The organism is Pseudofrankia asymbiotica (assembly GCF_001983105.1).
Classification (GTDB): Bacteria; Actinomycetota; Actinomycetes; order Frankiales; family Frankiaceae; genus Pseudofrankia; species Pseudofrankia asymbiotica.
The window spans coordinates 57,672-115,342 of the sequence record NZ_MOMC01000008.1 but is presented as its reverse complement, the minus strand read 5'-3'; the positions used below and the strand labels follow the sequence as shown (position 1 = coordinate 115,342).

The window sequence follows — 57,671 nt, the reverse complement described above, 5'->3', positions numbered from 1 at the left end:
GGCGGCCCGGCCGGCACCGGGTCGTCCGAGCTGACCACCTCGCGGAACAGCTCGGTCAGCGTCGGGCGCCGGTGCGCGAACTCGTGCACCGGGCCCGTCGCGAGCGCCGCCCGCAGCACCTGCTGGTCGTCAGCGCCCGCGGCCAGCGCGAGCACCGTGCGCCCACCCTCCACCCGGGCCGCGAGCACCCCCGCCACCCCCGCCGCCCAGCCCTCCGGCGCGCCCGGCGCGTCGACGACCAGCAGCGACTCGCCCTCCGCGCGCAGCTCGTCGACCGGCCCGACGGCGACCATCGCGCCACCCGACACGATCCCGACCCGGTCGCACAGCCGCTCGACAAGGTCGAGCTGGTGACTGGAGAACACCACCGGCACCCCCGCCGCGGCCCGCTCGCGCAGCACGTCACTCATCACGTCGACCGCGACCGGGTCCAGCCCGGAGAACGGCTCGTCGAGGACCAGCACCGCCGGGTCGTGCACCAGCGCCGCGCACAGCTGGGCGCGCTGCTGGTTACCGAGGCTGAGGGCCTGCACCTCGTCACCGAGCCGCGGCGCGATACCGAGCCGCTGCGCCCACTCCCGCGTCGACCGGCGCGCCGCCGGCCCGGACAGGCCATGCAGCTGGGCGAGGTACTCCAGCTGCTCACCGACCCGCATCTTCGGGTAGAGACCCCGCTCCTCGGGCATGTAACCGATCCGGCGCCGCGCCGCGAGGGTCAACGGGCTGCCGTCGTAGCGGACCTCACCGGCGTCAGCGGTCAGCACACCGAGCACGATCCGCATCGTCGTCGTCTTGCCCGCCCCGTTGGAACCGACAAAGCCGAACAGCTCACCGGCCCGCACGTCGAACGTCATCCCGCGCAGCGCGACGACCTCTCCGTACCGCTTGGACAACCCGTCGATCGCGAGCGCTCCGTCGCGCACCTCGCCGCCTTCCGTGTGGGCGGTGCGGCCCGCGGCGGCTGCCGCGAACCCGACCCGGCCCCGTCCCACGTCCAGCACCAACGCGGCGGGCGACGGTGCGAACGCCACGGGTAAGGGCCCGGATCTCTCCCGCGCCCCATCGTGCCATCCGCACCTATTGTTCTCTCCCGGTGCACCACCCAGCCTGTACGGCGGCGTCCTCTGAGCGAACTCTGAGGTTCACCGCGGACGTGAGGCCGCGCCGGCCCTCGCGGTCCAGGAACGGTTCAGGACATCCAGGCGACACCGCCCGCCGCCACCGGCCCCGGCGGGCGGAGACTGGCGGCTCACGGCGGCCACCACCCCGCACGGCCCGCCGGACCGGGACAGGACCGGGCAGCCACCCGGGACCAGGCGCGGGCGTCGAGGAAAGGAACGCGCGGATGCCGCTGGAACCGCTACAGGCCGGCGACCCCACACGGGTCGGCGGCTACCAGCTGACCGCCCGGCTCGGCGCCGGCGCGATGGGCGTCGTCTTCCTCGGCGTCGCCGACGACACGGCCACCATCCAGCTCGACGACACCCCGGGCCACCGCCCGGCCCCCGGCCTCCCCGGGCCCGCCGCGAGCCCCACCGCACCGCGGCCCGCGGGCGGTGACCCCGCCGCCGCCGACGGACGGCTCGTCGCCGTCAAGCTGATCCACCAGCGGATCGCCGCCGCCGCCGACTACCGGGCCCGGTTCCGCCGGGAGGTCGCCGCCGCCAGGGCCGTCGCCGGCGCCTGCGCCGCCCGGGTCCTGGCCGCCGACCCGGACGCCCCACGGCCCTGGCTCGCGACGGAGTACATCCCCGGCCCGACCCTCGCCGAGGCAGTCAGCCTCGGCGGGCCCCTGTCGGCCCCGACCGTCGAGGCCCTCGCGGTCGGCCTCGCCGAGGCCCTCGTCGCGATCCACCGCGCGGGGATCGTGCACCGCGACCTGAAACCCGCGAACGTGCTCATCACCGCCACCGGGCCGAAGGTCATCGACTTCGGCATGGCCGTGCCGACCAACCCGGCCGCCGGCACCGAGGTGACCCGGACCGGCGCCGTCGTCGGCAGCCCCGGCTACCTCGCGCCCGAGCAGGCCGAGGGCCGGCGCGCCGGGCCCGCCGCGGACGTGTGGGCCTGGGCCCTCACGGTCGCGTTCGCGGCGACCGGCCGCCCGCCGTTCGGCACCGGGACGGCCGGCGCACTGCTGTACCGGTCGATGACCACCGAGCCCGACCTCGCCGGCGTGCCACCACGGCTGATGTCCGTGGTCCGCTCGGCGCTGCGCCGCGACCCGCCCGCCCGGCCGCCCGCCACAAGGCTGCTGGCCTCCCTCGTCGGCGACACGGCCGACCCGGCGGCCGCCGCCGCCCGGGTGCTGGAAGTCCTCTGGCAGCCCCCGGCCTCCGTCCCGAGCGCGCCCAGCGGTCCGCCCGCACCGCCGACGCCGCCGGCACCGGCCCCGCCGTCCCCATGGCCGGCCGGGCCACCCACCCCGGTCCCGCCAGCGGCCGGCGAATGGGGCTCACCCGGCACCCGGCCGGACGCCCCCGGCGCGCGGCACTGGTTCCCGTCGCCGACCCCCGACGCGTACCCGGCTCCCGGCACCACGCCACAACCGGCACGCACTCCTGCCCCTACCGGCCACGGGGAACGGCCCGCGGCCCTCGGCGGGCCACTGGGCGTCCTCGCCCCCACGGCACCCGCCCGGCGGCCGGCCCGGCCCCGGCGCGGCTGGTTCGCCGCGGCCGCGGCCGCGGCGCTGCTCGCGTCCGGGCTCGCCGGCGCCGGGATCACCGCGGCGGTGACCAGCGCCGGGAACGACCCGGCACCCGAGCCCACCCCGACGGCCACCGCCTCCCCGACCCCCCAGGGCGCCGGCATCCCGGGCGCCGGCGACACCGAACTGCTCGCCGGCCGCTTCACCGGCACCTACACCTGCCAGCAGGGCGTCACCGCCCTGGAACTGACCATCCTCGACGTGCCGGAGGAACCCGGCCGGATCACCGCCGTGTTCTCGTTCTCGGCGCCGACCGACAACCCCGACGTGCCGTCCGGGGAGTACACGATGGACGGCACGCTGCGGGGCGACGATCTCGAACTGACCGGCAGGCTCTGGCTCGTCCACCCGGTCGGCTACCTCATGGTCCGCCTGTCCGGCACCTCGTCCACGGACGGCCAGCACCTGAAAGGCAAGGTCCTCGGCGCCAGCTGCACCACCTTCACCGTCGACAGGTCCCAGCGGACTCCGGTGAGCTGACCCGCGCCAGCCACGCCTACCGCCCGCGGCCTGACGACGCCACGAGCCACGGGCCCCCTCGCGGCGATGGCCACGCCGGCGGTCACGACACGAAGGCGACGCCCACGGCGCGGGCCACAGGATGCGCCGAGATCGTGCGCACGGCACGCCGAGCATGGTCGACTGGAGGTGTGGCCGAGCCCGACACACCCGTCCCGCCGCCCACGCGGTGCTCGCTGTGCGGCCACCCATGGTCGGCCCACTTCGGCGGCGGCCCGACGGCCGTGTGGGTGACCTGCTGCGCCCTCCCCGACCAGGCCGAACCCACCACCCCGGCCAGCCGCACGGCCACCACCGGCGGCGCCGTCGGCGATCCGGCCGGCGCCCGGACGGCCCGGAACGAGACGGACGGCCCGGAGCCAGAGCCGACCTGGCACGCGGCCACGGGCACCGCCCTGCCGGCGGTCACCGGCCTCGCGGGCCCGGCGCCCAGCTGCTACTGCCGGCGCGGCGTCGACGAGTTCCGCCACGAGGCCCTTCGCGAGGCCCGCGCCGCGGCCGGCCACCCACACCCACCAGCAGCGGGCGCCGACGAGACCAGCGGCGACGGGGACGGCACGAGGCCCGGGGCGCCCGCGGCGGGTCCGGCGGTGGTGGTGCTGTGCGTGACCTGCCGCGCCGCGCCCGCGCAGGACACCCAGTGCCATCCCTGCCGCCAGGCCCGCCAACGCGCCTCCCGGGCCCGCTTCGCCGCCCGTCACGCTCAGCTCACCCGCGCCACCCGCCACCGGACCGGCCGCGGATGACACCGGACAGACAGGAGCCACCCACGCCGGCGGGCGATCCCGCCCTCGTCAGGACGGACCGGCCGGCCTACTGTCGGGGGACGGGCCCCAACAGGGCCAGGACGGAAACGGCCAAGGTGGGGGACACGAGTGACCAGTGACACAGGCCCCTCTGGTGCACCCACGGCCACCACACCCACCCCCCAGATACACAAACCCGCGGCGCCCCGCGGCGAGCTCCTCGTCGACCTGTGCGTCGACGCCGACGCGCCCCGCGCCGTACCACGGTCACGCAGGCTCGTCTCGGCGACCCTGGCCGGCATCGAGCCACCACTGCGGGCGCTGCGCTCCGACGCGGCCCTGGTCGCCGGCGAGCTGCTGACCAACGCCCTGCTCCACGGCCAGCCCCCCGTCACCCTGCGCGTGTTCACCGGCGACAACGGCCTGCGCGTCGAGGTCGCCGACGCGAGCCCCGCCACACCCATCCGCGGCCGCGGCGCCAACTCCGAGTCACTCACCGGCCGCGGCATGACGATCGTGGACGGCATCGCGGCCCGCTGGGGCTGCTCCCCCGACGGCACGGGAAAAGTGGTCTGGGCCGAACTCGACGCCGCACCAGACACCACCCCCCCGCCGCACCACGGCCGCCAGCACCGGCGCACGCCCACCCGGACCGGTGAACACCCCGCCCCCGCGCCGCGAGAGCCAGAACCTGGCGAGCACACCGCGGGCGAGCAAACCGCACCAGCACCGCCAGCCCAGCCCCACCCAGCCGGCGACACGACCCCGCCCCGCTACCCGGTCAGCATCGAGGACGTCCCCACCGACCTGCTCCTGGCCACCAAGAACCACATCGACAACGTCGTCCGCGAGTTCATCCTCGCCTCCCACGGCGCCGCCAGCGGCGAGAGCGGCGCGCTCCCACCCCACCTCGCCGAACTGATCGCCGTCGTGACGACCCGCTTCGCCGGCCCCCGCGAGGCGATCCTCCAGCAGGTACGCGCAGCCGCGGCGGCCGGACAGCCACGGACCACCCTGTCCCTGTCCCTGCCCCTGACCGACGCGGACGCCGCCCAGGACTACCTCGACGGCCTCGACCAGGCCGACGCCTACGCCAGAGCCGCCCGCCTGCTCACCGTGGAGACACCACCCTCCCACTGGGCGATCCGACGCTGGTACCTCGGCTCACTCATCACCCAGCTGCGCGCCGCCGGCCGCGGCCAGCAACCACCCACCCCACCCAGCTTCGAGGAATACCTGCTCCAGGCCCTCGCGGAAGCCTCCACCGCCCGCCGCGCCGCCGAACGCGGCGCCCGCCTCCAGGCCGCGACAGCCGCGCTCGCCTCCACCACCCGGCCCGAACAGGTCGCCGAGGTCGTCCTCACCGAAGGCGTCGCGGCCCTCGGCGCGAGCGGCGGCAGCCTGCTCGTACCCCTCGACGGCGACCTGCTCGCCGTCCCCGGCGCCGTCGGCTACCCCGACGAACTGGTCACCCAGCTACGCGCCGAACGCCGCGACGCCGCGCTGCCAGCCGCCGAGGCGATCCGGGAGGGCCACGCCGTCTGGCTCGAGTCGGCCGCCGACGAACACACCCGCTACCCGCAGCTGCGCGACCTCGAGCCCGCAACGGTCTCCCTGTGCGCCCTGCCCCTCTCGGCCCGCGGGGAGGTACTCGGCGCACTGAGGTTCTCCTTCGACTACCCATGCCTGTTCGGACCCGAGGACCGCGACTTCGCCCACGCACTCGCCGCACAGACCGCCCTCGCCCTCGAACGAGCCAGGCTCATCGCCGCCGAGCGCCAGGCCCGCGAACGGGTCAGCTTCCTGGCCACAGCCACCGAACGGCTCACAGCCCGGCTCGACGAGGGCGAARCCCTCCGCCAGCTCGCCACCCTGCTCGCACCCGCGCTCGCCGGATACGCCGCCGTCTACCTGACAGAAAAAGACACCCAGCCGCGCCTGATAGCCGAAGCCGGGGACGCGGCCACCCTGGGCGCCCCCGAACCAGCCACACCCGAACCAGGCACCCCCGGCACCGACGACGGGCCCCCCCGAGAACCACTCGCGCCCGACCGGGTCGAGGCGATGCGGCTGGCGACCCGCCGCGGGCGGACCGTCGCCATCGCCGGCCCCGCCGCCCGCGGCCTGTCCTGGCCCGCCGCACCCACCGGCCCCGACCTCCCCGTGAACGAGCAGCAGCCCATCGTCGCGGCCCCGGAGTCCGGCGCCGTACTCGCCGTCCCGCTACGGCTGCGCTCCGAGACCGCCGGCGTACTCGGACTGTCCCGGCCCGCCGGCGCCGCCGCGTTCTCCGCCGACGAGCAGAGCCTCGTGCAGGACGTCGTCGACCGCGCCGCCGTCGCGCTCGTCCACGCCCGCCAGTACCAGCGCGAACGCGAGACCGCGCTGACACTGCAACGCAGCCTGCTGCCCCGCCGCATGCCCGAGATCGACGGCGTCACCTTCGCGTGGCGCTACCTGCCAGCCGGCGCCGGCTCCCTCGTCGGCGGCGACTGGTACGACGTCCTGACACTCGACGACGACACGATCGCCCTCGTCATCGGCGACGTCATGGGCCGAGGCATCCAGGCCGCCGCGACCATGGGACAGCTGCGCGCCAGCGCACGGGCCGGCACCTCGGCACACCTGCCCGCCGAGGCCGTCCTCCTCCAGCTCGACGCGGCCGTCAGCCGCCTCGAACAGGAACAGATCACCACCGTCGCGATGGCGGTACTCGACCCGGCGGCGGGCAAACTGCGCGTCGCCTCCGCCGGCCACCTGCCACCGCTCGTCGTACCGCCACACGGCGAACCGGAGTTCGTCGCCGTCGAACCCGGCCCACCACTCGGCGCCGGCATCACCGGCGGAACCTACGCCGAGACCGCCGTCCCGTTCGCCCCCGGCAGCATCCTGCTCCTCTACACCGACGGACTGGTCGAGGACCGCCACCGCCCCGTCGACGAGGGAATGGCGGTGCTGCGCTCCGTCGCCGCCGGCGCGTCCGGGCCCGAGGAGCTGTGCGAACGAGCACTCGCCGCGCTCGCCCGCGACAGCCACGACGACGACACCGCCCTGCTCGCCGTCTCCCTCACCGCCACCACCTGACCCCSCCGCCGCCGTAGCCACGGCCGGATGACGGACCGGCGCCGGATCACGGGCACGTCAGACCCGACCCCATCAACATGTCGATCTTGGAACAGTACGTCTCCCCGCTGACCAGCCAATGGCCGTCGACCAGCACCGCCATGCCATCCGTGGTGCTGGAGAACTCCCCGGTGGACGCGATCCCGGGCACCTTCTTGTCCGTGAACCTCAGCACGAAGCTGACGTTCACCCTCGTGGGAGAGACCTGTTTCATGGCACCGAAACCGATCGAGATCGTGCTGACCATCCCCGGGAACCGTTCGGCGACCTCGCGGCGGACCGGCAGAAGCTGCGCGGAGTCCTCCAGCGCCGTCTCCCACGTCTCGTCCGGCACCTACGGYGTGTGCGCCTTGTAGACCGTGTTGAACGCGGCCTTGATCTCGGCCACCGTCCGCGGATCCATCGTGCTCGGCTCGCGGACCAACTGGACGCCCTCGGCCACCCGCCTGATCTTCGCCCAGTCGAGTGGGACCACGTCCCGCGCGCTGACCATCAGCATCGGCCCGCCGTCCCCCACGCTCCAGAACAGCGTTCCCAGGGGCGTCTCACGACCACCCGAAGTGTCCGCCGGGAGCTCGCCGCTGGTCTGCACCGCGGGCTCACCACCCACGGCCGTCTCCGTCGAATCCGGAAGCCGCGCCCGAAGGCTGGCCACGGAGACGGTGCCCGGATACCAGTTGACCCCCACCTCCAGGCTGGACGCCTCACCGCCGTCCGACGGCCCGAAGGAGCTCGCGTACAGCCCCTGGGTGTCGAGGCCCACCGTCATGGCGAGGTTCCCTGTCCAACTCTGTACATAAGCTTCAACGCCCCTGTACAGGTTCGCGATGAGCGCCTGCCGCCGCCTTTGAGTCGAAGATTCCGACCTCTGGGGCGGCCTTTAGTCGATTTGGGTTTTGGGTTTGGTGGGGACTTGAATGATCACAAGATCAAATTGCGGGTTCACCGCTTGTCAACAGCGTTGATTATCTTGGTAGGGGACCGCGACAACGATCGACGGTGGGCCAGGGAAAGGCCGCGGTCCGCTCGGGTGCCCCGCAGATTGCCATCCGGCTTCCTCTCCTCCCCCTTCAGACCTCCTCGGCGGCCGGTGCCCCGCTCCCCTGGACCCGCCCCGCCTCGGTGTTTCCTCCCGGCGTCAAAGCTGCCGCCGGCCCATGTGTCCGGGCACACCCCTGCCACCGCCCCGCTCAGACCCCCCGCGGCCGGAGCACGCGACAGGATTGGACCGACAGCGCGGTCGTCGGACAGACGACAGGCGCTCACCGGGCAGCGGGCGAGCGGAAAGGATGACGCCGTGGATCGCGAGGACGACCTGGACGTGCTGCGGGCGGCCGCGGCGATGGCGATCGACTACGCGGCGACGGTCGACAGCCGGCCCGCCGCGCCGTCGCCGGAGGCCGTCGCCGGGCTCGCCGCTTTCGACGAGCCACTGCCCGAGGCCGGCCTGCCGGCGCAGGCGACACTGCGGCTCCTGCACGACGCCGGCAGCCCGGCGACGATGGCCTCGGCCGGCGGGCGCTACTTCGGCTTCGTCATCGGCGCGACGCTGCCGGCGGCCCTGGGCGCCTCCTGGCTCACCGACGCCTGGGATCAGAACGCCGCGCTCCCGGCGATGTCCCCGGTCGCCGCCAGGCTGCACGACGTGACCCGCGGCTGGCTGCTCGACCTGCTCGGCCTGCCCGCGGGCTGCGCGGTCACCTACGTCACCGGTGCCACGATGGCCAACGCCGCCTGCCTCGCCGCCGCCCGCGACGAACTGCTCACCCGCCTCGGCTGGGACTCCCAGGCCGACGGGCTGTTCGGCGCCCCCGCCTTCGACGTCGTCATCGGCGAGGGCGCGCACTCCACGGTGCGCAAGTCACTCGGCCTCGTCGGCCTCGGCCGCTCACGGGTACACGTCGTTCCCGCCGACGACCAGGGCCGGATGCGCGCCGACGCGCTGCCCGACGACCTCACCGGCCCGGTCCTCGTCTGCGCGCAGGCCGGTGAGGTCAACACCGGCGCCTTCGACCCGTTCGACGAGATCGCCGACTGGCTCGCCCGCCGCCCGGGACCCGCGCCGGGCTGGCTGCACGTCGACGGCGCCTTCGGCCTGTGGGCCCTCGCCGACCCGACCCGCCGTGACCGGCTCGCCGCCGGGCTCACCCGCGCCGACTCCTGGGCGACCGACGGCCACAAATGGCTCAACGTCACCTACGACTGCGGCCTCGCGTTCGTCCGCGACCCGGCCCCGCTGCGGCGCACCTTCACCGCCGCCGCCGGCTACACCCCCGCCGGCGACACGTTCGACGCGATGCACCACACGCCGCAGTCCTCGCAGCGGGCCCGCCAGATCGAGGTCTGGGCGGCCCTGCGCACCCTCGGCCGCGCCGGCGTCGCCGATCTCGTCGCCCGCGCCTGCGACGCCGCCGCCGAGATCGCCAGCCGGCTGGCGGACGGCGGCCTCACCGTCGTCAACGACGTCGTCCTCAACCAGGTCCTCGTCCGCCTCGAGGCACCGTCCGCGGGCCTCGCAGGCACTGGGGGCCGTAGGAACCTCGAAGCCTCCGGCGGCGACGAGCCGTCCGGCGAGGCGCTCACGCGGGCGCTCATCGCCGAGATCCAGGCCGACGGCCGGATCTGGTGCGGGCCGACCCTGTGGCACGGCCAGACCGCGATGCGCCTCAGCGTCTCCAGCTGGAAGACGGACTCCGACGACGCCGCCTTCGCCGCCGACGTCATCCTCACCTGCGCCGCCCGCGCCCAGGCCCGCCTCACCTCGGCCATCGACTAGGAGACTGCTGAACAAGTGGCGCCGACGGCCCGACTCATCCGGTTTTAGGCTCACATGTCGATCTGGGCAAACCGGGACGATCCCGGCGCGGTCTCGAGTTATTCAGCAGCCACCGTCTCCTAGTGGCTGATCTTCGATTGAAGCTCGCGATCCGGGTTGGCGGATATCAAGATCAAAAATGAGCGCCCGACTCGTCAACGGCGTTGATTATCTTGATACAGGCAGCGCGTCTCGCCAGCGCGCCAGCAGGCCGCGCGGGTCGAGGCGCGCCCACGGTCAGGCGCCGGCCGAGACCGGCATCCCCCGCGCACGGCATTCCACACGCCCACCACGCTCAGCGACCAGAGCCCAGGCCGTTCACCCGCCGGTAACCATGATCTGGTGGGATCGTCCGGCCCCTAGCGCCGACGATCCCACCAGATCATGAAACCCGGCCAGATCCCCATCCGGTGAACCCGGCCAGATCCCCATCCGGTGAGCGGTGACCGCGGGTACCTACCACCCTGGGCGGTCGAGAGCCCGGCGAAGGCGGGCACACTGGGCATCGTCGGGGTGTACCCGCCGACCGACCGGTTCTTCCCGGTCGGCACCGCGATGAACAAGAACCTCACCATCAACATGGGAAACGGCAACCATCCGCGGTACATCTCGAAGCTGCTGGCCATGGTGGAATCCCGGGTGGTGAACCCGGAGAAGCTGGTCACCCGGCACGAACCGATGCGGCACGTGCTCGCGGCCTACGAGGAGTTCGACCTGCGCCGCCCCGGCTGGCTCAAGGTCGCCCTCGACCCGGCCGCCTGACCCCGCATCTCATACGCACCACGGSCGCCCGGTCGGACTTGGAGCCCTATAGCAGAGCCGACAGTCTCGGGCCTCCTGCTGGTCGGGCCGCGCCCCGGCCGGCGCCTACCCGAGCAGCAGCACCGCAAGTAGAAGGGCATCGACAAGAGCTACGACCGGGACCGCGCCGATCCCCTCCCATAGCACCGCGCGTATCGCGTCTCGCGGCGTCGTTGCCAGCTGCGGCCGTGACCGCCTCTTCCCGACGAAGACCAGCTCGACCCGTTGCCCGACGTCGCGGTCGCCGATCACATGCAGCCAACGAGACCGTTGCTGCCCCCTGGGGGTCGTGAAGCCCACCCTCGCTGAACGTCGGACAACCCCCAACGACACGAACGACCAGCCTCGCGCGCTTTCCACCACACCCACGCGGCGCTCCCCCAGCCCCGCGCCCCGCGACCGGGTTCGGGCGCTGAGCCCCGCCATCAAGGCCACGTATGCCGACCCCACGAGCGCATACGCCGGAAGACACCACCCCGGCGCCGACAGCCCGGCCGCCGTGCCTGGTGCCATGGCAGGGACGACGCAGAGACCCGCCGTCACCAGCACGTACACGGTCGCCAGCAGCACCAATCCCGCATCCGACCGCCACCGCGACCGGCCGGCGGGACCAGATGACGCCACCCGGCCCGGCCTGCGTGCCGGTCTCGGGTCGTCATGCGCGACAACGTCAACGACATCGACGCCGCCAATCGCTGCCCGGGCCAGGATTGGCCCAGCCACCTGCTCCACGCATCCTCCATCGCCCGAGCCCCGATTCTCACCAGCCGCCGATTCTGCACATCCAACGCGGACCGGCGCGCAGCGCCTCGCGCGATGCGGCCGTTGGCCGACGGACATCAAGATCGAAAATCGGAGGCCGAACTCGTCAACAGCGTTGATTATCTTGATGTACGCGCAGTCGGGCACCCAGGCTTGGTCGGGTTTACATACGCGAATTGGGCAGGGTCGTCAGGACCGTGACGCTCCTTCGATACCTGTCCGAGACCGGGCTGCGCGACCAGATCACCGCGATCACCAACCGTACGGAGGCGTTCCACGGCTTCGCCGCGCATCACCCGGTTGGACCTGGCCCCCGGAGCGCTGTTTCCCACCGCGCCGGTGTGACGCCCCGGCGGCCTAGCCTGAACGCATGACTGATGCGGCGGGACAGTTCGAGCCGTCCGGGGTGTGGGCCACAGCCGTGGGCGTGGCCCGGGTGAGGGCGATGGAGACGGCACGCGAGCAGCCGCTGTTCCGGGACCCGCTGGCGCTGGCCTTCGCTACGGCCGGCGGGAGAGGCCCCGGGGCGCCGCCGCCCCCGCGCACGGACGAGGCGGCGCGGCGCCGCTGGCTCGGTGTGGCCATCTCGATCGTCATCCGGACGAAGTTCCTGGACGACTTACTGAACCGGGCGGTCGCCTCCGGCGTCCGGCAGGTCGTGCTGCTCGGAGCCGGGATGGACAGCAGGGCCTTCCGGATGGACTGGCCCGCAGGGACCCGGCTGTTCGAGGTCGACACGGCCGAACCGCTGGGCTTCAAGGCCTCGGTGCTGCGTCAGGAGCGGGCCGTTCCGCGCTGCGAGCGGATCACCGTCCCGGCCGACCTGCGCGAGGACTGGCCCGGCGCCCTGGCCGCAGCCGGACATGATCCGGCGCAGCCGACGGTGTGGATCGCCGAGGGACTGCTGATCTATCTGCCCGAGGACGCGGTGCAGTCGCTGCTCGAACGGGTCGGCGCGCTGTCCGCCGCAGGCAGCAGGATGGGCCTGACACTGGGCCCGCGCGGTGTGGTCGAACGCTTCCGCGGGGACGCCGCTCCGGGATCGGCAGCGTCGATGTGGGTCTCGGAGATGCCGGAGGATCCGGTCGGCTGGCTGGACGGTCTCGGCTGGGAAGCGGAGACCTTCACCCTGCGTGAGCGCGCCGAGGCCTACGGCCGTCCAGTGCTCACCCCGTCGCAGCAGGACGAGGGCTCCGGCGGACTGGTCTCGGCGGTGCGCGCGGCGCACTGAGTACGACGAAGGCCGGCCTTCGACTGTCCGTCCCTAGCCCCTGCGGTCCGCTAGGCCGGCAGGGACGGACACGCCCAGGGCGAGGAACGGCCTGCCGTTTTCAGGGCGCCGGGTGGCGCGGGTGGAGATCTTCTCGGAGAGGATCCGGGTGACCCCGGCCTCGGCATCAGCCGCGGGGAGCGGGCACGGTCCAGCCGGTGGTGGTGGCCCAGGGGCGGGCGCGGGTGGTGATCTCCTGGATGATGTCGCTCTTGGCCTCGGCGTAGTGCTGCATGCTCGGCCAGTCGAGCGCCGCGAGGGCCCTCTTGGCGGCCTCGTAGGCGGCGCGGTCGGCGGCGTCGTGGCGCAGCCAGTCGCGGAACAGCAGGTGGCGGTGCTCCCAGTCGCTGCCCGCCTCGCAGACGTGGATGTGGACGTCCTGTTCGGCGGTCCGGAACATCCAGTGTTCGCCGTGCTCCCGTACCCGCACCACGTAGCCGACGCGCAGCAGCGGGCCCTCGAAGCACGCCGAGTCGGTCATGTCGGCGACGCTGACCTGGATGTCGATGATCGGTTTCGCGGCGAGTCCCTGCACCGACGTGGAGCCGATATGCTCGACGCGGACGGCGGCCTCGCCGAGTGCCCCGACGATCCGCGCCTGTTCGTGCGCGAACCGGGTGACCCATTCGGGGCGGTAGGCGGCGATCACGATCGGCCGCTTCTCGAGCCCACCGACGAAGATCTCCTCGCGCGGCGTCACGGCCGCCGGGTCAACGCTCGCCACCACAACCATCCCGCACGTCCCCTCGGTACGGCGCGAATCACCCGACTCCGGGTCATCCCGGACCATCTCCCCCGCCACCGGCCCATTCTGCGCCGGACCGCAGGTCTGCGGGCCGTCGGAACAACGACACCCCCGCCTGAGCCCACATCAGGACCGCCCTCGGACCACGTCCAGACACGCCGCCGGACCGCCTAGCGCGCCGCGCGGGAGCGCAGCAGGACGTCGAGTCCGTCGAGCATGCGCGCGAGGCCGAAGTGGAATTCGGCGTGCAGCTCGTCGGCGACGCCCTCCGGCGGGACCGGCGGGTCGATCTCGCCGGAGACGGCGAGCGCGTGCAGCGCGGGGAACCGCGCCGGGTCGAGCAGCCGGGCCAGTGTCGCGCCATAGTCGCCGTCGTCGGGCTCGTACGTGCCAGCACCGGCGGCGGCCGCGATGTCGCTCGTCAGCTGTGCGGACGACATCGCGTAGCGGGACAGCATCAGGATCACCGAGAGCTTCTCCTGGCCGGTCAGTGCCACGCCGGCGAGCGGCGACACGCCGCGGTCCATCCACGCCAGCTGGCTGGGCATGTTCGGCGCGCCGCCGATCCCGATCCGGGTGATCCAGGGGTGCGCCAGCGCCCGGTCGTACATGCCCCTGGTCCAGGCGTCGAGCCCCGCCCGCCAGCCGCCGGCGGGGTCCACGGCCAGCGTCTCCGGCGGCGGGCCGACGGCCGCGTTGAGCATGAGCAGCAGCAGGTCGTCCTTGCTGGCGACGTGTCGGTAGAGCGACATCGTCGTGAAGCCGAGCCTTTCGGCGACCCGGGCCATCGAGAGCCCGTCGAGCCCCTCCTCGTCCGCGAGCGCGATCGCCGCCTCGACGACGCTGTCCAGCCGCAGCACGGATCGCGGACCGCGCCGCGGCCGCGCGGGGGCACCCCACATCAGCTCGAACGCGCCCGGCGGGCCCCCGGCCGCCGCGCCGCGCCGCTCGCCACCACGGACGCCGCGGGCCCCGCCGCCGTCGGTCTCCGTCGTCATCCCACCGCCTCGTTGTCGCTCGCTCGCCGGTCCTCCCACGCGCCGCGCCGGGCACGGAAAGGGGCACGTCTCGAGTGTCGCCCCCTGGACAGCCAGCCACCGAGATGCCCCGCCACCACTCGTTGACCACCTTCCGACAACTGTGTATAACGTACATCTTGTGTACGGCATAAACAGTTACTGCTGGACCGGCACGGGAGGTGGGCGTAGCCCCACCCCGGACAGGGTTCCAGGACCCGTGTCCGGATCACGGCACTCCGCCACGATGATCCGACCGGCCTCGACCGGCCTCGACCGGCGTGCCTCGCGGCCACGCGCCACCCGGCGCCACGCGCCACCCGGCGCCACGCGCCAGGCCGCTCCGCCGAGATCCGCTCCGCCAAGCCCCGCCCAGCCCCGCCGAACGCCCGGCCAGAACAGGCCGGATCAGCGCGGGAACCCGACCAGGAAGGTCATGACCATGCCGACCACCACGGACGCCGGCATGGACGCCGGCCGCGAGCCGCTGGCGTCCCCGCTCCCACCGCCGTCCCCGGAGCCTCGCCCCCCGGTGGAAGCCGTCGGCCCGGCCATCCGGGTGCGTGGCCTGCGCAAGGCGTTCGGCGACGTCACCGTGCTTGACGGGGTCGACCTGGACGTCGCCGCGGGCCACGTCCACGCGCTGCTCGGGCCGAACGGCGCCGGCAAGACGACGCTGGTGCGGATCCTCGCGACGTTGCTGCGCGCCGACGCCGGCGAGGCGACCGTCGCCGGCCACGATCTGGCGCGCGCGCCGGGCCGGGTCCGCGAGGTGATCAGCCTGACCGGCCAGCACGCCGCCGTCGACGAGCTGCTCACCGGCGAGGAGAACCTCTGGCTCGCGGCGCGGCTGTTCCGGCTGCCGCGGGCCGTGGCGCGCCGCCGGGTCGCGCAGCTCGTCGAGTCGTTCGACCTGGCCGGGTTCTCCCGCCGGCTGGTGAAGACCTACTCCGGTGGCCAGCGCCGCCGCCTCGACCTCGCCGTCGGCCTGGTCAGCGACCCGGAGGTCATCTTCCTGGACGAGCCGACGACGGGCCTGGACCCGCGCAGCCGCCAGGGGGTGTGGGACGTCATCGCGCGGCTCGCGGACGGCGGCGCGACGGTGCTGCTGACGACCCAGTACCTGGAGGAGGCCGACCAGCTCGCCGACCTCGTCTCGGTCCTCGACGGGGGCCGGATCGTCGCCGAGGGCACCCCGGCGGCTCTCAAGGCCCGGCTGGGCGCCGAGCGCGCCGAGCTGACCTTCCCCGACGACGCGACCTACGCCCGCGCCGTCGCCACCCTGCGCGCCGCCGTGCCCACCCAGCCCACGCCTGCCCCGCCAGCCATCCCACCGTCGCCAGCCACGGCGGCGTCGCCCCCGGCGCCGGACGCCGACGGCACCGCGGCCACCGAGGCGGGCCTCGCGCCCGCCGCCAGTCCCGGTGCCGGCGATGTCACCGCCGCCGGCGCCGGTGGCGTCGACGCGGACCCGGTGGCCCGCCGCGTCGGCGTGCCCACCGACGGCACCGCGGCCGCGCTGCGCCGGCTGCTCGACGACCTCGACGGCCGCGGCATCGAGGTCGCGCGCGTCGAGCTGAGGGTCCCCACCCTCGACGACGTCTTCCTCGCCCTCACCGCCGGCTCCGCCTCCCGGAAGGAATCCCGATGACCACCGCCGCCGCCCCGTCCGGGGCCCCTGCCGGGCCGGCGAAGCCGATCGGGGAGGCCGGCCGCCCGCCCGTCGCCGCCAGGCGCGCCCGTTCCGGCGGCGGCACCCCCGCGATGATCGGCCGCAGCCTGCGCCGGCTGCCGCGCCAGCCCGACACGGTGATCATCTCCGTGGCGCTGCCGGTGATGCTCCTGCTGCTGTTCGTCTACGTGTTCGGCGGCGCGCTCGACGCCGCCGGCGGCCGGACCGCGTACCTGACCTACGTCGTGCCCGGGATCATCGTGCTGGCGTCGGGATGGGGCGCGGCGTCCACGGCGGTCGCCGTCGCCGCCGACATGACGAACGGGATCATCGACCGGTTCCGGTCGATGCCGGTCCGCGCCCCGGCGGTGCTCACCGGCCACGTCGCCGCGAGCCTGGCCGCGAACGCCGTCGCGACCGCCCTGGTCATCGGCATCGCGCTGGGCCTCGGCTTCCGCCCCGACGCCGGTGTCGGGGGCTGGTTCGCCGCGATCGGGGTCGTCGCGTTCTACGTGCTGGCGATCACCTGGGTGTCGGTCGCGCTCGGCCTGCTCGCCGGCAGCCCGGACGCCGCGAACGGGATGACGTTCTTCATCCTGTTCCTGCCCTACGTCAGCAGCGGCTTCGTCGCGACCGACACGATGCCCGGCGCGCTGCGGGCGTTCGCCGACCACCAGCCGCTCACCCCGGTGATCGACACCGTCCGCGGCCTGCTCGTCGGCGGCGGCGCCGACGGCTCGGACCTGGCCGCCGCCCTGGTCTGGTGCGCCGGCATCCTGCTCGTCGGCTACACCGCCTCCGCCGTCATCTACCGCCGCCGCTCCGCCCGCTGACGGCTCGGCTGGGCGGGAGGCGCGCGGCGCGCGTCCCACCCAGCCAGGTTCAGACGGTCATCGAGTAGGCGATGACACCGCGGCGCAGGGCGTCCATGGCCTCGCGGGCGGTGGAGCGCAGGGGGGAGCCGGCGCCGGCCGTCTGCGCGATCTGGTCGAGCAGGTCCAGTAGCTGGCGCATCCAGCGGACGAAGTCGCCGGCGGTCAGCTCGGTCGCGTCCTCGCCCAGGATCCGTTCCAGCGACCGGCCCGACGCCCAGCCGTAGGCCGCGGTGACGAAGCCGAGCTCCGGCGGGCGCAGGAACTCCAGGCCATGCTCCTGTTCGACACCGGACAGCTCGACGTAGATCCGGTGGGTGGCGCCGAGCGCCGTCCGCAGGTCCTCGTCGCCGGGCATGGCCGGCATCGCCAGGTCGTCGCCGCGCGGCTCGAACACCAGCGCCGACACCGCGGCGGCCAGCGCCGCCGGGGTGAGCGGATCCCACACGCCCCGGTCGAGGCAGACCGCGACCATCAGGTCCTGCTCGGTGTAGATCCGGGCGAGGCGCGCGCCCTTCGGGGTGACCGTGTCGCCGTCGAGGTAGCCGAGCTCGGTCAGCGCCGCGCGGACCCGGTCGAACGTGCGGGCGACCGTGTTCGTCCGGCCCTCGACCTTACGGGCCAGCGCCTCGGTCTCCCGGCGCAGCCGGGACGCCCGCTCGGCCTTGCGCAGGTGCTCCTCGCGGCGCGGGCAGTCGTGCACCGGGTGGGCGCGCAGGGCGCGGCGCAGCCGGGCGAGCTCGGCGTCGTCGGACGCGGCGGAGCGGGCCCGCTCCCGGCGGCCGGGCTCGGCGCGCAGCTCGGCGTGGTGCAGCGAGCTCGCCAGGTCGCGCCGGGAGCGGGCGTCACGGGGGTTGAACGTCCGCGGCACCCGCACCCGGCCGAGCGGTTCCACCGCGACCGGGAAGTCGATCAGGGAGAGCCGCCGGACCTGCCGGTCGGCGGTGAGCACCAGCGGGCGCGGCTCGTCGAGGGAACGCGGGTCGACCGCGACGTCGAGCACGACCGCGAGCCCCATCCGCCGCCCGGCCGGCACCCGGACCACGTCGCCGATGCGCAGCCGTGCCAGCGCCTCGGCGGCCTGCGCGCGGCCCTGCGCCGCGCCCTCGCGCGACAGCCGCTTCTCCCGCTCGCGGATGTCCCGGCGGATCTGGTCGTACTCGAGCGCCGATCCCCGGTCGCACTCGACCGCGGCGGTCAGCTCGTCGAGCGCCGCCTCGTTGCGCCGCACCTGCCGCGCGAGCCCGACGACCGCCCGGTCGGCCTGGAACTGGGCGAACGACGACTCCAGCACCGTGCGGGCCCGCTCGCCGCCGAGCCGGCCGACGAGGTTGACGGCCATGTTGTAGGACGGGCGGAACGACGAGCGCAGCGGGTAGGTCCGGGTCGAGGCGAGACCGGCGACGGCCAGCGGGTCCAGCCCCGGCTGCCAGAGCACGACCGCGTGGCCCTCGATGTCGATGCCGCGCCGGCCGGCCCGGCCGGTGAGCTGGGTGTACTCGCCGGGGGTGATGTCGGCGCGGGTCTGGCCGTTGAACTTCGAGAGCCGCTCCAGGACGACGGTGCGCGCCGGCATGTTGATGCCGAGCGCGAGCGTCTCCGTCGCGAACACGGCGCGGACCAGGCCCCGCACGAACAGCTCCTCGACGACCTCCTTGAACACCGGCAGCATCCCGGCGTGGTGCGCGGCCAGGCCCCGCTCCAGCCCGTCGAGCCACTCCCAGTAGCCCAGGACGCGCAGGTCGCCGTCGGGGATCCCGGCGGTGCGGGCCCGCACGTGGGCGCGGATCTCGGCGGACTGCTCCGACGTCGTCAGCCGCAGCCCGGCGGCCGCGCAGGCCGCCACCGCGGCGTCGCACCCGACCCGGCTGAACACGAACGTGATCGCCGGCAGCAGGCCGTCGCGGTCGAGCCGCTCGATCACCTGCGGGCGGCTCGGCACCCAGGGCCGCCGCCGCGGCCGCCCGGCGGGGCCAGCCCCCGACCGCCCGGAGCGCGACCAGTCGGGCCCCGAGCTCTCCAGCCGGGCCAGCCGCAGCAGCTCGGGGTTCACCGGCCGGCCGTCCGAGGCGACCGCCCCGGCGGCCCGCTCCCCCGCGCCGTTCCGGTCGTCGCCGGCCCCGGCCCCGGCCGCGCGCTCGTCGCGGCCGGGCGGACCGTCATGGCGGCTGTCACGGCCGCCCCGGCCCGGGCGGGCGGGCCCGGCGTCGCGGGCCGCGCGGCTCTGGCGTCCTGGGGCGCCGGCGCGGCCGGGCCGCTCGCCACGCGCACCGTCGCGGGCCCGCTCCCGGCCGGAGGCGGCGCCGGGGCCCGGACCGGAGGGCGGCCCCGCGGGCTTGAGCGCGCGCGGGCCGCCGTAGACGTCACCGAGCGGGGCGGTGTCCTCGACGAACAGGTCGTAGAGCGCGCGGTCGGCCAGGACGTGCTGCCACAGCGGCACCGGCCGGTGCTCGGAGACGATCACCCGGGTGTGGCCGCGGACGGTGACCAGCCACTGGGCGAACTCCTCGGCGTTGCTCRCCGTCGCAGACAGCGACACCAGCTGGACGTGCGCCGGCAGGTGGATGATCACCTCTTCCCAGACGGCGCCGCGCTGCCGGTCGGCGAGGTAGTGGACCTCGTCCATGACCACGTAGGCGAGGTCGTCGAAGCGGTGGCTGCCCTCCGGGGAGGCGTAGAGCATGTTGCGCAGCACCTCGGTGGTCATGACCACCACCGGGGCGTCGCCGTTGCGGGAGGTGTCGCCGGTGAGCAGGCCGACGTTGGCCGCGCCGTGGGCGGCGACCAGGTCGGCGTACTTCTGGTTCGACAGCGCCTTGATCGGCGTGGTGTAGAAGCAGCGCCGCCCGCCGCGCAGCGCGAGGAACGCGGCGAACTCGCCGACGATGGTCTTGCCGGCGCCGGTCGGCGCGGCGACGAGCACCCCCTCGCCGGCGGCGAGGGCCTCGCAGCCCTCGACCTGGAAGGGGTCGAGCCCGAACGGGTAGCGGGCCGCGAACTGCGCCAGCGCCACCGCCGGGTCGGCGACGGCCACCCCGGGGGGCTTCTCCTCGGCCTCCGCCTCGAGCTCCAGCGCGAGCTCGGCGTCCAGCTCGGCCGTCAGTTCGTCGCCGTCCGCCCCCGTGGCGGCGTCGACTTCCTCACCCGGCTCGGGTGGCTGGGAGGTCACGCCTTCAGGTTACGGGACCGCGCCGACAGGCCCGCCCGGGCGCCGGGCGGTGTCGCCCGGGCGGGTGGGCGGGGCGGCGGATCGAGGTGGGGCCGGGGCCCGCCGGACCGCTCAGGTGGCGTCGCCGGCCGAGTCGGCCGGTCCGCCGGCCTGCGCGAGCGCGGCGAGCTCCTTGCGGGCCTTGCGGCCGGCCCGGCCGTCCTGCTGGGCCTGCGCGGTCAGAGCCGCCATCCGCCGCGCCTCGCCGGAGTCGTCGAACCCCAGCGGCGAGGCCGCGTCGTCGTCGAGGTCCGAGTAGACGGACGTGTCACCGCGCAGCTTCTTGCGGCGGTCGTTGAGCCAGCCGATGAACAGCGCGACCTCGTACAGGATGATCATGGGCATGCCGAGCGCCAGCATCGTGAACGGGTCCTGGCTCGGCGTCACGATCGCGGCGAACACGAACGTCAGGAAGATCTCGGCCCGCCGCCATGACCGCAGCCGCTTGGTGGTGACCAGCCCGGCCAGGTTGAGCAGGCAGATCAGCAGCGGGACCTCGAACGAGATGCCGAAGATGAGCAGCATCGCGATCACGTAGCTGAGGTACTTCTCCGCGGACAGGAGGCTGACCAGGTGCTCGCCGCCGAAGCCGAGCAGCAGCCTGAGCCCGGTCTCCAGCGTCAGGTACGCGAACACCCCGCCGACCGCGAACAGCACCAGCGAGACCGACACGAAGGTCAGCGACCAGCGCCGCTCGTGCTGGTGCAGGCCCGGCGTGATGAACGACCAGAGCTGGTAGAGCCAGACCGGCGCGGACAGCACCGCTGCCGCGATCGCGGCCACCTTCAGCTCGATCATGAAGGCACCGGTGATGTCGAAGAAGTACAGCTGGCAGTTCGCGCCGGCCTGCTGCGCGCGCAGCTTCGCCGGGAGGTCGCAGTAGGGCCCCGTCAGGAAGTGCATGATCGAGTTCTTGAAGACGAAGGCCACGACCAGGGCGGCGAGGAACGCCAGCACCGACTTGAACAGCCGGTTGCGCAGCTCGCGCAGGTGCTCGGTCAGCGGCATGCGGCTGTCCTCCACCGTGCGCGTGCGCCGGTGGTTGACAGACGTGGCGAGGCGCCGCGGCGAGGGGATGCCAGGCACGTTCGGGCCGCTCCTGCTCACTGGGTCGGGGACGTGGGTCCACGGGATACCGCCGGCCCGGGTCTCGTGCCGTTGCGGCACGCGAGGGTCAGTGCTGCTGCTGGGCCTCGACCGGGCCGACACCGTTGGACGACGGGGCCGTCGCGGCGTCGCGCTCGAGCTCCGCGACCCGCTTGCGCAGCGCGTCGACCTCGGACGACTCCAGCTCCGCCGCCGGGGTGGCGATCGGCTTCGGTGACGGCGCCGGGGTCGGGGTCGCGTCGTCCTCGCGCAGGCCCTTCGTCTCCGCCTTGAAGATCCGCAGGGAGCGCCCGAGTGACCGCGACGCCTCGGGCAGCTTCTTCGCCCCGAACAGGACCAGAACGACGATCGCGATAATGATGATCTCGGTCGTACCCAGGTTCGGCATGGCTGACGTCCTCCGGTGTCCGATGACCGGTACGGCGACCGGTGCGAGCCTGATGTTACGACGAGAGCATAGGTCGGAACAGACAACAGCCAGGTAACCCACAGATGACGGAATGAGCCTGGAAACCGTTTACCTGCGTCTTCCGGCCGATGAAGCCAGCCGATCAGCTCCTGTGTCACTGTCCTGCCTGGTCAGGCCACATAGCGTCATCCGCGGAAATTTACGGCCAGAGCGGCGAAATGACCGCCGCGGATCACCGGGCGCGGACCGGCCGGTCAGCCCGCCGTGGATCGCTCGGCGAGCCGGGCCGAGACCTCGGCGGTGTCGAGCCGGGCCGACAGGGCCGTGGTCTCGGCCGACAGGCCGGACACCCGCTCCTTCAGCTCGCCCGCCGTGGACCGCGCCACGCGGACCTTGCGCCACACGGCCAGGGCGCACAGCACGAGCAGCAGGAGCGACCCGACGATCAGCGCGACGTCGACCAGAACCCACGGCATGACCGATCACCCTACCCGCGCGCCGGTCAGGGCGAGGCCGTGTCGTCGTAGGCCGTGAGGGCCTTGGTCGCGGCGTCGTGGATCTCCGTGACGAGGGTCGGGGGGCCGATGACCCTGGCGTCGCCGCCGAGGCCGAGCAGCAGGCGGCGCAGCCACGCCGTCCCGGTGGCGTACAGGGTCATGCGCAGGCCGCCGCCCGGCAGCTCCGAGGTCGACTCGACGGGGTAGTGGTCGGCCGCCCAGCGGGCCGAGGCGGACAGGTCGACGACGGCCAGCAGGTCACCCGGGCCCGGGGTGAACACCCCGGCGCTGACGTCGCGGACCGCCGCGTCCGGCGGCGGGGCCGCCCGCTCGTCGAGCACCCGCACGCCCGCCGCGCCGCCGACGATGGAGTCCAGGCGGAACATCCGCACCGCCTCGGCACGGTGGCACCAGCCCTCCAGGTACCAGTGCCCGTCCATCGACAGCAGCCGCATCGGGTCGACGTCGCGCTCCGTGAGCTCGTCGCGCGACCAGACCAGGTAACGCAGGTGCACCCGGCGCCGCTCCCGCAGGGCCCGCTGCAGCACGGTCAGCACCTCGTTCGGCGGGTCGAGCTGGACGCCGACCCGCTCCGTCGGGCGGCTGCCGATCGCCTCCTCCACCCGCTCGACCRCCCGTTCCAGCGCCTCCCGGCCGGCGAGCCCCGGCAGGTCGGCGAGCGCCCGCGCGGCGACGACCAGGGCGGTCGCCTCGTCCACGGTCAGGCGCAGCGGCCGGTCCAGGGTCTGCGGGTCGACGACGGTGATCTGCCCGCCCTCGTAGCTGATGTCGATCAGGTCACCGGGCGCGCCCCCGGGCAGGCCACAGATGAACAGCAGGTCCAGGTCGTCGCGCAACTGGCGGGCGGTGATCCCGAACGCCGCGGCGGCGGCGTCGACGGAGATCCCCGGCCGGGCGCGCAGCCACGGCACCAGCGCCAGCAGGCGGGACAGCCGGTCCTCCGACGGCGCCTCACCCGCCGGCCGGCCCGCCACCGGCCCGTCGGCCCGCCGCCGCCCGCCGCCGTTGCCGCCCGCTTCCGCCAGCGCCACGGGGGCCGAGGAGCCGGCGCCGCCGGCCATGCCGGCGCCACCCTCCGGCGCGGCCGTCGGGAGGGAGGCCGAGGCCGCCGCGCCACCGGCGGCGGCGCGCAGCCGGCGGACGACCTCGGCGCGCACGTCCGGCGGGTCCAGGACGACGACGTCGGCGCCGTAGCCCGCCACCCAGCGGGCCATCCGCTCGACGTCGGCGAAGCCGATCCGCAGCACGTCCATGTCCGCGCCGACCCCGGGGCGCGCCTCGCCGGCCTCCCCCACCTGGGTGGGGACGCCGGCCGGGCCGGTGGTGCCGGCCGGGCCGGGCACCGCGGCGGGGCGGCCCCGGCGGCGCAGCGCGTGGCCGGCGCCGACCCGGACCGCGAGCGTCGCCGTGCGCACCCGGTCGGGGACGGACGACGACGACATCGTCACCATCGCCCGCAGGTCCACCCCCGGCGGCACCGCGACCGCGCCCGCGGGGCCCACCGGGCGCACCGGGCCGGTGACCCGGGACAGGCGGAACACGCGGGGCGCGCCGCGGCGACGGTCATGCCCGGCCAGGTACCAGCGGCCGCGCCAGGACAGCACACCCCACGGCTCGACGAGGCGTTCCGCCGGCTCCGCCTCTCCCGGTTTGCGGTACGGGAAGCGCACGGCGCGGCGCTCCTGGACGGCGGCCAGGCACGGCTCGAACGCCGCCTCGGCGGCGTCGACGCGCGGCTCGAGCCCGTCGAGGCCGAACAGCTCCGCCGGCCCCGGCGCCCCGGCCGCCCTGGCCGGGGCCTCACCGGGCGGGCCGGGGCCAAGCCCCGGGCTGGTCGCGGCGCCCCCCGCGGCGAGCTTGCGCAGCGCGCTCGCCGCGGGCGCCGCCAGCGACGCGGTCGACCACAGCCGGGTGGCGAGCGCCAGCGCCGCCGCCTCGTCCGGGGTCAGCCGGACCTCCGGCAGCGCGTAGTCGTCGCGGCGGATCCGGTACCCGACCTCGTCACCGTAGGAGTCGGACCCGGTCTCCAGCGGGATGCCCAGGTCGCGCAGGTACTGCTTGTCCCGCTCGAACATCCGCCGGAACGCCTCGTGCTCGTCGCCGTCATGGCCCGGCTCGTAGCCCTCGACCATGTCGCCGATCTCGGACACGGTCAGGAACCTCGACGTCGCCATCAGGCACATCGTCAGGTTGAGCAGCCGCTCCAGCCGTCGACGGGACACACCCGGTGAGGTTATCCGCCGTCAGGGCAACCGGGACGCCCGGCCGCACAGCAGTTCGACGCGCGCCCGCCACGGGCTCCCAGGGGTCCGTATTATGCCGCCTGTTGCGGCCCGCTGGGGGCCGCGATGGCCGGCCCATGGGTGCTGGTTGGCCGTCCGGCTGGAAACGTGGAAGGGCACCCGCGCCGGTCAGCTGCTGGCCGTGGGATCCGTGGGCGTGGCGGTCGGCGTGCCCGTCGCCGCGTCCGTCGGGGCGGCGGTCGCGCCCGCGGCCCCGGAGTCCGCCACGTCGAGCAGGTCGACGACGAACACGATCGTGTCGTCGACCTTGATCGGACCGCTGCCGCCCTGCGGGCCGTAACCCAGCGCGGGCGGGATGACGATCATCCGCCGGCCGCCCACGCGCATGCCCTCGACGCTGTCCTTGACGCTGCCGCCGATGCCCTGGGCGAAACCGGCGATGACGCCGGAGAGCGGGAACGTCGCCGGCTGGCCCTGGGTCCAGGAGGCGTCGAACTTCTCGCCGGTGTTCCACAGGACGCCCGTGTAGTTGACCGTCACGGTGCTGTCGATGCCCGCCGGGGCGCCCTGCCCGACGACCAGGTCCTTCACGGTCAGCGTCGTGGGCGGCAGGCCCGCGCCGGCACCGACGGCCGGCTCGACCGTCAGGTTCGTCGGGTTTCCCACGACTGGCAGCACGGTCGGCGCCTCGGTGACCGGCGCCTTCGTCGCCACCGGGGCCGCGGCGGTGCCGTCGGGGGCGGTACTCGCGTCGCACCCGGCGACGGCGGCGCCCAGCAGGGCCACCGCCACGGCGCAGCCGGCGACGGCCCGTCGACCGTGCCCCAGGCCGCGGGAACCAGCCGCGGCGGCCAGCGGCGCGAACGGACGGGTGGGCGCGGGGCGAGGACTCGTCGTCACGGGAGGGTGCGTCCTTACGGGGAGGCTGCGGATGATGTGGACGATCCGCCGGCGCGCCTCTCGGCGAGGCGTCGGGGGTGCCGACCAGATCCGGAGGCATCCTCGCAGAGCCCGAAATCCTTTCGCCACCACCGCCGGCACCCAATACCGCCAGGCCACCGCCCCCACAACGCTCCCCCGCCAGACCCCCGACCCCATCGCCCGTGGGACGACCGGCCAGGAAGCCCGAAACACGGGCAGCCGCCCACATCAGGCACGGCGAACGAGACCAGGGCCGTCCGTCGGCCCACGCCCGAACTCGGCCGTACCACGCCGTGCGTCGCGACCGCGCTATGGACGAAAGGCGTGCGAGGACTTCGGCCTCGGCACGCCTTTCGTCACATGCTCGCGATCAGTTTGTCGACGCGGTCGTCGACGGAGCGGAACGGGTCCTTGCACAGGACCGTGCGCTGGGCCTGGTCGTTGAGCTTGAGGTGGACCCAGTCGACGGTGAAGTCGCGGCGCTTCTCCTGCGCCCGCTTGATGAACTCGCCGCGCAGCCGCGCCCGGGTGGTCTGCGGCGGCTTCGACTTCGCCTCGAAGATGTCCAGGTCACGGGTGACCCGCTCGACGAGGCCCGCCTTCTCCATCCGGTAGTACAGCCCGCGGTCGCGGTGGATGTCGTGGTACTTCAGGTCGAGCTCGGCGACCCGCGGCGAGGCCAGCGACACGTCGTGACGGGCACGGAAACGATCGATGAGCACGTACTTCGTCACCCAGTCGATCTCGCGGGCGACCAGCTCCAGGTCCTCGGTCTCGATCGCCAGCAGGGTGCGGCCCCACAGGTCGAGCACCCGCTTCGCGACCGCGTCGCCGCCACGGCGGTCGACGAACTCCACCGCCTTGGCGTAGTACTCCCGCTGGATGTCGAGCGCGCTGACCTCCCGCCCGTTCGCCAGCCGGATCTTGCGCTGGCAGGTCATGTCGTGGCTGACCTCGCGGATGGCCCGGATCGGGTTCTCCAGCGTCATGTCGCGCAGCACGACGCCCGCCTCGACCATGCGCAGCACCAGGTCCGTCGCGCCGACCTTGAGCAGCATCGTCGTCTCGGACATGTTCGAGTCGCCGACGATGACGTGCAGCCGGCGGAAGCGCTCCGCGTCCGCGTGCGGCTCGTCGCGGGTGTTGATGATCGGGCGCGACCTGGTCGTCGCGCTCGACACCGACTCCCAGATGTGCTCGGCCCGCTGGGAGATGCAGTACACCGCGCCGCGCGGCGTCTGCAGCACCTTGCCGGCCCCGCAGAGAATCTGCCGGCTCACGAGGAACGGGACCAGCACGTCGGCGAGCCGGGAGAACTCGCCGTGCCGGCCGACCAGATAGTTCTCGTGGCAGCCGTAGCTGTTGCCCGCCGAGTCCGTGTTGTTCTTGAACAGGTGGATGTCGCCGGCGATGCCCTCCTCGCGCAGCCGCCGCTCGGCCTCCACCAGCAGGCCCTCCAGGATGCGCTCCCCGGCCTTGTCGTGGGTGACGAGGTCGGGCACGGAGTCGCATTCCGGCGTCGCGTACTCGGGATGGCTGCCCACGTCCAGGTAGAGACGCGCCCCGTTCTTCAGGAAGACGTTGCTGCTGCGGCCCCAGGACACGACCCGCCGGAACAGGTACCGGGCCACCTCGTCCGGGCTCAGCCGCCGCTGGCCCCGGAACACGCAGGTGACGCCGTACTCGTTCTCCAGGCCGAAGATGCGGCGATCCACACCTGGACCCTATGCGCGTCGCCGTCTCCGCGCGGCCGGAAGCACGCGCCGGCTCCCGGAATTCGCCACGCCGGGCCGGCCCGCGTCACGAACCGTCAGAAAACTCGCCATTTCGGCTACGCCCGGCGACCTGCGCGCCCATTCCTCGCGACGGCTACCCGCGCGCACGGCCGACCGGCCCGCCGAAGGCTCACGGCAGGCTCCGAGCCGCCTGGCGTTGTCCTCCCGGGCAAGCGGGGCGGGCCGTCAACCCAGGGCCACGCCGGCCACGGCTGGCCGGCGTGCGGCCGCCGAGCGAGCCGCCGTGCTGCGGTGCGGGCCGGGCGGCGCTGCCGTGCGGCCCTTCAGCGGGCCGGTGGGCCGGCCGGTGGCATCGTCCGGGCCGAGCTCTCCGCCCCGGCCCACGCGCCCGCCGACGGCGCGGGCACGACCGGCGCCGGCGCCGAGGCGGGAACCGGCACGGGGATGCCGGGGAAGCCCACCGCCTCGTCGTCGTCCTCGTCCCGCGTCTCGGCGCGCCGGGCGCCACCGAGCCAGCCCCGCGTGTCGCCGACCATGACCAGGGCGACCCCGAGCGCCGCCCACACCGTCAGCACCGCCGCCGGGTCCCCGCCGCCGGCGCCCCGGAAGTAGGCCGCCGACCGCAGCAGCGTCACGCCGGCGCCCGGCGGGGTCAGCTGCCCGAGGCCGCCCCACGGGGCCGGCATCATCTCCGGCGCCGACGACCAGGCCGACAGCGCGGCCGCGACCACGAACAGCACGAACCCGCCGGTGAGCCCCGCCGTCCCCGCCCTGGCGCCCAGCCCCAGCACCGTGCCGGCCACCGCGAGCGACAGCAGCGTCAGCACCCCGGCCGCCGCCAGGTACGAGCCGGGCAGCACGTCTAGCCCATAGCGCAGCGCCGCGGCCCCGGACGCCCCCGTCGCCACGGCGAGGGCGACGAGCCCCGCGAGCCTCGCGCCGCGGCGCGAGGTCGACCGCGCGAGCAGCACCCCGCCGGCGGCGACCACCAGGACCAGCGGCAGGTAGCCGGCCGACAGCCCGCCGCCGACGTGGTCGGCCGGCGCGTTCGGCACCACGTCCACCACCGGGATCTCGGCGTTCGGCGCGACCTGGGTGATGCCGTGCTGCATCGCCTCCGACACGGCCGGGCTCGCGGCCGACGCGACGTGCAGCGACAGCCCGCTCGGCCCGATCACGAACGCGGCATAGGCCTCGCGGGCGCGCAGCGCCGCGTCGGCGGCGTCGCCGTCGGCGACCACCCGGACCCGCAGCGCCCCCGGCTCCGTGTCCGACAGCTGCTCGGCGAGCGCCTTCGCCGCCTCGGCCGGGCCGGCCGCCAGCACCGGCAGGGAGCGCGGGCGCAGGCTGGTGACGGTCCACCCATAAAGGCTGGTCAGCACACCTACCAGCACGGCCATGCCGACGACGAGCACGACGAGCCGGCGCGCCTGCCGCCCGGGGCCGTCCGTGGCCCGTGCCGCTGGGCCCGCCCCGTCCGCCCCGTCCGCCCGGTGCGGGCCATATGGTCCCGCGTGCGGCCCGGCCGCGTAGGGGCCTGCCCCCGGCTGCCCCAGCTGGCCCGGTGCGTACGGCTCCGGCACGGCCCACGCCGGCTCCGCGCGCGGACCGCGGGGGCCCGTGCCCCGGCCGCGGACGCCCCCCGGTCCCGTCGTCCTGCCGGGCGCGCGGTGGCGCGGACCGCCGCGGCCACCATCCGGGCCGGGCACCGAGCCCCGCTCGCCGCCCCCGCCGGGGTCGTTCCCCTCGCCCGTCAGCACCCGGCCCCTCCCGCCCGCGGCATGCCCGTCCTGCCAGGCACCCACCACCATCACCGTCCGCTACCGTCCGCGCCGATCCTGTGGCAGCGGGCCGGCGTGCGCACGCGCCTCGCGGCGTGTCGCCGCGAACCGGCGGCAGAGTCCCGGCAGAGGGCCGGATAACGGATCCGACGCCCGCCGCCGACGCCGCGGGGCAACGCCGACATCCCGCCGGACGACCTCGCCCGGCTCCGTGCGCCGCTCGCGCAGGCGCAGGCGCAGGCCCCGCTCGGCCGCCCGGGCCGCCATCGGCGCCCCGAAGCGGGGACGATAGGGCCATGTCCCCTGCCCACGACACGCCTACCGAGGTCACGACCCCCGGCGGCGCGCCGCTGACCGTCCGCGCCCCCGCCGGGACGCCGCGCGGCGGCGTCGTCGTCGTCCACGACGCCCGCGGCATCACCCCGTACCTGCGCTCCGTCTGCGAGCGGCTCGCCGCCGCCGGCTGGCTCGCCGCGGCGCCGCACCTCTACCACCGCCAGGGGATCGCCGAGACCCCCGCGGTGGGCGGCTGGCCGACCGCGGCCACCGACATGCTCGCGTTCACCGGCCCGGAGATCGCCGCCGACGTCGACGCCGCCCTCGCCTACCTGGGCACCGCCGGCGTCGGCGAGGCCAACCGCGCGATCATCGGCTTCTGCATGGGCGGCACCGTCGCGCTCGCCGCCTCCACCCGGGCACCGCTGGCCGCCGCGGTCTCGTTCTACGGCGGCGCCGTCAGCACGCCCTACTGGGACGGTGTCGCGCCGCTCGTCGAGCTCGCCCCGGCGCTGCGGAGCCCGTGGCTCGGCCTCTACGGGGAGGAGGACGCGCTGATCACCCTGGCGGAGATCAACGCGCTGCGGGACGCGGCGGCCAAGGCGCCGGTCCCCACCGAGCTGGTCTCCTACCCCGGAGCCGGCCACGCCTTCCACAGCGACGACCGAGCCGCCATCTACCGGCCCGAGGCCGCCGCCGACGCCTGGTCCCGCGCCCTCGCGTTCCTGGACGAGCACGCGACCAAGGCGGCATAGCCGGGCGACGGCGCCGCAGGCACCAAAAAGAGATCCCCGCCGGTCCGCGTCCGCGGACCGGCGGGGATCTCCCGTGCCATGACCTCTTCCGTCAGTCCGCCGCGGCGGCCGTCTCCGCGAGCAGGCCCTCGAGCTGGGCGCCGATGATGCGCTTGAACTGGCGGCGCGCCCGGGTGCGGTCGAGCACCGCCACCTCCAGGTTGGCCGACGTGAGCACCCGCTCGCCGTTGGCCGCCGCCGCGCCGGGACCGGGCTGGACGCCGGCGGTGAGCGCCGTCACCGCGACCCGCAGCGCCGCCGCCAGCGGCTCACCGGCGGTGTGGTGCTCGCGCAGCGACGTGTTCACCTGCTCGGACTGGCCGCCGATCGCCACGAAGCCCCGCTCGTCGGCGATCGAGCCGTCATAGGTCAGCCGGTAGATCTGGTCAGACTCCGGCGTCTGCCCGACCTCCGCGACGACGATCTCCACCTCGTACGGCTTGACCGACTCCGTGAAGATCGCGCCGAGGGTCTGCGCGTAGGCGTTCGCCAGCGCCCGGCCGGTCACGTCCCGCCGGTCGTAGGTGTAGCCCTTCATGTCGGTCAGCCGGATGCCGGCCGTCCGCAGGTTCTCGAACTCGTTGTACTTGCCGACCGCGGCGAACGCGATCCGGTCGTACACCTCACTGATCTTGTGCAGCGTCGCGGACGGGTTCTCGGCCACGAACAGGATGCCGTCCGCATAGGTGACGATCACGACGCTGCGGCCCCGGGCGATGCCCTTGCGGGCGTACTCGGACTTGTCCCGGACCCACTGCTCCGGGCTTGCGTAGCCGCCGAACGGCATGGTCACGTCATCCTCCAGGGTTCGTCATGCGGTCGGCGACGAGGGCGTCCACCACGGCACCCACCTCGTCGTCGGCGTACCGCCGGAACCCGTCGGCCGTGACGGTCGCGACCACCGGGAAGATCCGCCGGGCCATGTCCGGCCCACCGGTCGCCGAGTCGTCGTCCGCCGCATCGTAGAGCGCCTCCAGACTGATCCGGACGGCGCGCTCCTCCGACAGGTCATCCTTGTAGAGCTTCTTCAGCGCGCCCCGGGCGAACAACGAGCCGGAGCCGATCGAGTGGAAGCCCTTCTCCTCGGAGCGGGCCGCCGCGATGTCGTACGAGAAGATCCGCCCGGCGCCGCTGTCGAGGTCGTAGCCGGCGAACAGCGGGACCACCGCCAGGCCCTGCAGGGCCATCGGCAGGTTGCCCTTCACCATGAAGCCGAGCCGGTTCGCCTTCGCGTCCAGGCTGAGGACCGCGCCCTCGATCTTCTCGTAGTGCTCCAGCTCGACCTGGAACAGCTTGATCAGGTCCGCGCCGACGCCAGCGGTGCCGGCGTAGCCGACCGCCGAGTACTCGTCCGCGTGGAACACCTTCTCCACGTCCCTGGTCGCGATCAGGTTCCCCTGGGTCGCCCGGCGGTCACCGGCCATGATCACGCCACCGGGGAAGGTCACCGCCACGATCGTCGTCCCGTGYGCGACCTCGATCGCCGGCCCCGGCAGCTGTTGCCGGTTACCGGGCAGCAGGTCGGGCGACGCGAGCGACAGGAACTCGGTGAACGACGACGTTCCCGGCATCATGAACACGGACGGTAGACGCCCAGCTACACCACTAGTTGGATCCGGCACGCATCCCCCTTCAAGTAGTTCGCCGCCAGCAGCAGGCGGTTCGGGTCGTCCCCGAAGTTGCCCATCCCGGTGTTGCAGGTGAAGCACAAGATGCCACGGATCCTGCCAGTCGCGTGGTCGTGGTCCACGTGTTCCGGCGGACCAACCCGGCAGACGGCACACAACCCGCCGCGGGAGGCGACCAGCGCGTCAGCCTGTGCCTCCGTCAGACCGAACCGTCGCCGGATGCGGACACCCACGACATCGCCGTACCACGCCGCAGGTCCACCGTGCCAGCGCGCCCTGAGGCATTCGGCGCAGACCGGCTGGAGACCGTCTCCACCGACGGAACGCTCCGCTCGGCGGGCAGCGAAGTCCGCTACCCGTCTTCGCTTTCCGCAGCATCCGCAGACCCGGACTCCCGGATCCTCCAACGCTGGCGAGATGCGGTGCCGCCATCGTCGGAGGTAGCACGACGCGAGCCGCAGACGACGCTCGTAGTCGTCGAACGTGCCGAGCCCGACGTTGCAGGTGAAACACAGAACGCCGCGGACCCAGCCGGCGCGGTGGTCGTGATCCACGTGCACGGCCGGTCGCTCCCGACAGATCGCGCACAGCCCGTCCTGCTCCGCGACCCTCGCCGCGACGTCCTGCTCTGTCATGCGGTACCGCCTCCGAAGCGCGCGGCCCCGCGTGCTGCCGTGCAGCCGTCGGTCACTCGCATACGACCGGGCGTTGTTACACGGCCGGCAGTAGGTGTGCAGGCCATCCGCCGCGTTCTTCTTCGCGGCGAACTCCGAGGCGGGCTTGCGCTCACCGCAGTCCGGACAGATACGGAACCCATCCGACGCAAGAGGACGAGTCCGGCCGAGATGCGTGAGGTCACCCGCCTTCCGCCTGTAGTACCGCTCCCGACCACGCCGACGGAAACACTCGATGCAGTAGCCATGTCGGCCATCTCTGGCCTTCGGGTCACGATGAAACTGATCAACAGGTTTCTCGACGCCACAGTCGCGACACGCTTTTTCGATCATGTCGCATATGTACACCGACCCCCGACCTGCGCAAACACGCGTATCCCGACCAGATCGCGTGCCGGCCGATCAGCTACATACAGTAGTGGATCAGTTACTCTCCGCCTTTTTGTACGTAGCCGCGGACAAACTCCTCGGCGTTTTCCTCGAGAACGTCGTCGATCTCGTCCAAGAGCGAGTCCACGTCTTCGGACAGCTTCTCGTGGCGCTCCTTGAGGTCTGAGGCGGAACGCTCCTCTACCTCGACCTCCTCGGTCTCGTCGTCGCGCCTGCTGCCGTGGGTCTGGCCCCCGCTGGTGTCCTTGCTCGGCATGACTGCCTCCTGTCGTCGCGGCCGGCGCCCGTGCGCCGCCCGTCCGTGCCGACGCCGCCGCCAGGCCCTGCTCTGGTCGATGTCCGGACCAAGCTGGCATCTGGCGAGCTGTCCGCGTCGGCGGTGCCGATGGCCAGTCATGTCGTCGACCAGCCCGGGCTTCGTCGCCTGCGATCACACTATCCCGGCCCACCGACCAGTTTCGGCGGATCGAGAGAGCACCACTTCATCACGAACGCCGGCCTCCGTCCGGCCCGTCCGCCCTCGGCGCAACCTGGACTACCCACCCTCGGCCGCCGCCATTCCGCCACGTCACGGTCCCGCCAGGGCATCGCGCGGCCCACCGCGGCGGCCACGGAGCGCGCAGGGGCAGCGCCGTCACCACCCTGTCATGGCACGGCCCAGCGCGCCCCACGGCGCTGTGGGCTCCTGACAACGGCCTACAGGGCGCCGGCGCTGGGCGTGGAAGACGCGAAGCCCCGGGCCGAGATGGCCCGGGGCTTCGCTCTTGGATCGGGTTGGAGCCGGGGGGTTACTTGCCGGAGAGGGCGTCGACGAGCTCGGCAGCGGTGCGGCAGCGCTCCAGCAGGGCGCCGACGTGGCTCTTGGTGCCGCGCAGCGGCTCCAGCGTCGGGACGCGCTGCAGGGAGTCGCGTCCGATGTCGAAGATGACCGAGTCCCAGCTGGCGGCGGCGACCTGCTGCGGGTACTGCGCGAGGCAGCGGCCGCGGAAGTAGGCCCTGGTGTCCACCGGCGGCTCGGTCATCGCCTCGACGACCTGCTCCTCGGTGACGAGCCGGTCCATCCGGCCGCGGGCGACGAGCCGGTTGTAGAGGCCCTTGTCGGGGCGGACGTCGTGGTACTGCAGGTCCACGAGCTGAAGCCGCGGGTCGTTCCAGGGCAGGTTGTCGCGGGTGCGGTAGCCCTCGGCGATGGCGAGCTTGGCCACCCAGTCGAGCTCGCGGGACAGCGTCATCGGGTCGTCCTCGAGCCGGGTGAGGACGGACTCCCAGCGGGCGAGGATGTCGACGGTCTGCGCGTCGGCGTCCGTGCCGTAGCGGTCCTCGACGTACTTGCGGGCCTGCTCGAGGTACTCCATCTGCAGCTGGACGGCGGTCATCTTCCGCCCGTCGCGCAGGGTGACCAGGTGGCGCAGGCCCGGGTCGTGGGAGACGGCCCGCAGCGCGGCGACCGGCCCGTCGACGGACAGGTCGACGGTGAGCCAGCCGTCCTCGATCATCGACAGGACGAGCGCGGTGGTGCCGACCTTGAGGTAGGTGGCGATCTCGCTCATGTTCGCGTCGCCGATGATGACGTGCAGCCGGCGGTACTTCTCCGGGTCGGCGTGCGGCTCGTCGCGGGTGTTGATGATGGGGCGCTTCAGGGTGGTCTCGAGCCCGACCTCGACCTCGAAGAAGTCGGCGCGCTGGCTGAGCTGGTAGCCGGCGGTGCGGCCGTCGACGCCGACGCCGACGCGGCCGGCGCCGCAGAAGACCTGGCGGGTGACGAAGAACGGGGTGAGGTTGCGGACGATCTCACCGAACGGGGTCGACCGGGCCATGAGGTAGTTCTCGTGGCAACCGTAGGAGACGCCCTTGTTGTCGGTGTTGTTCTTGTAGAGGTGCACCGGGGCGGTCCCGGGGATGTGCAGGGCCCGGCGCGCGGCCTCGGCCATGACCCGCTCGCCGGACTTGTCCCAGAGCACCACGTCGCGGGGGTTGGTGCACTCGGGGGCGGAGTACTCGGGATGGGCGTGGTCGACGTAGAACCGGGCGCCGTTGGTCAGGATGACGTTCGCGAGGCCCAGGTCGTCCTCGTTGGCGGGCGCGGACGGGTCGACGACGGGCTCGCGCGGCATCTCGAAGCCACGGGCGTCCCGCAGCGGGGACTCCTCCTCGAAGTCCCAGCGGGCCCGGCTGCCGCCGCTGGTCGTCCGGTTGGCATACGAGTTCACCACCAACGACGAGGCGAGCATCTGGTTGGTGTTGGGCTGACCAGGCACCGATACGCCGTACTCGGTCTCCACACCCATGATCCGGCGAACGCTCACTCTGCCAGCCTAGGCCGTCGGCGGYCGGTTGGTCGGCCAGACGGCGGCCCAGTTTTCTCGCTGTGCGACGGGGCTGCTCCTACCGCGGAACGCGCGAGGCCGGCCCGTCCCCGGTGGATGCGGGGGCGGACCGGCCTCGGGGTGCTTCTACAGGTACTGACCTGTGTTGGCGATGGTGTCGATGGAACGGCCGGCTTCGGTGCCCTTGGTGCCGGTCACCAGGGTGCGGATGTAGACGATCCGCTCGCCCTTCTTGCCGGAGATGCGTGCCCAGTCGTCCGGGTTGGTCGTGTTCGGGAGGTCCTCGTTCTCCTTGAACTCGTCCATGCAGGCCTGGAGCAGGTGCTGCATCCGGATGCCCTTGACGCCGCCCTCGATGAGCTCCTTGACCGCCATCTTCTTGGCGCGGGCCACGATGTTCTCGATCATGGCGCCGKAGTTGAAGTCCTTGAAGTACAGGACCTCCTTGTCGCCGTTGGCGTAGGTGACCTCGAGGAAGCGGTTGTCCTCGCTCTCGGAGTACATCCGCTCGACGGTCCGCTGGATCATCGCCTGGACGGTGGCCTCGGGGCTGCCGCCGTTCTCGGCCACGTCGTCCGGGTGCAGCGGCAGATCGGGCAGGACGTACTTGGCGAAGATGTCCTTGGCCGCCTCGGCGTCGGGCCGCTCGACCTTGATCTTCACGTCGAGCCGGCCGGGGCGCAGGATGGCCGGGTCGATCATGTCCTCACGGTTCGAGGCGCCGATGACGATCACGTTCTCCAGCAGCTCGACGCCGTCGATCTCGGCGAGCAGCTGCGGGACGATCGTGTTCTCGACGTCGGAGGACACGCCCGAGCCGCGGGTGCGGAAGATCGAGTCCATCTCGTCGAAGAACACGATGACCGGCATGCCCTCGGACGCCTTCTCACGCGCCCGCTGGAAGACCAGCCGGATCTGCCGCTCGGTCTCGCCGACGTACTTGTTGAGCAGCTCGGGGCCCTTGATGTTGAGGAAGAACGCCCGGCCGCTGCCGCCGCCGCTCTGCGCCTCGACCTTCTTGGCGAGCGAGTTGGCGACGGCCTTGGCGATGAGCGTCTTGCCGCAGCCTGGCGGGCCGTAGAGCAGCACGCCCTTCGGGGGCTTGAGCTTGTGCTCGACGAACAGCTCCTTGTACAGGAACGGCAGCTCGACCGCGTCGCGGATCGACTCGATCTGGCCCTTGAGGCCACCGATCTGCTCGTAGCCGATGTCGGGGACCTCCTCCAGGACGAGCTCCTCGACCTCGGACTTGGGGATCCGCTCGAAGGCGTAACCGCTGCGCGGCTCGATGAGCAGCGAGTCGCCCGCGCGCACCGGACCGTCGATCAGCGGCTGGGCCAACATGACCACCCGCTCCTCGTCGGTGTGCCCGATGACGAGCGCCCGGTCGCCGCTCTCGAGGATCTCCTTGAGCAGCACGATCTCGCCGTGCCGCTCCCAGGCCCGCACCTCGACGACGTTGAGAGCCTCGTTGAGCATGACCTCCTGGCCTGGGCGCAGCCCGTCGATGTCGACGTTCGGCGAGACCGTCACCCGGAGCTTTCGGCCCTGGGTGAACACGTCGACCGTGCCGTCGTCGTACGGGTTCAGGAAGATCCCGTAGCCGCTCGGCGGCTGCGCGAGCCGGTCGACCTCCTCCTTGAGCGTGACGATCTGGTCACGTGCCTCCCGGAGGGTGGCCACCAGCTTCTCGTTGTGTGCCGTGGCGCTCGCCAGGTCCGACTGGATCTCAGCGAGACGTTCCTCGAACACCCGGACCTGCCGGGGCGACTCTGACAGCCGCCGTCGCAACATGGCCACTTCCTCCTCGAGGAAGGCGACCTGCGTCGTGAGTTCGTGCACTTCCTTCTGGTATGCCGACGTTCGTGCCGCTTCGGCATCACCAGGACGACCCGTGCTCCCATCGGAACCAGAGCCCGAGCGGGGATCGGACACCGCGCCTCCACCTCCCCCGTGCTGACCGGGACGCACCCAACACTACCGTTGTGACCGCCGCTGACAGGCAAGGTCCGCAAGTACGACCAGGCTTTGCCGTAAACAGCGGGTTACGGTGCCATGGTGACAGACGATCGGAGCCGCGTGGCAACTCCTTCGAACTCGGGTGTCTCGGCCGGGCTTCGGGTGCGGATCGACCAGGGGGCGTGCACCGGTGACGGCTTGTGCGTCACCCGGGCACCATCCGTGTTCGAACACGACATCGATGGCCTCGCGTACGTCAAGAGCGACGAGGGCGAGCTGCTGACCCAGCCGGGCGCCCGAGTAGTGATTCCGCTCCCACTTATCGACGCGGTGGTCGACGCGGCCGACGAGTGCCCCGGCGACTGCATCTACGTGGAACGGCCCGACGGCACCCTGGAAGCCGGCCCGGGCTCCTGAGGCCCGCCTCCCGTGCCGCATGGGTCCCCACTCTGCCCGCCGGGTCCACGCCTCGCCAGCTGAGAGGGACTTGACCCGACCCGGGACCGGGCTCCCAAGTTTCGGGTCGGGGCGGAAGGTTGTCGCTGGTTCGCTCCGGACAAGCCTCGGGCCAGGGACGGAGTCGGACCGGGTCGGGCGGGAAGGTTGTTTCTGGTTCGCTCCCGCGTGGGCACGGGGTGGGAGTCGGACCGGGCCGGTCGAGAAGGTTGTTTCCGGTTCGCTCCGTCCGGGCGGCGCGCTACGGCCCCGTACTCGCTTCGCTCCCACGGGACCTCCGCGCGCCGTCCTCCTGCGCTCACGGGCGCTCCGGCGACCTCGCTGCGGCCCGGCCCCGTTCGCTTCGCTCCGGGGTCGGGCCTCCGCGAGGCGCGCCTCCGCGCCCAGCACGGTCATCGTGCGCTGGAGCGTTGCGGAATCCGGTATGAGGCTGGTGCCGTTGGGCACTTCGCTGCGCTCGTGCCGGGGATCACGGCCGGCCGGCGGCCGAACCCGAACTGGCGACGCTGCGGCGCAACGCCACCGGGCTGGCCCGGAGGCGCACCTCGCGGAGGCCCAGCTCACGAGCGAAGCGACGTGAGCTGGGCCGCAGCGAGGTCGCCGAAGGGCACGTGAGCGCAGGAGGACACGGCGCGGAGGTCCCTTGGGAGCGAAGCGAGTAAGGGGCCGTAGCGCCGTGCCCGCACGGAGCGAACCAGAAACAACCTTCCCGCCCGACCCGGTCCGACTCCGACCTGAACCACATCCCAACCGTGGCTGGGCGTCAGCCCTCCGCGGACTCCTGCGGAGGGGCCTCGGGGGTGGGGGCCTCGGCCTCGGCCAGGGCGCCCTTGGCGGGGCGGCGGCGGCGGGGCGGGGCGGTGACGCCGTCGGCCAGGCGGCGGGCGGTGACCAGGAAGCCGGTGTGGCCGATCATCCGGTGCTCGGGGCGCACCGCGAGCCCGTCGAGGTGCCAGTCGCGCAGCATGGTCTCGAACGCGGCCGGCTCGGCGAACGGGCCGTGCTCGCGCAGCGCCTCGACGGTCCGAGAGAGCTGCGTGGCGGTCGCGACGTAGGCGCACAGCACCCCGCCGGGCACCAGCGCCCGCGCCGCGGCGGGCAGCACCTCCCAGGGCGCGAGCATGTCGAGCACGACGCGGTCCATGTCGGTCTCGGCCGCGTCGGCCAGGTCGCCGATACGCAGCCGGTGGGCCGGGTGCGGCGCGCCGAAGAACGCCTCGATGTTGCGCTGGGCGATCGCCGCGAAGTCGGCGCGGCGCTCGTACGAGACGAGGAGGCCGGCGTCGCCCACGGCGCGCAGCAGCGAGCAGGACAGCGCGCCCGAGCCGACGCCGGCCTCGAGCACCCGCGCGCCGGGGAAGACGTCCGCGTAGCCGACGATCATCGCCGCGTCCTTGGGGTAGACGACGGCGGCGCCGCGGGGCATCGCGAGCACGAAGTCGGACAGCAGCGGCCGCAGCGCCAGGTACGGCGTGTTGCCGGTGCTGGTGACGACGATCCCCTCGGGGGCGCCGATGAGCGCGTCGTGCTCGAGAGCGCCGCGGTGGGTGTGGAACTGCTTGCCCGGTTCGAGCACGACGGTGTGCTTGCGGCCCTTGGGGTCGGTGAGCTGGACCCGGTCTCCCTTCGCGAACGGCCCGCGCCGGTGCGCCGCCTCACCCGTCGGGCGGGAGGCCGCCGCGAAGGCGCCCCCGGCCGGCCTGTCCACCTCGCCGTGGTCGTCCGCGCCGGCGACGGCACCGCTGGTCTCGCTCACGGGGAAATGTTCCCTTCCTGCCTGTGGTGACGGCCTGCCTGTGGTGGCGGCGTCCGCGCGCCCAGGACCGCTCGTCCCGGGACGTCCCGGCAGATTACCGGCTGCCGCCGACGGGCCGGGGCCCGCGGCGGGGCGCGCGGAACCAGGTGGAGAGGGTGCCTACCGGCCGACTGGTGGGCGCCCCGGCGTCCGTCCCACCATGCGCCGGGCGGCGTTCCGGTCCAGGCGCGCGACGAGGTCGACCATGACGAGCACGCCGACGGGCCGGCCGTTCTGGGTGACGAGGTACTCCGACGCGGGGTGGCGCTGGATGTGGTTGAGCAGCTCCTCGCCGGTGAGGTCCGCGTCGAGGATCATGCTCGGCTCGATGGTCCTGCTGACCTCGGAGATGCCGACCCAGGGGCGGCGATGCTCGGGCATCGCGTCCACCGACGCCCCGTTCATGATCATGATGGGGTTGCCCGTGGCGTCGACGACGGAGACGGCGGTGGCGCCGACCTGCTGGGCATGGCGCAGCGCCTCCGCGAGTGGCACCGACCCGTCCACCGGCAGCGTCTTGCGGATCAGCCGGCCGGCGCGCAGCTCGGGAAGCTTCTCGCGCAGGCCGGCGGCGCGCAGCGACTGGTAGGCGCCGAAGCCGACGAAGCCGACGAGAGCCAGGGAGTAGAAGCGGTAGAGGCCATTACCTGGGCCGAGGGTCAACGAGCCGATCGGGTAACCGTCTTCTGGGGCGTACACTATCGCGATCGCGAGAGCCCCGGCGACACCAAGACCGCCGTAGGCGCCGCCGCGCAGGCCGTGCAGCCGGTCGCCGGTGATCCTCCAGACCGCGGCGACGACCACCCCGCCGCCGTCGAGCGGCAGGCCAGGCAACAGGTTGAACCCGAACAGCAACAGGTTCGTAACGCCCAGGTCGAGCAGCACCACACCGGTCGAGCTGTCCGAGGAGACCCCCAGCAGGCCGAGATAGCACAGCCCGGCGAGCACGCCGTTGACGAACGGCCCCGAGAAGGAGAGCAGGAACTGCCGCCCGGCCGTCTGCGGCTCCTTCTCGTGCTGGGTGAAGCCGGCGAAACCGTGCACGGTGACCGAGCGGGCACGCAGTTTGAACTGCTCGGCGACCACCGCGTGGCCGATCTCGTGCAGCAGGATGGAGACGAGGAAGCCGACGGCGGTGATGACGGCCAGCAGCAGGATGAGGGCGTCGCTGGGGTCGACGAGCCGGGACCGCTGCCTGTCGGCGTAGATCGTGGCGACGAGGACCGCGAAGACGACCGCCAGCGGCGACACGTAGATCGGGACGCCGCGGACCCGCCCGATCCGGAACCCCGGCGGGCGTTGCGCGGGCGGAGTGCTGGATGCCTGCGCGTTCGGGCCCGTTGCGTTGGGCTGGTCGGCCATGTCACCGATGCTACGGCCGCCTCTCTGGCGATCCGCCCGATCAGCCTTCGTCTATTGCCTGTAGCGCCCGGTTTCTTATCGGAATCTCATTCGGCGGCGCTGGCCACGCCAGCTGTCGGAGAGCCCCGCCGTCGTCCGGCCGGTACCGGAAGGGTTTCGCGGACCACGTCGGCGGGCGTTTCCGTCTCCGGCCGAGCCGTTCCGGCGAAGGGGCCGTGCCGCTGGCTGGGAGGACCTCGGCGGCCCATCTGTCACAGGCGCGCCCTAGGGTGGCGACCATGAGCACCGCCGCTGACCCGACGGCCGATCCCGCGCCGGGCGATCCGAGGACCGCCGGCCCGGCGACGGCCGCGGCGGCTCCCGCCGCGGCCGTGCCGGGGCAGCGGCCCCAGATCATCGGGTCGCTGTCGCCGTCGCGGGCGGCGGACTTCGTCAGCTGCCCGCTGAAGTACCGCTTCCGGGTCGTCGACCGGCTGCCCGAGCCGCCGAGCCAGGCGGCGACGCGCGGGACGATGGTCCACACGGTCCTGGAGCGGCTGTTCGACCTGCCGCCGGCCGGGCGCACCCCGGCGGCCGCCGAGGAGCTGCTCCCGGGGGCATGGGCGGACCTGAGGGCGCGCGAGCCGGAGCTCGCGGCGATGTTCGCGGACGAGGACGAGCTCGCCGGGTGGCTGGCGTCCGCGCGCGAGCTGCTCGCCGGCTACTTCGCGCTGGAGGACCCGCGCCGGCTCGCGCCGGCCGCCCGGGAGCTGTACGTGGAGCACGTGCTGGACTCGGGGCTGCGGCTGCGCGGCTACGTCGACCGGCTCGACGAGGCGCGGACGGCGGACGGCCTCGCGCTGCGGGTCGTCGACTACAAGACGGGTCGGTCCCCCGGCCCCGCGTTCGAGAACACGGCGCTGTTCCAGATGCGCTTCTACGCGCTGCTGCTGTGGCGGACCCGCGGGGTGGTGCCGAGGGAGCTGCGGCTGTACTACCTGGGAGACCGGACGTGGCTGCGGGTCGTCCCGGACGCCGACGACCTGCTGGCGACCGAGCGGCGGGTGCAGGCGCTGTGGGCGGCGATCGCGCGGGCGCACCGTACCGGCGACTGGCGGGCGACGCCAAGCAAGCTGTGCGGCTGGTGCGACCACCAGTCCCGCTGCCCCGCGTTCGGCGGCACGCCTCCGCCGCTGCCCGAGGCGCAGCTGGCCGACGACACCGCCCCCGCCGTCTGCGAGGCGCAGGGGTAGCGGCCGGCGGGCGCGGGACGGCCCCGCGCGTCCTGGGCCGGACCGGGCGGGCGGCGCGGATCCGAGGGAATTCAGGCACGATGCGTAGGTGTGGCGCGTCTGCGATCAATCGTCTCGGGCCGCCGAGCCGGCCTCGCCGTGGCCGGCCCGGCGGGCGCTGGGCCGATGACGGTGGCGGGCCCCCGGCAGGGGGTGGGCGAACCGCGTGCGGCCGGTGCGCTGGCCAGCCGCCCGGCCACCGGCCCGACGACGACCGGTCAACCAAACGGGCGAGCCAGGCGTCCGACACCCTGGCGGCGCGGCGGCGCTTCCCGCCCGGCTGCCGGGCGGGTGGCCGGCCGAGGGCCTGGCCGGTTCGCCGAGGGGCATGACGGCCCGGTCGGCGGCCTCGCCGGGCGAGGCCGGCCGGCGCGGGCGACGCCGGCCACCGAACTCCAGGGCGCGCGAAAGGATGAGCGATGAGCCCAGTGCGCGGACGGGCCGCCGACACCGCGACGGGCCGTTCGGGTGGGCCGCGCATGGCCGCCCGGGCGGAGCGGGTGACGAAGGTCTACGGCGCGGGCGACACCGAGGTGTCCGCGCTGCGCGGCATCGACCTCGACTTCCCCCGCGGCCGGTTCACGGCGATCATGGGGCCGTCCGGATCGGGCAAGTCGACGCTGATGCACTGCCTGGCCGGCCTCGACACCGTCAGCGGCGGCCAGGTGTTCATCGGCGACGTCGAGCTCTCGCGCCTGTCGGACCGGCAGCTCACCCAGCTGCGCCGCGACCGGATCGGCTTCATCTTCCAGCAGTTCAACCTGCTGCCGACGCTGACCGCGGCGGAGAACATCACCCTGCCCCTCGACATCGCCGGGCGCCGGGCGGACAAGAAGTGGATGCAGCTGGTCGTCGACGCGGTGGGCCTGGCCCCGCGGCTGAACCACAAGCCGACCGAGCTGTCCGGCGGCCAGCAGCAGCGGGTCGCCTGCGCCCGGGCGCTGATCACCCGGCCGGACATCATCTTCGGCGACGAGCCGACCGGCAACCTGGACAGCGCGTCGGGCGCCGAGGTCCTGTCGTTCCTGCGGGACTCGGTGCGCGAGCTCGGGCAGACCGTGGTGATGGTCACCCACGACCCGAAGGCCGCCTCCTACGCCGACGAGGTGATCTTCCTCGCGGACGGCCGGATCGTGGACACGATGCTCGAGCCGACCGCGGACGCGGTGCTCGACCGGATGAAGAACCTGGACCAGCCGGGCCGCGGCCGCCCGTCCCGCCGGAACACCGGAGCGCCGCGCGCCGCCGGCCGCGACGGTGCTCCGGCCCGCCGCGACACCGGTGGCGGGCGTGACGGCGGCGCCCGCGCGGGCTGGGCCGACGGCGAGCGTCCGTCGGCGCGCCGCCGGCCCACGGTTCCGCCCCCGAGCGAGGGGCGGCGGGCTGCGACGGGCGCGAACGCCGCCCGCGTGCCCACCGGCCCCGGCCCCGCCTCGGGGCGGCGCGGAACAGGGACCGGAGCGGGTGCCGGGACCGGGGGGTACCCGGACCCGGGCTACCGGCGCGGCACCGGGCCCGCGCGGCCCGGCCCCGGCCCGGTCCGGCCCGACGCCGACGCCGACGCCGGGCGCGGCGGGCCGCCGCCGGGTCGCGGCGCCGACGGGTACCCGGTGGTCGAGGAGACCGACGAGCTCCCGCTGGCCAGGCACGGCACCGAGGGCTACCCGCCGTCGCGGCGGGCCCCGGGCGGCTACCCGCCCGCGGACCCGAACGGCGCCTACCCGGCCGGCGAGCCGAGCGGAGGCTATCCGCCGGCGCCCCCGGTCGGCGGCTACCCGGTCGGCGAGGACACCGCCGGCTACCCGATGCCCGGACCGCCCACGGGCGAGCAGCCGCCCTGGCGCGCCCCGTACCGCCGCGACACCGGCGCCCCCCGCGAACCGGGCCCGCCGGACCCGCGCCGCCGCTACGGCGAGGACGGCGACCCCCGCCCGGTCGACCCCTACGGGGACCCCGGCCCCTATCCCAACGGCTACGGCCCTCCGGCCGGGGGCTACCCGCCGGCCGGCGGGTATGGCCAGGCCGGCTTTGGCGAGGAGCCGAACGGTCCCTATCCGCAGGGCGGCTATCCACCCGACGACACCGGGTCGTACGGCGCGCCGGGCGGCTACGGCGCCCCCGAGGACGGCTACCAGCCGCGCCCCGCGCCCCGCCCGGATGACGTCCAGGACGACCAGGACGGCCGCGAGAGCTACGGGGTGGACCGTTACGACGGCCGCTACGAGACAGGCGGCTACGAGACGGGCCGGTGGACCTGAGCATGCTGCGCGCCACCCTGCGCAGCCTGCTCGCCCGCAAGCTGCGCCTGCTCCTCTCGGCACTCGCCGTCGTCGCCGGCGTCAGCTTCGTCTCCGGCACGCTGGTACTCACCGACACGCTGAACGCGACGTTCACATCCCTGTTCGCCGGGATCACCAAGAACGTCAGCGTCGACGTCCGCGCGGTGAACAAGATCGACCCGCCGAACGACGTGGGCCGGCCTCCGCTGCCGGCGTCGCTCGTCGACCAGCTGCGGGCGAAATTCCCGAACGTGGCGGTGGTCGGCCAGATAAAGGGGACCGCGTCGCCTGTCGATCCGGCGACCGGCGACACGATCTCCACGCCGACCACCCCGGGGATCGGGATCAACTGGACCGGCGGCCAGCCGACCTCGGTGCAGGAGATCGCCACTGGCCGGGCCCCCCAGGCAGGCGGCGAGATCGCGCTCGACAAGGCCACCGCCGACCGCTACCGGTTCCAGCTCAATCAGAAGATCACGATCGACGTGGGCAAGGGCGAGGTGTTCACCCTCGTCGGTACGTTCCGAATGAACGGACAGGACAGCCTCGCCGGCTCACCCGTCACCGCCTTCACCCTGGCGGACGCCCAGCGCACGATGCTGCGGCGGCCCGACTTCCTCAGCGCTATCTACCTGGCGTCGGACGACGTCTCCCAGGACGAGCTCGCGAGACAGGTCGCCGCGGCGCTGCCGCCGTCGGCCGGCGCCGAGGCGATCACCGGTCAACAGCTCGCCGATGAGAACGCCAGTACCGTGCGCGAGGGGCTGGCGTTCCTGTCGACCGCCCTGCTGATCTTCGCCGGGATCTCGGTGTTCGTCGGCGCGTTCATCATCTTCAACACGTTCACGATGCTGGTCGCCCAACGGGTGCGGGAGCTGGCACTGATGCGGGCGATCGGGGCGAGCCGCCGCCAGGTGCAGGTCTCGGTGCAGGTGGAGGCCGCGCTGATCGGGTTCCTCGGGGCCACGGTCGGCCTGGTGTGCGGGGTCGCGCTCGCGGCGCTGCTCCAGTCCGCCCTGGGCGCCTTCGGCGTCGAGCTGCCGGCTGGCGGCACGGTCCTGCTGCCACGCACCGCCGTCGTGTCGTACCTGGTGGGTGTGCTGGTCACGTCGGCCGCGGCGGTCGTGCCCGCCCACAAGGCCGCGACCGTCCCGCCGATCGCCGCGCTGCGCGACTCGTACACGATCGCCACCCGGTCGCTGCGGGCGCGGGCGCTGCTCGGGGTCAGCGGCGCGCTGCTGGGCGCCGGGGCCGTCGTCGTCGGACTGTCGCGGCCCGGCTCGTCGGGAACCCCGCTTGTCGGCGTCGGCGCGGGGGCGATCTTCCTCGGGGTCGCGGCGCTGTCGCCGGTGCTGGCCCGCCCGGTCACCCGCGTCATCGGGGCCGCGCTGCCGGCACTGTTCGGCGTGGTCGGGCGGATCGGGCTGCAGAACGCGATGCGCAACCCGCGGCGGACGGCCGCGACCGCGTCCGCGCTGATGATCGGCCTCGCGCTGGTCAGCGCGTTTGCCATCTTCGGCCAGTCGATCAAGGTGTCGGTGCGGGACACGGTCGCGAGCAGCGTCGGGGCCGACTACCTCGTGTTCAAGCCCAACTTCGAGCAGTTCAGCGCGCAGCTCGGCCAGACCGTCGCGAAACAACCGGGGGTCACGGTCGCCGCGATCAGCGGCGGCGCGGCACTCCTCGCCGACCAGAGCAGCCCGGACGACGTCTGGGCGGGCGACCCGGCGACGATCAGCGACCTGATGAAGCTGAAGGTGACCTCCGGGGACATCCACCTGCGCGAGGGCCAGGTGGCGATGGAGGCGGCCACGGCGGCCAAGGTCGGCGGGCGGGTCGGGTCACCGGTGAAGCTCACCTTCACAAGCGGAGACGTGACCTTGACGCTTGCCGCCACGTTCACCGCCGGCCAGATCGCCCCCTCCGTGTTGATGACCCAGTCCGAATGGGCCAGGCACGCGGCGACCGACGACGACTTCCTCGTCCTGGTCAAACGGGGGCCGGACGCGGATCCCGCCACGGTCCGGTCCACGATCGACGCGGCCGCGAAGGCGATTCCGGGCGTGACCGTGAACGACCAGGCCGAGTTCGTCGCCGAGCAGTCCAAGCAGGTCGACCAGATCCTCGGGCTGGTCTACGTGCTGCTCGCGCTCGCCGTCATCATCGCGCTGTTCGGGATCGTGAACACGCTGGCGCTGTCCGTCATCGAGCGGACGAGGGAGATCGGCCTGCTGCGCGCGGTCGGCCTGCGCCGCGGGCAGATGTGGGTTGTGATCGTCCTGGAGTCGGTGGTGATCGCGCTGTTCGGCGCGGCGCTCGGGGTCGGGGTCGGCAGCTTCCTCGGCTGGGCGCTGGTGACGGCGCTGAAGAGCCAGGGCATCACGAGCTTCGCCTACCCGACCGGCACGATCGTCGTCGTGCTCATCCTCGGCGGCGTCCTCGGCGTCGCCGCCGCCGTCTTCCCCGCGCTGCGCGCGGCCCGCATGAACGTCCTGAAGGCCATCTCGACCGCCTAGGCCGGCGGGTCACGACCGTCGGCCCGGACGGTGGCGGCCGCTGCCAGGGCTCGGCGCATGCAGGGATGCGCGAACCCCCACCGGTCACCCACCTGCCGCAGGACACCGCGTTCAGCGGCGTCCTCCAGAACACCGATCAGGTCGGCCGATGTCTTCAGCTGACGGCTCAGCCACCAGCGGGAGAGCTGGTACCGCCCCCACGCGGTCATCATGAGAGCGCAGCTCAGCGCCGCCGCGGTCACGGCGGCGGCTGTGGCCAGCGTCGAGGCGGGCCCCCAGGGCCAGGTCAGCGGCGTCATCCCGCCCGCTCGGCAGACCGGGCGGGAGACGCCGCAGCTCACAGCCGTGATGACCACGGCGGCGGGCGCCGTCCAGCGGCAGCGGCGCAGCACCGCGCGGGGCCCGGCCGGCCGCCACCGGCTCGCCGGCCCGGACACCATCCGGTCTCGCCCCGCGGGCCGCGCGTAGTCCCGAATCGCCGGCACCGGGCCGGCGCCCATACCGGTCCGCGCCAGCATCAGCCGCGTCACGACGACGCCCAGCAGCCCGATCCCGACGGCGGACATCAGCCCGACCCCGAGCCCCGCCATCTCGATCATGATGCCGAGCGTCAGGACACCGCTCAGCACCCCCAGGGCCGTCACGACGGCGGGGACCCGGAGCAGGGTCTGGGTGTCCCACCAGCCGAACTCGGCCAGCACCTGCGGTCGGTCGCGGTCTCGACCGCCGGTAGAGCGCTGGGCACCGGCGAGCGGCTGGCGGTCGAGGCACAGGGCCAGGTGCGCCAGCACCCGGAGACGGACCGCGGCGGCGCGAGCCGCCGGCGCGGTGGCGTCGACGGGAGAGAGCGCCCGCCGCAGCCGGAGCACCGCCAGATGCTCCTGGATCGAGCCCGTCGTGGGGAACCGGCGCACGTCTGTCAGCTCGGCGGGTGCCCGCCCGGCCGTTCCCGCGGCCGCTCGCCGCTCGCCATAGCCGTCGGCCAGCAGGCTCAGCGCGAGCGGTGACGTGAGCGCCCCGGCGACCGGCCCCGCCGGGTCCGCGGCCGCCCGGCGCAGCAGCGGGTCCCAGGACACGCCACTGGGCCCCGGCGTGCTGGCGGCCAGGTACGCGGCGGCGTCCGCCAGGCCTACGGGGCGGATCTCGACGACCGCGGCCGCGAGCCGCGTGAGCCGGCTCGGCCAGGCCGGCTCGCCACCCTCCGACGCGCCCGCGCCCGCGCCGACCGGATCGGCCGCGGGCCGCGGGCCGCCGGCCATCGCCCGGCCGGTCGGCGTGGGCGCGTCGGCCGGCAGCCGGCGACGGGCGAGCCCCCACCGGGCCCGGGCGCCCGCCGGCCGCGCGGGGGAACGGGGGGCCGGCGAGGCCTCGACGAGATCCCGCCAGGCGTCCGGGGCACAGCTCAGCACCAGCGGCAGGCCGTCCGCGAGCCAGTCGCCGATCCGGTCCAGCGCCCGCGCCCGCCGCTCGGCCGGGACCTCCTCCAGGCCGTCGAGCAGGGGGAGCACCTTGCGCCGCGCCAGCAGCGCCCCAGCCCGGCTCACCGCCGCGGTGCGCCAGCCGAGCCAGGCGTGCCGACAGCCGATCTCGTACTCGAGCCAGGTCGCCAGGTCGTCGCGCTCGGGATCCCACGACCGGGGGGACAGCAGCACGGGCACCGGGCCGGTGGGCAGCCTGACGGCGAGCAGGTCGCGGGCCAGCGTGGCGAGCAACGTGGTCCGCCCTGAGCCTTCCGGGCCGAGGACGACCAGCCGGCGGGTCGGGACGCGCGCGAACGACGGGGCGAGCCGAGTGCCGGTGCCGGCGAGCCCGTCCGGTCCGGCCGCCCAGGCCGCCGGCGATCCGCCGGGCCAGCCGCCGGCGACGTCCCGCAGCAGCGGCCACGGCGGCGCGAGCTCGGGCGCGGCGGCCCGCCACCGCAGCGGGATCACGGGGCCGGCCACCGCGAGGGCGCCCACGTGCACCGCGCTCTGCTCGGCCAGCCGGTCCGCCAGGGGGTCGGGGGCATCGCCGCCAAGGTGCCGCTGCAACTCGATGTGCCGGAACTGATGGACGGCGCCGACCCGGCGCAGGATCTGCCGCCGGTCACGGGCGTCGTCGAGGAAAGCGCCCAGACGCCAGGGCAGATCGCCCCGCCAGGCCAGCCACACCCGGGTGACGGTGTACGCCGGCCAGGCCGTGAGCGTCGCGGCGCGGGCCAGCCCGTAGGGCACGCCATACCCGAGGCCGACGACGAGCCCGGCCCCGACGGCGAGCCGGGGCGCCACCCGCGCCGGCAGGGCGAACAGCAGGCCGACCGCGGCGAACAGGCAGAGGCCCGCCGCGCCGCCGAGCAGGACGGCGAGAAGCACGAACCGCCGCCGGTCGCCGGACCTGGTCTGCGCGGGGCCGGCCGGCGCCCCGGCGGCCATCCTGTCCGTGGTGAACCGCGACAGCAGCGCCACGGCCAACGCCGCCGCCGGTCCCGTGGCGAACCAGAAGGCGAGGATCAGGGGGGTGCTGAGGCGCGCGGGGCCGGCGTCGACCACCGCCGACAGGGCCGACGTGGTGACGGCGAACGTGACCAGGCCCACCGGCAGCGCCCTGGTGCGCCGCCGCGTGCCGTCCGGCGCTCGGGGCACCCGCGACCAGCGGACCCGGGACGCGGGTGCGCGCCGTCCCCAGTACCGCAGCCCGCCGCCGTGCGGCGGGGCGCAGAAGACGAGCCAGCAGGTGCCCACGCACCAGCACAGGGACACGGCCAGCGCGAGGCCGACACCCTGCCAGGGCGACATGTCGAACAGGCGCCGGGCCGCCGAGCCGGCCGCCCCCGTCGCCAGCGCGGCCGCCGCGAGCGGGACCCACACCGCCGTGCCCGCCACGAGCAGCAGCCGGTGGCGCATCGGGCCGGGCACGTGCGCGGCGAGCCGCCACCAGGCGAGGTCCGGGCCGCCGCCCTCCCCTTCCAGATGGTGCGCGAGGAAGCTGAACCAGCGCTGGGCCCGCTCCTGGGTCCAGCCGCGCCGGCCCGGCGGGTACTCGGCCGCGATCAGCGCGCCGAGGAGATGCCGGCGCACACTGTCCGGGTCGGCGAAGCCCCGGGTGAGCAGCTCGGCGGGGTCGCCGCGGCGTCCCGCCCCGGCTGGGCGCATATACACCTGGATGGCGAGGGCGAGCGCGAGCGGGTTCGTCAGCGCGAGCGCCACCGGGTGCGACGGCGCGCCGGCCAGCGTGCGCAGGACGGGCTCCCAGCTGTCCAACGTCCGCTGGCCCGGGCGCACGTCGCGCAGGTAGTTCTCGACCACGCCCGAGTCCAGCGGGCACAGTTCGATGCCCGCCGAGCCGGCCAGGTTCGTCTCGGCTCCCTCCCGGGGGCTCACCGCGTCCCGGTACTCCCGGGTGCGGCAGGTCAGGACGAACTCCTGGCCCCGGTCGAGCTGCCTGCTGATCTCGTCGATCGCCGGGCCGCGGTACCGCGGCGAGATCTCGTCGAGCCCGTCGAGCAGCAGCAGGAGGCGATGCTCGTCGAGCAGGTCACCGGCGGCCTCGCGGGCGGCGGCGCGGCCGAGGCGGCGCAGCGCCGGGAGCCCGCCGATCATCTCCACCAGCCAGGACCGGAAGGTCGGCTCGCCGGGCCGAGGCGTCCACGACGATATGTGGATCAGTACGGGCACCGCGTCGCCCCGGCCGGGGTCGAGCGCGTCCAGCAGGTCCGCCCGCAGCTGGTAGAGCAGCGTCGACTTCCCGGAGCCGGCGGAGCCGAGCACGACCAGCCGGCGGGTGGGCACCTGGCGCAGGGCGGCGCGCAGATCCGGCCCGCGGGCGAGTTGGCCCGGCCCGGCGGCCCAGGTGTCCGGCGTCGGTGCCCGCACGCCGGACACGCGGTCCAGCGCCCGCCTGACCAGGAGCGGCCAGTCCTCGAAGATGGCCTCGTCGGCCGGCCGCCACCGCACGGGCGCGGATCGCAGGGCGTTGTCGCCCCGACGCCGCCCCTCCTCCCGCGCCTGCCGTCGCAGGTCCACGGCCAGGTCGGCGCAGATCGAGCCGAGCCGGTCCGCCGCGAGGCCGGGCTCCGGGCCGCCCGCCGCCGGGAGGGTGGGCGGCGCGGCCGCGCGGTGCCCGACAGGCGGATGCGCGCCCGGCAGCGGCGGCGCCACGGACGGCTTCGCGCGGCCCGACACCGCGGCGGCCGTCAGACCCAGCAGGCGCGCCCGCGTCGTGGCGTCGTCATAGCCGAACAGCCTGATGGGGTGGATCTCGCGGAGCAGTCCGACGGGGTCGCAGGGCTCGACCTGGACCGGTAGCAGCGTGCTCCCCGGCCCGTTCTTATCCCGTGAGAGCGCCGCGCTCCGGGCCTGGTGGTGCGGGCCGGGCCGCAGGTAGGCGGGCGAGACGAGCGCGATGACCCGGGCCGCGTACGCGATGCCCTGGTCCGCCACGGCGGCCTGGTAGGTGCCTGGGACCCCGTCCCAGGCCTCGAGCAGCACGCGGTAGCCGGCGTCTTCGAGCTGCCAGGCGATCCATTCCGCCCAGATCACGTCGCTCGCCGCGTAGGTGACGAAGAAGTCCCAGTAAGGTGACTCCCCCGGCCTCACCCCAATATCATCACACCGTCGCCGAGATGATCGTGAACGACCCCGCACGCCCCGACATCGGGTGCCGCCGCGTCCGCGCCGCGACGTCGCGTCACCCACTGTTCGGGTGTCTCCTCCTACCCCGCGTCACTGGCCCCGGCGGCGCAGGTAGCGCTCGAACTCGCGGGCGATCGCGTCGCCGGAGGCCTCGGGCAGCGCGGTCTCCGGCTCGCGGGACTCCAGGGAGCGGACGTACTCGGCGACCTCGGTGTCCCCGGCGGCCAGCTCGTCGACCTGGCGCTCCCAGGCACGGGCCCGCTCCGGCAGGTCGGCGAGCGGGATCTCCAGGTCGAGCAGGTCCTCGACCCGGCGCAGCAGCGCGAGCGTGGCCTTCGGGCACGGCGGATTGGCGACGTAGTGCGGCACGGCGGCCCAGAACGACACGCTCGCGAGCTCCGCCCGCGCGCAGGCGTCGGAGAAGACCCCGACGATGCCCGTCGGCCCCTCGTAGCGGGACGACTCCAGGCCGAGGCGGGCCGCGGTCGCCGGGTCGCCGGCGGTGCCGCTGATCGGCACCGGCCGGGTGTGCGGCGAGTCGGCGAGCAGCGCGCCCAGCGTGACGACCATGTCGCTGCCCAGGGCGTGCACGGCCTCGATCAGCTCCTCGGTGAAGCCGCGCCAGCGCATGTTGGGCTCGAGCCCGCGGATGAGCACCAGGTCGGTGTCGGACTTCGGGGGGCGGGCGACCGACAGCCGGGTGGTCGGCCAGGAGATCTTGCGAGCCTCGCCGTCGACGCCGCTGACCGTCGGCCGGTTGACCTGGAAGTCGTAGTAGTCGTCCGGGTCGATGGCGCCGATGACCCTGGCACCGAACGCCGTCTCCAGGTGCTCCACCGCCGCGGAGCTCGCGTCGGCCGCGTCGTTCCACCCCTCAAAGGCGGCGACGACGACCGGCGACCGGAGCTGTCCGACACCGGAGAACTCGATCACCTACCACCTCCCGCCGCCCGCCGGCGGCTGCCGTTACGGTGCCACCGTACGTCCTCTCGGTGGTACCGCCCGTCGAGCGCCCCATATCGCCCCGCATCGGTGTACCTGGCCACCCGGCCGGTTCGACCGACCGGGCGGACTGGCACTCCGGGGTGCGCCCGGTCAAGTCTGCCGTGCCGGCTGGGTGGGCGCCGCACCGACTGGCGGCTTCGACCGGCTCGTCCCCGGCACGCCCGCCGGGAAGCCCGATTTGTCCGTACCCGCGGGCCGATTCGCCCGGTCCCCGAGGGCGCGGACCGCGTCGGCCGCCCGACCGGGCACCGGTCTCGGCGCCGGGCCGCCGGTAGGCTTCCGGCGTGCGAACCGACCTCCTCCCCGCCCTGTGACCGCCGCCGCCATGGGCGTCCCCGAGCTGCCCGGCCCCCTGGCCGCCGCCGGTCCCGCCGGCTCCGCGGGGGACGCGGCGCCGGCCGCCGTCCTGCTGGACATGGACGGGCTGCTGGTCGACACCGAGCACCTGTGGACGATCGCCGAGGAGGAGCTGGCGGCGAGCTACGGCCGCCCGTTCACCCCGCGGATGAAGCACGCGATGCTCGGGCACGGCGTCGACACCGCCGTGCCGCTCATGCTCTCGATGCTGGGCGTCGACGGGGACCCGGCGCATGCCGCGCGCTTCCTCGTGGACCGCGCCGTCGAGCTGTTCAGGACCCCCGGGCTGGTCGTGCGGCGGCCGGGCGCCCCGGAGCTGCTGACGGCGCTGCGCGCCGCCGGCATGCCCACCGCGCTGGTGTCGTCGTCGTTCCGCTCGCTGATGGACCCGGTACTCGACATCCTCGGCCGCGACCTGTTCACCGTGACCGTCGCGGGCGACGAGGTGGCCCGGCGCAAGCCGTTCCCCGACCCCTACCTGGTCGCCGCGGCGGCCCTCGCCGTCGACCCGGCCCGCTGCGCCGTGCTCGAGGACTCGACGACCGGGGCCCTGGCCGGCCTGCGCGCCGGCTGCCGCACCGTCCTCGTCCCCTCGGTGCCCGGCCTGCCGAGCCTCGCCGAGGTGGCGGCCACGACCGACGCCGCGCTGGCCACCGACGCGGCCCGGGCCGCGGCCGGGGCGAAGCTCCCCGCCGGCGCGCGGGCGGCGCCGGTGCCCGCCGGCGGGCACCGGCCCGCGGCGGAGGACATCGCCGAGCTCGCGGCCCGCCTCCGGACCGTCCCGAGCCTGCACGACGTCACCCTCGACTTCCTGCGCGCCCTCACGGCGACCGCGCCCCAGGCCACCGCTCCCTAGCCGGGCGCCCCGGCGCCCCCACCGCGCGTCCCGGGATCCTTCGGGGCCCAGCTCGTCGAGGTGGCCGACGACGATGTCGGGATCGCCCCGGAGCGGCAGGCGGGCGTCGGCCTCGTCAGCCTTCGCGAGCGCGCGGCCGAGCTCGGTGGCCACGTCGAGATCGCCTGCCCCCCGAGCGGCGGCACCGCCGTGCGGGCGCGGCTGCCGGTGCGGAGCGGGACCTGAGGGCACCGACGGCCCGGCGCCGATCCGGGTGGTGGTCGTCGACGACATCGCGGGCGAGCTGTTCGTCTCCGAGAAGACGGTCCGCATCGCCGTCTCCGCGATCTACGCGAAGCTCGGGGTCTCCGGCCGGGGCGAGGCGATCTCGCGCGACGCCGGGTACGGCCCGTTCTGACCCGGCGGGGTCAGAACGGTGGCCAGGGGATGGCGGGCCAGTCGTCGGAAGGCTGCGGGAAACGGCCCTGGTCGCGCAGCCGGTCGACGCGGGCCGCGAGGGCCGCGATCTCGGACTGGGTGAGCAGGTCGTCGAGCTTCTCGCCCAGCGGGCCGTCGAGCGCGGCGCCCAGGCCGTCGAGCAGGGCCCGCTCCGCGGCGTCGAACCGCTTGCCGCGCCAGTTCCACAGCACGGTGCGCAGCTTGTCGTCGCCGTGGAACGTCACGCCGTGGTCGATCGCGTAGACCCGGCCGGACGGCGCGGGCAGCAGGTGGCCGCCCTTGCGGTCGGCGTTGTTGATGACGGCGTCGAACAGGGCCACGCGGCGCAGCCGCCAGTCACCGGCGCGCACCAGGCCGACCATGTCGACGGTCTCGTCGACGTCGATCCACAGCTGCGCCATCCCGACGCCGAACGGGCCGTCGCGCAGCACGGTCGGCGGGACCAGCCCGTCGCCGAGCTGCTCGGACAGCTCGTAGGCCGCGTACTCGCGGGCCGCGAGCGTGCCGTCCGGGAAGTCCCACAGCGGCCGCTCGCCGCGCACCGGCTTGTACACGCAGTGGGCCCGGGCGTCGCCGCCGCTGACCGCGCAGAACAGGGTGGCGTTGCTCGCCTCTACGAGGCGCCCCTCGACGGCGATCTCGCCGGTGCGCAGCAGCTCAAGCGCCGCGTCGGCGGAAAGCCCCCCGGCGTCGCTCGGCTCCAGCCGCGCCCGTGCCGCGGGCTCGCCCCGCGCGGCGGGCACGTCCGCGCCGCTGGCCGGGGCGCCCGCCCGGGCACCGGCGGCTCCGGCGCCGGTGCCCTCGTCACCGTCGCACCGACCTGTCACGGGCCCAGGGCCGCCCGCTGCCGCGTCCACCGTCCCAGTCTCCCGCCCCGCCGTCCCGACCTTGCCGCCTGTGACCAGGACCACGTCGCCATCCGTCTCGCTGTGCTCGTGTGGCCGGGCCTGAATCCTTCCGGCCCGTTCGCCGGACCCGCGGGCCCGGCGGGGCCGCGCCCCGTCTGGCCGCCTCCGGGCCGCTCCTCACCGTCCGGGCGGTGAGGGCCTCCCCTGCCCGCCGCGCGTCAGATCGCTGGCGTGACGCCGGCTCCGCCGCCGACGACCGAGTCGCTCGCCGCGCCGTCGTCCTCCGCCAGGCCGGCCTGGGCCGGCCGGGAGCCGGCCACCTGGCCGTTCGCGCCCCCGGCCGGCTGCTGCCCCTGCTCCTTCGGCCTGGGCAGAAGGTCGTCGACGGCGCCGCCGAGGTCGTTGAGGCGCAGCGCGAACGGCCGGCGCTCCTCGTAGCGGATCACCGTGACCGAGCACGGGTCGACGTTGATCCGGTGGTACATGTCCAGGTGCATGCCGAGCGCGTCGGCGACGATCGCGCGGATCACGTCGCCGTGCGAGCACGCGACCCAGGTCGCGTCCTTGCCGAGCCGGGCGTTCCAGTCCCGCACCGCCGCGACTCCCCTGGCCTGGGTGTCACGCAGCGCCTCCCCCTTCGGCCCGGGGAACGTCACCGCGCTCGGGTGTGCCTGCACGACCTTCCACAGCGGGTCCTTGGCCAGGGTGGCGAGCTCCTGGCCGGTCCAGTCGCCGTAGTGGCACTCGCCGAGCCGGTCGTCGAGCTGGACCTCCAGGGGCGGCACACCCTCGGGCCGGGTGGCCGCGATGTGCGCCGCGGTCTCGGCGCAGCGGTCCAGCGGGCTGCTCACGACCGCGTCCAGCGGCACCCTCGCCAGCCGCGCCGCCACCGCCCGCGCCTGTGCCTGCCCCCGCTCGTCCAGGCCGACGCCGGGCGTCCAGCCCAGCAGCAGCTTCCCGGTCAGCGCGGTGAGCCCGTGGCGCACCAGCAGCACCGTCGACACCGGGTGCCTCCCTCGTCAGCCAGCCGGGACGGCGCGCCCGGCCGTGCTCACGCTACCGACCAGGGCCGACATCCGGACGGTTCGCGTGGTTGATCGCGCTTGCCCGGAGTCTCCCGAGGCGCCTCCGGGCCCGGCTACGCTGGCTGACATGCACAGCTRGCCTGCCTTTCCCGTTCCCACGCTGCCCGGACGGGGCCAGCAGCCACGGCTCGTCGACAGCTCCACCGGCCGGCTCGAGCCGCTCGGCCCCGCCGTGGGCGGCGAGGCCGGGGCTGGCGCCGAGGCGCCGGCGGTGACCATGTACGTCTGCGGGATCACGCCGTACGACGCGACCCATCTCGGCCACGCGTTCACCTACCTGACCTACGACCTGGTGAACCGGGTACTGCGCGACGCCGGCTACCAGGTCCGGTACGTGCAGAACGTCACCGACGTCGACGACCCGCTGCTGGAGCGGGCCGCCCGCGACGGCGTCAGCTGGGTCGACGTCGCCCACCGCGAGACCGACCTGTTCCGCGCCGACATGGCGGCGCTGCGGATCCTGCCGCCGCTGCACTACGTCGGCGTGGTCGAGGCGGTGCCGCTGATCGTGGACATGGTCGCCGAGCTCGCCGCCGCGGGCGCGACCTACTCCCTCGACGGCGACGTCTACTTCTCGGTCGCCGCGTCGCCCTGGTTCGGCTACGTCAGCGGCCTGGACGCCGAGGCGATGCGGGCGCTGTCCGCCGAGCGCGGCGGTGACCCGGACCGGCGCGGCAAGAAGGACCCGCTCGACCCGCTGCTGTGGCGCGCGCAGCGGCCGGGCGAGCCGAGCTGGCCGTCGCCGTTCGGCCCGGGCCGGCCCGGCTGGCACATCGAGTGCTCGGCGATCGCCCGCCACTACCTGGGCGACGTGATCGACCTGCAGGGCGGCGGCGCCGACCTGGTCTTCCCCCACCACGAGTGCTCCTCCGCGCACGCCGAGGTGGCGACCGGACGCAACCCCTTCGCCCAGCGATACGTCCATTCGGGCATGGTCTGCCTTGACGGGCACAAGATGTCGAAGTCGCGCGGGAACCTCGAGTTCGTCTCGCGGCTGCGCGGCCGCGGCGTCGACCCGGCGGCGATCCGGCTCGCCCTGCTCGCCCACTCCCACCGCGAGGACTGGGAATGGACTTCGGCCGAGCTCGCCGCCGGCGAGGCGCGGCTGGCCCGCTGGCGGGCCGCGGCGGCCCTGCCCGCCGCGCCGAGGGCCACCGGCCTGCTCGCCGAGGTACGCGGCGCGCTGGCCACCGACCTGGACACGCCGGCCGCGCTCGCCGCCGTCGACCGCTGGGCGGACCGCGCCCTCGCGGTCCCCGCCACGCCCGGCGGGGACGACACGGACACGCCGGTGCTTACCCGGATGCTGGTGGACGCACTACTCGGTGTAGACCTTGACGTGGTGCAGACGTAAGGGGGCTGGTATATGGCGCCGCACCACCGCGACCCGCCCGACGACGGGGCCGACGCGCCTCGGCCCGCCTTCGACGTCGTCGCCCGCGGCTATGACCCCGAGCAGGTCGACGGGTACGTGCACACGCTGTGGCGGTACTCCAGCGACCTGACCGCGAGGGTGGCCGCGGCGGAGGCGGCGCTGCGACACGAGCGGGACCGGCGCGCGGCCGACGACCTGGACGCCGCGGCCCGGCTGGGCGAGCGGATCGGGCGGATGCTCACGATCGCCCAGCAGATGGCCGACGAGATCGTCGCCGGGGCCCGGCTGGTCGCCGAGCAGACGCTGTACGAGGTGGTCAGCGACGCCGGGGCGCACCACCCGATCACCCTGGAGGCGCGCGAGCAGGCCGGCAAGCTGCTCGCCGACGCCGTCGCC

The 57,671-nt window shown here is 74.3% G+C and carries 45 protein-coding genes (2 of these 45 cut by a window edge); 19 read left to right on the top strand and 26 right to left on the bottom strand.

What is annotated here, in order from left to right:
- On the bottom strand, window positions 1–923 hold the 5' portion of the coding sequence (locus BL253_RS03440; protein WP_076813742.1) for an ABC transporter ATP-binding protein. It extends 112 nt beyond the left edge of the window; only the first 923 of its 1,035 coding nucleotides appear in the window; its start codon is at window positions 921–923; the stop codon falls past the left edge of the window.
- A 422-nt stretch (window positions 924–1,345) separates the two neighbouring features.
- Here BL253_RS03440 and BL253_RS44650 point away from each other — a divergent pair, with 422 nt between their 5' ends.
- From BL253_RS44650 to BL253_RS03425, 3 genes are all read left to right on the top strand, one after another.
- Window positions 1,346–3,190 (top strand): serine/threonine-protein kinase, encoded by a 1,845-nt coding sequence (locus tag BL253_RS44650; protein ID WP_076813491.1) that lies wholly within the window; start codon window positions 1,346–1,348, stop codon window positions 3,188–3,190.
- 170 nt (window positions 3,191–3,360) lie between these two features.
- Complete coding sequence (locus tag BL253_RS03430; RefSeq protein WP_076813490.1) at window positions 3,361–3,975, top strand: hypothetical protein; 615 nt, start codon at window positions 3,361–3,363, stop codon at window positions 3,973–3,975.
- Between the two features lie 129 nt (window positions 3,976–4,104).
- The gene (locus BL253_RS03425) at window positions 4,105–7,059 is read left to right on the top strand and encodes a SpoIIE family protein phosphatase (protein WP_076813488.1); all 2,955 of its coding nucleotides are present in this window, start codon (window positions 4,105–4,107) and stop codon (window positions 7,057–7,059) included.
- Between the two features lie 46 nt (window positions 7,060–7,105).
- Here the strand turns inward: BL253_RS03425 and BL253_RS03420 are convergent, their stop codons facing one another.
- Window positions 7,106–7,432 (bottom strand): uL14 family ribosomal protein, encoded by a 327-nt coding sequence (locus BL253_RS03420; protein WP_076813486.1) that lies wholly within the window; start codon window positions 7,430–7,432, stop codon window positions 7,106–7,108.
- Complete coding sequence (locus tag BL253_RS03415) at window positions 7,433–7,867, bottom strand: hypothetical protein (protein WP_076813485.1); 435 nt, start codon at window positions 7,865–7,867, stop codon at window positions 7,433–7,435.
- A gap of 528 nt (window positions 7,868–8,395) precedes the next feature.
- Here BL253_RS03415 and BL253_RS03410 point away from each other — a divergent pair.
- The gene (locus tag BL253_RS03410) at window positions 8,396–9,874 is read left to right on the top strand and encodes a pyridoxal phosphate-dependent decarboxylase family protein (protein ID WP_076813483.1); all 1,479 of its coding nucleotides are present in this window, start codon (window positions 8,396–8,398) and stop codon (window positions 9,872–9,874) included.
- 474 nt (window positions 9,875–10,348) lie between these two features.
- Window positions 10,349–10,675, top strand: coding sequence for an MDR/zinc-dependent alcohol dehydrogenase-like family protein (locus BL253_RS03405; protein ID WP_241834483.1), 327 nt, complete (start codon window positions 10,349–10,351; stop codon window positions 10,673–10,675).
- 105 nt (window positions 10,676–10,780) lie between these two features.
- Here BL253_RS03405 and BL253_RS43275 read toward each other — a convergent pair whose 3' ends face one another.
- Complete coding sequence (locus tag BL253_RS43275) at window positions 10,781–11,284, bottom strand: hypothetical protein (protein ID WP_076813481.1); 504 nt, start codon at window positions 11,282–11,284, stop codon at window positions 10,781–10,783.
- A gap of 368 nt (window positions 11,285–11,652) precedes the next feature.
- On the opposite strand from BL253_RS43275, the gene BL253_RS45280 reads away from it, so the two are divergent.
- Together BL253_RS45280 and BL253_RS03390 are read left to right on the top strand one after the other, a co-directional pair.
- A complete protein-coding gene (locus BL253_RS45280) occupies window positions 11,653–11,850 on the top strand; it encodes a Tn3 family transposase (RefSeq protein WP_076813480.1) in 198 nt (65 codons plus the stop codon).
- Window positions 11,847–12,707: a class I SAM-dependent methyltransferase gene (locus tag BL253_RS03390; RefSeq protein WP_076813478.1), complete on the top strand. Its 861-nt coding sequence runs from the start codon at window positions 11,847–11,849 to the stop codon at window positions 12,705–12,707. The genes BL253_RS45280 and BL253_RS03390 overlap by 4 nt, the downstream gene beginning before the upstream one ends.
- A 166-nt stretch (window positions 12,708–12,873) precedes the next feature.
- Here the strand turns inward: BL253_RS03390 and BL253_RS03385 are convergent, their stop codons facing one another.
- Entirely contained in the window at window positions 12,874–13,479 is a 606-nt protein-coding gene (locus BL253_RS03385; protein WP_076813477.1) for a GrpB family protein, read from the bottom strand.
- Window positions 13,480–13,661: 182 nt separating this feature from the next.
- Window positions 13,662–14,489: a TetR/AcrR family transcriptional regulator gene (locus BL253_RS03380; RefSeq protein ID WP_241834482.1), complete on the bottom strand. Its 828-nt coding sequence runs from the start codon at window positions 14,487–14,489 to the stop codon at window positions 13,662–13,664.
- Between the two features lie 460 nt (window positions 14,490–14,949).
- On the opposite strand from BL253_RS03380, the gene BL253_RS03375 reads away from it, so the two are divergent.
- Both BL253_RS03375 and BL253_RS03370 read left to right on the top strand, forming a co-directional pair.
- On the top strand, window positions 14,950–16,158 hold the full coding sequence (locus BL253_RS03375) for an ABC transporter ATP-binding protein (RefSeq protein WP_076813737.1): 1,209 nt from the start codon (window positions 14,950–14,952) through the stop codon (window positions 16,156–16,158).
- Window positions 16,155–17,012 (top strand): ABC transporter permease, encoded by an 858-nt coding sequence (locus tag BL253_RS03370; RefSeq protein WP_081437952.1) that lies wholly within the window; start codon window positions 16,155–16,157, stop codon window positions 17,010–17,012. Before BL253_RS03375 ends, BL253_RS03370 begins: the two co-directional genes overlap by 4 nt.
- A 49-nt stretch (window positions 17,013–17,061) precedes the next feature.
- Here the strand turns inward: BL253_RS03370 and BL253_RS03365 are convergent, their stop codons facing one another.
- The 8 genes from BL253_RS03365 to BL253_RS03330 form a co-directional block, all read right to left on the bottom strand.
- Window positions 17,062–20,085: a DEAD/DEAH box helicase gene (locus BL253_RS03365; RefSeq protein WP_420801619.1), complete on the bottom strand. Its 3,024-nt coding sequence runs from the start codon at window positions 20,083–20,085 to the stop codon at window positions 17,062–17,064.
- A gap of 246 nt (window positions 20,086–20,331) precedes the next feature.
- Complete coding sequence (tatC, locus tag BL253_RS03360) at window positions 20,332–21,345, bottom strand: twin-arginine translocase subunit TatC (RefSeq protein WP_076813732.1); 1,014 nt, start codon at window positions 21,343–21,345, stop codon at window positions 20,332–20,334.
- A gap of 88 nt (window positions 21,346–21,433) precedes the next feature.
- Window positions 21,434–21,754 (bottom strand): Sec-independent protein translocase subunit TatA, encoded by a 321-nt coding sequence (gene tatA / locus BL253_RS03355; protein WP_076813475.1) that lies wholly within the window; start codon window positions 21,752–21,754, stop codon window positions 21,434–21,436.
- A gap of 275 nt (window positions 21,755–22,029) precedes the next feature.
- Window positions 22,030–22,251 (bottom strand): hypothetical protein, encoded by a 222-nt coding sequence (locus BL253_RS03350; protein WP_076813473.1) that lies wholly within the window; start codon window positions 22,249–22,251, stop codon window positions 22,030–22,032.
- Between the two features lie 26 nt (window positions 22,252–22,277).
- Window positions 22,278–24,515 carry a helix-turn-helix transcriptional regulator gene (locus BL253_RS45080; protein WP_076813471.1) on the bottom strand — a complete coding sequence of 746 codons (2,238 nt, stop codon included), beginning with the start codon at window positions 24,513–24,515 and terminating at the stop codon, window positions 22,278–22,280.
- A gap of 189 nt (window positions 24,516–24,704) precedes the next feature.
- A complete protein-coding gene (locus tag BL253_RS03340) occupies window positions 24,705–25,436 on the bottom strand; it encodes an FKBP-type peptidyl-prolyl cis-trans isomerase (RefSeq protein ID WP_076813470.1) in 732 nt (243 codons plus the stop codon).
- Window positions 25,437–25,813: 377 nt separating this feature from the next.
- Window positions 25,814–27,172 (bottom strand): Pup--protein ligase, encoded by a 1,359-nt coding sequence (gene pafA, locus BL253_RS03335; protein WP_076813468.1) that lies wholly within the window; start codon window positions 27,170–27,172, stop codon window positions 25,814–25,816.
- A gap of 344 nt (window positions 27,173–27,516) precedes the next feature.
- Window positions 27,517–28,998 carry an ABC transporter permease gene (locus BL253_RS03330; protein WP_198946140.1) on the bottom strand — a complete coding sequence of 494 codons (1,482 nt, stop codon included), beginning with the start codon at window positions 28,996–28,998 and terminating at the stop codon, window positions 27,517–27,519.
- A 272-nt stretch (window positions 28,999–29,270) separates the two neighbouring features.
- Between BL253_RS03330 and BL253_RS03325 the strand changes: the two genes are divergently transcribed.
- Window positions 29,271–30,005 carry a dienelactone hydrolase family protein gene (locus BL253_RS03325; RefSeq protein WP_076813466.1) on the top strand — a complete coding sequence of 245 codons (735 nt, stop codon included), beginning with the start codon at window positions 29,271–29,273 and terminating at the stop codon, window positions 30,003–30,005.
- Between the two features lie 91 nt (window positions 30,006–30,096).
- Here BL253_RS03325 and prcA read toward each other — a convergent pair whose 3' ends face one another.
- The 6 genes from prcA to arc form a co-directional block, all read right to left on the bottom strand.
- Window positions 30,097–30,837 carry a proteasome subunit alpha gene (prcA, locus tag BL253_RS03320; RefSeq protein ID WP_076813465.1) on the bottom strand — a complete coding sequence of 247 codons (741 nt, stop codon included), beginning with the start codon at window positions 30,835–30,837 and terminating at the stop codon, window positions 30,097–30,099.
- Between the two features lies 1 nt (window position 30,838).
- A complete protein-coding gene (prcB, locus tag BL253_RS03315; RefSeq protein ID WP_198946139.1) occupies window positions 30,839–31,666 on the bottom strand; it encodes a proteasome subunit beta in 828 nt (275 codons plus the stop codon).
- Window positions 31,642–32,679 carry an endonuclease VII domain-containing protein gene (locus tag BL253_RS44645; RefSeq protein ID WP_274535177.1) on the bottom strand — a complete coding sequence of 346 codons (1,038 nt, stop codon included), beginning with the start codon at window positions 32,677–32,679 and terminating at the stop codon, window positions 31,642–31,644. The genes prcB and BL253_RS44645 overlap by 25 nt, the downstream gene beginning before the upstream one ends.
- Window positions 32,680–32,773: 94 nt before the next feature.
- A complete protein-coding gene (locus tag BL253_RS03305; RefSeq protein WP_076813460.1) occupies window positions 32,774–32,992 on the bottom strand; it encodes a ubiquitin-like protein Pup in 219 nt (72 codons plus the stop codon).
- A 532-nt stretch (window positions 32,993–33,524) separates the two neighbouring features.
- Window positions 33,525–35,042: a depupylase/deamidase Dop gene (dop, locus tag BL253_RS03300; protein ID WP_338013683.1), complete on the bottom strand. Its 1,518-nt coding sequence runs from the start codon at window positions 35,040–35,042 to the stop codon at window positions 33,525–33,527.
- Between the two features lie 147 nt (window positions 35,043–35,189).
- Window positions 35,190–36,998, bottom strand: a complete 1,809-nt coding sequence (arc, locus tag BL253_RS03295) for a proteasome ATPase (protein WP_076813457.1) — start codon at window positions 36,996–36,998, stop codon at window positions 35,190–35,192.
- Window positions 36,999–37,118: 120 nt separating this feature from the next.
- On the opposite strand from arc, the gene BL253_RS03290 reads away from it, so the two are divergent.
- On the top strand, window positions 37,119–37,439 hold the full coding sequence (locus BL253_RS03290) for a ferredoxin (protein ID WP_076813455.1): 321 nt from the start codon (window positions 37,119–37,121) through the stop codon (window positions 37,437–37,439).
- Window positions 37,440–38,241: 802 nt separating this feature from the next.
- On the opposite strand, the gene BL253_RS03285 is transcribed toward BL253_RS03290, so the two are convergent.
- On the bottom strand, window positions 38,242–39,186 hold the full coding sequence (locus BL253_RS03285; RefSeq protein ID WP_076813731.1) for a tRNA (adenine-N1)-methyltransferase: 945 nt from the start codon (window positions 39,184–39,186) through the stop codon (window positions 38,242–38,244).
- Window positions 39,187–39,393: 207 nt separating this feature from the next.
- On the bottom strand, window positions 39,394–40,635 hold the full coding sequence (locus BL253_RS03280) for a site-2 protease family protein (RefSeq protein ID WP_076813454.1): 1,242 nt from the start codon (window positions 40,633–40,635) through the stop codon (window positions 39,394–39,396).
- A gap of 278 nt (window positions 40,636–40,913) precedes the next feature.
- Here BL253_RS03280 and BL253_RS03275 point away from each other — a divergent pair, with 278 nt between their 5' ends.
- From BL253_RS03275 to BL253_RS03265, 3 genes are all read left to right on the top strand, one after another.
- Window positions 40,914–41,867 (top strand): RecB family exonuclease, encoded by a 954-nt coding sequence (locus BL253_RS03275; protein ID WP_076813729.1) that lies wholly within the window; start codon window positions 40,914–40,916, stop codon window positions 41,865–41,867.
- A gap of 458 nt (window positions 41,868–42,325) precedes the next feature.
- Window positions 42,326–44,164 carry an ABC transporter ATP-binding protein gene (locus BL253_RS43395; RefSeq protein ID WP_241834481.1) on the top strand — a complete coding sequence of 613 codons (1,839 nt, stop codon included), beginning with the start codon at window positions 42,326–42,328 and terminating at the stop codon, window positions 44,162–44,164.
- Between the two features lie 2 nt (window positions 44,165–44,166).
- Window positions 44,167–46,701, top strand: a complete 2,535-nt coding sequence (locus tag BL253_RS03265) for an ABC transporter permease (protein WP_076813452.1) — start codon at window positions 44,167–44,169, stop codon at window positions 46,699–46,701.
- Here the strand turns inward: BL253_RS03265 and BL253_RS03260 are convergent.
- Together BL253_RS03260 and BL253_RS03255 are read right to left on the bottom strand one after the other, a co-directional pair.
- The gene (locus tag BL253_RS03260) at window positions 46,698–51,275 is read right to left on the bottom strand and encodes a TIR domain-containing protein (RefSeq protein ID WP_076813451.1); all 4,578 of its coding nucleotides are present in this window, start codon (window positions 51,273–51,275) and stop codon (window positions 46,698–46,700) included. The genes BL253_RS03265 and BL253_RS03260 overlap by 4 nt on opposite strands.
- 126 nt (window positions 51,276–51,401) lie before the next feature.
- Window positions 51,402–52,244 carry a PAC2 family protein gene (locus BL253_RS03255; protein WP_076813449.1) on the bottom strand — a complete coding sequence of 281 codons (843 nt, stop codon included), beginning with the start codon at window positions 52,242–52,244 and terminating at the stop codon, window positions 51,402–51,404.
- A 382-nt stretch (window positions 52,245–52,626) separates the two neighbouring features.
- Between BL253_RS03255 and BL253_RS03250 the strand changes: the two genes are divergently transcribed.
- The 3 genes from BL253_RS03250 to BL253_RS43385 are packed head-to-tail and all read left to right on the top strand — an operon-like array spanning window position 52,627 to window position 53,926.
- Entirely contained in the window at window positions 52,627–53,529 is a 903-nt protein-coding gene (locus tag BL253_RS03250) for an HAD family hydrolase (protein ID WP_420801616.1), read from the top strand.
- 60 nt (window positions 53,530–53,589) lie between these two features.
- On the top strand, window positions 53,590–53,754 hold the full coding sequence (locus tag BL253_RS43390; RefSeq protein ID WP_241834480.1) for a sensor histidine kinase: 165 nt from the start codon (window positions 53,590–53,592) through the stop codon (window positions 53,752–53,754).
- A gap of 31 nt (window positions 53,755–53,785) precedes the next feature.
- Window positions 53,786–53,926, top strand: a complete 141-nt coding sequence (locus BL253_RS43385) for a helix-turn-helix transcriptional regulator (protein ID WP_274535169.1) — start codon at window positions 53,786–53,788, stop codon at window positions 53,924–53,926.
- 10 nt (window positions 53,927–53,936) lie between these two features.
- On the opposite strand, the gene BL253_RS03240 is transcribed toward BL253_RS43385, so the two are convergent.
- Both BL253_RS03240 and BL253_RS03235 read right to left on the bottom strand, forming a co-directional pair.
- Window positions 53,937–54,710, bottom strand: coding sequence for an SCO1664 family protein (locus BL253_RS03240; RefSeq protein WP_081437982.1), 774 nt, complete (start codon window positions 54,708–54,710; stop codon window positions 53,937–53,939).
- A gap of 323 nt (window positions 54,711–55,033) precedes the next feature.
- Window positions 55,034–55,819, bottom strand: a complete 786-nt coding sequence (locus tag BL253_RS03235) for an MSMEG_4193 family putative phosphomutase (RefSeq protein ID WP_076813448.1) — start codon at window positions 55,817–55,819, stop codon at window positions 55,034–55,036.
- A 148-nt stretch (window positions 55,820–55,967) separates the two neighbouring features.
- Here BL253_RS03235 and mshC point away from each other — a divergent pair, with 148 nt between their 5' ends.
- Window positions 55,968–57,254, top strand: coding sequence for a cysteine--1-D-myo-inosityl 2-amino-2-deoxy-alpha-D-glucopyranoside ligase (mshC, locus tag BL253_RS03230; protein ID WP_076813446.1), 1,287 nt, complete (start codon window positions 55,968–55,970; stop codon window positions 57,252–57,254).
- 12 nt (window positions 57,255–57,266) lie between these two features.
- Window positions 57,267–57,671: the start of a DivIVA domain-containing protein gene (locus tag BL253_RS03225; RefSeq protein ID WP_076813444.1), read on the top strand. Its footprint extends 660 nt past the window's final position; only the first 405 of its 1,065 coding nucleotides appear in the window; it begins with the start codon at window positions 57,267–57,269; its stop codon lies off the right edge, out of view.

What these genes read in the sequence shown, in the direction of transcription:
- tatA (WP_076813475.1), bottom strand. Translation starts at nt 21,754, where the DNA reads ATGCCGAACCTGGGTACGACCGAGATCATCATTATCGCGATCGTCGTT.
- BL253_RS03390 (WP_076813478.1), top strand. Translation starts at nt 11,847, where the DNA reads ATGACTGATGCGGCGGGACAGTTCGAGCCGTCCGGGGTGTGGGCCACA.
- BL253_RS03305 (WP_076813460.1), bottom strand. Translation starts at nt 32,992, where the DNA reads ATGCCGAGCAAGGACACCAGCGGGGGCCAGACCCACGGCAGCAGGCGC.
- BL253_RS03385 (WP_076813477.1), bottom strand. Translation starts at nt 13,479, where the DNA reads ATGGTTGTGGTGGCGAGCGTTGACCCGGCGGCCGTGACGCCGCGCGAG.
- BL253_RS03265 (WP_076813452.1), top strand. Translation starts at nt 44,167, where the DNA reads ATGCTGCGCGCCACCCTGCGCAGCCTGCTCGCCCGCAAGCTGCGCCTG.
- BL253_RS03380 (WP_241834482.1), bottom strand. Translation starts at nt 14,489, where the DNA reads ATGACGACGGAGACCGACGGCGGCGGGGCCCGCGGCGTCCGTGGTGGC.
- BL253_RS03290 (WP_076813455.1), top strand. Translation starts at nt 37,119, where the DNA reads ATGGTGACAGACGATCGGAGCCGCGTGGCAACTCCTTCGAACTCGGGT.
- BL253_RS43395 (WP_241834481.1), top strand. Translation starts at nt 42,326, where the DNA reads ATGAGCCCAGTGCGCGGACGGGCCGCCGACACCGCGACGGGCCGTTCG.
- BL253_RS44645 (WP_274535177.1), bottom strand. Translation starts at nt 32,679, where the DNA reads ATGATCGAAAAAGCGTGTCGCGACTGTGGCGTCGAGAAACCTGTTGAT.
- BL253_RS03350 (WP_076813473.1), bottom strand. Translation starts at nt 22,251, where the DNA reads ATGCCGTGGGTTCTGGTCGACGTCGCGCTGATCGTCGGGTCGCTCCTG.
- BL253_RS03375 (WP_076813737.1), top strand. Translation starts at nt 14,950, where the DNA reads ATGCCGACCACCACGGACGCCGGCATGGACGCCGGCCGCGAGCCGCTG.
- BL253_RS03280 (WP_076813454.1), bottom strand. Translation starts at nt 40,635, where the DNA reads ATGGCCGACCAGCCCAACGCAACGGGCCCGAACGCGCAGGCATCCAGC.
- BL253_RS44650 (WP_076813491.1), top strand. Translation starts at nt 1,346, where the DNA reads ATGCCGCTGGAACCGCTACAGGCCGGCGACCCCACACGGGTCGGCGGC.
- BL253_RS03275 (WP_076813729.1), top strand. Translation starts at nt 40,914, where the DNA reads ATGAGCACCGCCGCTGACCCGACGGCCGATCCCGCGCCGGGCGATCCG.
- BL253_RS03325 (WP_076813466.1), top strand. Translation starts at nt 29,271, where the DNA reads ATGTCCCCTGCCCACGACACGCCTACCGAGGTCACGACCCCCGGCGGC.
- BL253_RS03370 (WP_081437952.1), top strand. Translation starts at nt 16,155, where the DNA reads ATGACCACCGCCGCCGCCCCGTCCGGGGCCCCTGCCGGGCCGGCGAAG.